Annotated in this window: 52 protein-coding genes, 1 pseudogene and 1 riboswitch (1 of these 54 running past the window's edge); of the genes and pseudogenes, 37 read left to right on the top strand and 16 right to left on the bottom strand. The window is 36.9% G+C overall.

Features of this window, described 5'->3' with window-relative positions:
* Positions 1-91 carry the final stretch of a GNAT family N-acetyltransferase gene (locus tag G7Y57_RS10760; RefSeq protein WP_165023730.1) on the top strand. 395 nt of this gene lie to the left of the window's left edge, so only the last 91 of its 486 coding nucleotides appear in the window; its start codon lies beyond the left edge, outside the window; its stop codon occupies positions 89-91.
* Positions 92-100: 9 nt separating this feature from the next.
* Here the strand turns inward: G7Y57_RS10760 and G7Y57_RS10755 are convergent, their stop codons facing one another.
* The 6 genes from G7Y57_RS10755 to G7Y57_RS10730 all read right to left on the bottom strand — a co-directional run bounded on the left by G7Y57_RS10755 (position 101) and on the right by G7Y57_RS10730 (position 5,793).
* Complete coding sequence (locus G7Y57_RS10755) at positions 101-1,315, bottom strand: ABC transporter permease (protein WP_165023727.1); 1,215 nt, start codon at positions 1,313-1,315, stop codon at positions 101-103.
* A 2-nt stretch (positions 1,316-1,317) separates the two neighbouring features.
* Positions 1,318-1,671 (bottom strand): 30S ribosome-binding factor RbfA, encoded by a 354-nt coding sequence (rbfA, locus tag G7Y57_RS10750; protein ID WP_165023724.1) that lies wholly within the window; start codon positions 1,669-1,671, stop codon positions 1,318-1,320.
* 47 nt (positions 1,672-1,718) lie between these two features.
* Positions 1,719-2,363: an O-methyltransferase gene (locus G7Y57_RS10745; protein ID WP_165023722.1), complete on the bottom strand. Its 645-nt coding sequence runs from the start codon at positions 2,361-2,363 to the stop codon at positions 1,719-1,721.
* A gap of 122 nt (positions 2,364-2,485) precedes the next feature.
* On the bottom strand, positions 2,486-3,952 hold the full coding sequence (gene pyk / locus G7Y57_RS10740) for a pyruvate kinase (RefSeq protein WP_165023719.1): 1,467 nt from the start codon (positions 3,950-3,952) through the stop codon (positions 2,486-2,488).
* A 37-nt stretch (positions 3,953-3,989) separates the two neighbouring features.
* On the bottom strand, positions 3,990-4,424 hold the full coding sequence (gene aroQ / locus G7Y57_RS10735; protein WP_165023716.1) for a type II 3-dehydroquinate dehydratase: 435 nt from the start codon (positions 4,422-4,424) through the stop codon (positions 3,990-3,992).
* 106 nt (positions 4,425-4,530) lie between these two features.
* Positions 4,531-5,793, bottom strand: coding sequence for a PLP-dependent transferase (locus G7Y57_RS10730; RefSeq protein ID WP_165023713.1), 1,263 nt, complete (start codon positions 5,791-5,793; stop codon positions 4,531-4,533).
* Between the two features lie 190 nt (positions 5,794-5,983).
* Between G7Y57_RS10730 and clpB the strand changes: the two genes are divergently transcribed.
* A complete protein-coding gene (gene clpB / locus G7Y57_RS10725) occupies positions 5,984-8,572 on the top strand; it encodes an ATP-dependent chaperone ClpB (RefSeq protein ID WP_165023711.1) in 2,589 nt (862 codons plus the stop codon).
* 158 nt (positions 8,573-8,730) lie between these two features.
* Here the strand turns inward: clpB and G7Y57_RS10720 are convergent, their stop codons facing one another.
* Entirely contained in the window at positions 8,731-8,934 is a 204-nt protein-coding gene (locus G7Y57_RS10720) for a hypothetical protein (protein WP_165023709.1), read from the bottom strand.
* 14 nt (positions 8,935-8,948) lie between these two features.
* Here G7Y57_RS10720 and G7Y57_RS17865 point away from each other — a divergent pair, with 14 nt between their 5' ends.
* The 5 genes from G7Y57_RS17865 to G7Y57_RS10695 all read left to right on the top strand — a co-directional run bounded on the left by G7Y57_RS17865 (position 8,949) and on the right by G7Y57_RS10695 (position 14,090).
* Positions 8,949-9,461, top strand: coding sequence for a hypothetical protein (locus G7Y57_RS17865; RefSeq protein ID WP_185153934.1), 513 nt, complete (start codon positions 8,949-8,951; stop codon positions 9,459-9,461).
* A gap of 294 nt (positions 9,462-9,755) precedes the next feature.
* Positions 9,756-10,538, top strand: a complete 783-nt coding sequence (locus G7Y57_RS10710; protein WP_165023706.1) for an IclR family transcriptional regulator — start codon at positions 9,756-9,758, stop codon at positions 10,536-10,538.
* 18 nt (positions 10,539-10,556) lie between these two features.
* Positions 10,557-11,204: a DUF1349 domain-containing protein gene (locus G7Y57_RS10705; RefSeq protein ID WP_165023703.1), complete on the top strand. Its 648-nt coding sequence runs from the start codon at positions 10,557-10,559 to the stop codon at positions 11,202-11,204.
* Positions 11,205-11,401: 197 nt separating this feature from the next.
* A complete protein-coding gene (locus G7Y57_RS10700) occupies positions 11,402-12,817 on the top strand; it encodes a sulfatase (RefSeq protein ID WP_165023701.1) in 1,416 nt (471 codons plus the stop codon).
* Positions 12,818-12,893: 76 nt separating this feature from the next.
* Entirely contained in the window at positions 12,894-14,090 is a 1,197-nt protein-coding gene (locus G7Y57_RS10695; protein ID WP_165023699.1) for an anaerobic sulfatase-maturation protein, read from the top strand.
* A gap of 79 nt (positions 14,091-14,169) precedes the next feature.
* Here the strand turns inward: G7Y57_RS10695 and G7Y57_RS10690 are convergent, their stop codons facing one another.
* The gene (locus tag G7Y57_RS10690) at positions 14,170-14,388 is read right to left on the bottom strand and encodes a (4Fe-4S)-binding protein (RefSeq protein WP_165023696.1); all 219 of its coding nucleotides are present in this window, start codon (positions 14,386-14,388) and stop codon (positions 14,170-14,172) included.
* Positions 14,389-14,766: 378 nt separating this feature from the next.
* On the opposite strand from G7Y57_RS10690, the gene G7Y57_RS10685 reads away from it, so the two are divergent.
* The 4 genes from G7Y57_RS10685 (at position 14,767) to G7Y57_RS10670 (ending at position 18,309) form a co-directional block, all read left to right on the top strand.
* On the top strand, positions 14,767-15,414 hold the full coding sequence (locus G7Y57_RS10685) for a rhomboid family intramembrane serine protease (RefSeq protein WP_165023694.1): 648 nt from the start codon (positions 14,767-14,769) through the stop codon (positions 15,412-15,414).
* Between the two features lie 131 nt (positions 15,415-15,545).
* Entirely contained in the window at positions 15,546-15,875 is a 330-nt protein-coding gene (locus G7Y57_RS10680; protein ID WP_165023691.1) for a hypothetical protein, read from the top strand.
* A gap of 27 nt (positions 15,876-15,902) precedes the next feature.
* Entirely contained in the window at positions 15,903-16,577 is a 675-nt protein-coding gene (locus tag G7Y57_RS10675; protein ID WP_165023688.1) for an OmpA family protein, read from the top strand.
* Between the two features lie 433 nt (positions 16,578-17,010).
* Positions 17,011-18,309, top strand: coding sequence for a hypothetical protein (locus G7Y57_RS10670; protein ID WP_165023685.1), 1,299 nt, complete (start codon positions 17,011-17,013; stop codon positions 18,307-18,309).
* A gap of 282 nt (positions 18,310-18,591) precedes the next feature.
* Here G7Y57_RS10670 and G7Y57_RS18000 read toward each other — a convergent pair whose 3' ends face one another.
* Genes G7Y57_RS18000 through G7Y57_RS10655 form a run of 4 tightly spaced genes read right to left on the bottom strand, consistent with a single transcriptional unit; the run spans position 18,592 to position 22,770 of the window.
* Positions 18,592-18,729: a hypothetical protein gene (locus tag G7Y57_RS18000; RefSeq protein WP_255491423.1), complete on the bottom strand. Its 138-nt coding sequence runs from the start codon at positions 18,727-18,729 to the stop codon at positions 18,592-18,594.
* Between the two features lie 8 nt (positions 18,730-18,737).
* Entirely contained in the window at positions 18,738-19,550 is an 813-nt protein-coding gene (locus G7Y57_RS10665; RefSeq protein WP_255491422.1) for a PKD domain-containing protein, read from the bottom strand.
* 35 nt (positions 19,551-19,585) lie between these two features.
* Positions 19,586-20,728 (bottom strand): DUF5074 domain-containing protein, encoded by a 1,143-nt coding sequence (locus G7Y57_RS10660; RefSeq protein ID WP_165023681.1) that lies wholly within the window; start codon positions 20,726-20,728, stop codon positions 19,586-19,588.
* Positions 20,725-22,770 (bottom strand): TonB-dependent receptor, encoded by a 2,046-nt coding sequence (locus G7Y57_RS10655; RefSeq protein WP_165023678.1) that lies wholly within the window; start codon positions 22,768-22,770, stop codon positions 20,725-20,727. Before G7Y57_RS10655 ends, G7Y57_RS10660 begins: the two co-directional genes overlap by 4 nt.
* A 137-nt stretch (positions 22,771-22,907) precedes the next feature.
* Positions 22,908-23,113, bottom strand: a riboswitch (cobalamin riboswitch).
* 279 nt (positions 23,114-23,392) lie between these two features.
* Between G7Y57_RS10655 and G7Y57_RS10650 the strand changes: the two genes are divergently transcribed.
* A complete protein-coding gene (locus tag G7Y57_RS10650; protein ID WP_165023675.1) occupies positions 23,393-24,691 on the top strand; it encodes a mechanosensitive ion channel family protein in 1,299 nt (432 codons plus the stop codon).
* A gap of 86 nt (positions 24,692-24,777) precedes the next feature.
* Here G7Y57_RS10650 and G7Y57_RS10645 read toward each other — a convergent pair whose 3' ends face one another.
* Positions 24,778-25,845 (bottom strand): hypothetical protein, encoded by a 1,068-nt coding sequence (locus tag G7Y57_RS10645; RefSeq protein ID WP_165023673.1) that lies wholly within the window; start codon positions 25,843-25,845, stop codon positions 24,778-24,780.
* A gap of 416 nt (positions 25,846-26,261) precedes the next feature.
* Between G7Y57_RS10645 and G7Y57_RS10640 the strand changes: the two genes are divergently transcribed.
* On the top strand, positions 26,262-27,713 hold the full coding sequence (locus G7Y57_RS10640; RefSeq protein WP_165023670.1) for a hypothetical protein: 1,452 nt from the start codon (positions 26,262-26,264) through the stop codon (positions 27,711-27,713).
* A gap of 120 nt (positions 27,714-27,833) precedes the next feature.
* Positions 27,834-29,312 carry a DUF3943 domain-containing protein gene (locus G7Y57_RS10635; protein ID WP_165023667.1) on the top strand — a complete coding sequence of 493 codons (1,479 nt, stop codon included), beginning with the start codon at positions 27,834-27,836 and terminating at the stop codon, positions 29,310-29,312.
* A gap of 8 nt (positions 29,313-29,320) precedes the next feature.
* On the opposite strand, the gene G7Y57_RS10630 is transcribed toward G7Y57_RS10635, so the two are convergent.
* Positions 29,321-31,000, bottom strand: coding sequence for a B12-binding domain-containing radical SAM protein (locus G7Y57_RS10630; protein ID WP_165023664.1), 1,680 nt, complete (start codon positions 30,998-31,000; stop codon positions 29,321-29,323).
* A 438-nt stretch (positions 31,001-31,438) separates the two neighbouring features.
* Here G7Y57_RS10630 and G7Y57_RS10625 point away from each other — a divergent pair, with 438 nt between their 5' ends.
* From G7Y57_RS10625 to G7Y57_RS10570, 12 genes and pseudogenes are all read left to right on the top strand, one after another.
* Positions 31,439-33,661, top strand: coding sequence for a TonB-dependent receptor (locus G7Y57_RS10625; protein ID WP_165023661.1), 2,223 nt, complete (start codon positions 31,439-31,441; stop codon positions 33,659-33,661).
* A gap of 542 nt (positions 33,662-34,203) precedes the next feature.
* The gene (ureA, locus tag G7Y57_RS10620) at positions 34,204-34,506 is read left to right on the top strand and encodes an urease subunit gamma (protein ID WP_165023658.1); all 303 of its coding nucleotides are present in this window, start codon (positions 34,204-34,206) and stop codon (positions 34,504-34,506) included.
* 21 nt (positions 34,507-34,527) lie between these two features.
* A pseudogene (gene ureB / locus G7Y57_RS17995) lies at positions 34,528-34,827 on the top strand (urease subunit beta); the annotation flags it as partial.
* Between the two features lie 72 nt (positions 34,828-34,899).
* Positions 34,900-36,621, top strand: coding sequence for an urease subunit alpha (gene ureC / locus G7Y57_RS10610; protein WP_165023652.1), 1,722 nt, complete (start codon positions 34,900-34,902; stop codon positions 36,619-36,621).
* 93 nt (positions 36,622-36,714) lie between these two features.
* Entirely contained in the window at positions 36,715-37,218 is a 504-nt protein-coding gene (gene ureE, locus G7Y57_RS10605; RefSeq protein WP_165023649.1) for an urease accessory protein UreE, read from the top strand.
* A 14-nt stretch (positions 37,219-37,232) separates the two neighbouring features.
* Positions 37,233-37,919 (top strand): urease accessory protein UreF, encoded by a 687-nt coding sequence (locus G7Y57_RS10600; RefSeq protein WP_165023646.1) that lies wholly within the window; start codon positions 37,233-37,235, stop codon positions 37,917-37,919.
* 85 nt (positions 37,920-38,004) lie between these two features.
* Positions 38,005-38,646: an urease accessory protein UreG gene (gene ureG / locus G7Y57_RS10595; RefSeq protein WP_165023643.1), complete on the top strand. Its 642-nt coding sequence runs from the start codon at positions 38,005-38,007 to the stop codon at positions 38,644-38,646.
* An 87-nt stretch (positions 38,647-38,733) separates the two neighbouring features.
* Positions 38,734-39,558 (top strand): urease accessory protein UreD, encoded by an 825-nt coding sequence (locus tag G7Y57_RS10590; protein WP_165023640.1) that lies wholly within the window; start codon positions 38,734-38,736, stop codon positions 39,556-39,558.
* A 30-nt stretch (positions 39,559-39,588) separates the two neighbouring features.
* Complete coding sequence (locus tag G7Y57_RS10585) at positions 39,589-40,290, top strand: hypothetical protein (protein ID WP_165023637.1); 702 nt, start codon at positions 39,589-39,591, stop codon at positions 40,288-40,290.
* Between the two features lie 74 nt (positions 40,291-40,364).
* Entirely contained in the window at positions 40,365-41,549 is a 1,185-nt protein-coding gene (locus G7Y57_RS10580) for a porin (RefSeq protein ID WP_165023634.1), read from the top strand.
* A 40-nt stretch (positions 41,550-41,589) separates the two neighbouring features.
* Complete coding sequence (locus tag G7Y57_RS10575) at positions 41,590-42,477, top strand: urea transporter (RefSeq protein ID WP_165023631.1); 888 nt, start codon at positions 41,590-41,592, stop codon at positions 42,475-42,477.
* Positions 42,478-42,799: 322 nt separating this feature from the next.
* Entirely contained in the window at positions 42,800-44,011 is a 1,212-nt protein-coding gene (locus G7Y57_RS10570; RefSeq protein ID WP_165023628.1) for an FISUMP domain-containing protein, read from the top strand.
* A gap of 33 nt (positions 44,012-44,044) precedes the next feature.
* On the opposite strand, the gene G7Y57_RS10565 is transcribed toward G7Y57_RS10570, so the two are convergent.
* The gene (locus G7Y57_RS10565) at positions 44,045-44,230 is read right to left on the bottom strand and encodes a hypothetical protein (protein WP_165023625.1); all 186 of its coding nucleotides are present in this window, start codon (positions 44,228-44,230) and stop codon (positions 44,045-44,047) included.
* Between the two features lie 288 nt (positions 44,231-44,518).
* Between G7Y57_RS10565 and G7Y57_RS10560 the strand changes: the two genes are divergently transcribed.
* The 9 genes from G7Y57_RS10560 to G7Y57_RS10520 all read left to right on the top strand — a co-directional run bounded on the left by G7Y57_RS10560 (position 44,519) and on the right by G7Y57_RS10520 (position 51,989).
* On the top strand, positions 44,519-45,754 hold the full coding sequence (locus G7Y57_RS10560; RefSeq protein ID WP_165023621.1) for a site-specific integrase: 1,236 nt from the start codon (positions 44,519-44,521) through the stop codon (positions 45,752-45,754).
* A gap of 51 nt (positions 45,755-45,805) precedes the next feature.
* The gene (locus G7Y57_RS10555; protein WP_165023618.1) at positions 45,806-46,426 is read left to right on the top strand and encodes a DUF6088 family protein; all 621 of its coding nucleotides are present in this window, start codon (positions 45,806-45,808) and stop codon (positions 46,424-46,426) included.
* Positions 46,410-47,420, top strand: a complete 1,011-nt coding sequence (locus G7Y57_RS10550; protein ID WP_255491421.1) for a nucleotidyl transferase AbiEii/AbiGii toxin family protein — start codon at positions 46,410-46,412, stop codon at positions 47,418-47,420. Before G7Y57_RS10555 ends, G7Y57_RS10550 begins: the two co-directional genes overlap by 17 nt.
* 11 nt (positions 47,421-47,431) lie before the next feature.
* The gene (locus G7Y57_RS10545; protein ID WP_165023615.1) at positions 47,432-48,901 is read left to right on the top strand and encodes a hypothetical protein; all 1,470 of its coding nucleotides are present in this window, start codon (positions 47,432-47,434) and stop codon (positions 48,899-48,901) included.
* A gap of 240 nt (positions 48,902-49,141) precedes the next feature.
* Entirely contained in the window at positions 49,142-49,543 is a 402-nt protein-coding gene (locus G7Y57_RS10540) for a helix-turn-helix domain-containing protein (protein WP_165023612.1), read from the top strand.
* Positions 49,521-49,952, top strand: coding sequence for a DUF3408 domain-containing protein (locus G7Y57_RS10535; protein WP_165023609.1), 432 nt, complete (start codon positions 49,521-49,523; stop codon positions 49,950-49,952). The genes G7Y57_RS10540 and G7Y57_RS10535 overlap by 23 nt, the downstream gene beginning before the upstream one ends.
* Before the next feature lie 145 nt (positions 49,953-50,097).
* Positions 50,098-50,487, top strand: a complete 390-nt coding sequence (locus tag G7Y57_RS10530; RefSeq protein ID WP_165023606.1) for a plasmid mobilization protein — start codon at positions 50,098-50,100, stop codon at positions 50,485-50,487.
* Positions 50,453-51,388, top strand: coding sequence for a relaxase/mobilization nuclease domain-containing protein (locus G7Y57_RS10525; protein WP_165023604.1), 936 nt, complete (start codon positions 50,453-50,455; stop codon positions 51,386-51,388). The genes G7Y57_RS10530 and G7Y57_RS10525 overlap by 35 nt, the downstream gene beginning before the upstream one ends.
* A 46-nt stretch (positions 51,389-51,434) precedes the next feature.
* Entirely contained in the window at positions 51,435-51,989 is a 555-nt protein-coding gene (locus G7Y57_RS10520; protein ID WP_165023601.1) for a hypothetical protein, read from the top strand.
* Between the two features lie 86 nt (positions 51,990-52,075).
* Here G7Y57_RS10520 and G7Y57_RS10515 read toward each other — a convergent pair whose 3' ends face one another.
* Positions 52,076-52,339, bottom strand: coding sequence for a hypothetical protein (locus tag G7Y57_RS10515; RefSeq protein ID WP_165023598.1), 264 nt, complete (start codon positions 52,337-52,339; stop codon positions 52,076-52,078).
* Between the two features lie 361 nt (positions 52,340-52,700).
* Here G7Y57_RS10515 and G7Y57_RS10510 point away from each other — a divergent pair, with 361 nt between their 5' ends.
* Both G7Y57_RS10510 and cas9 read left to right on the top strand, forming a co-directional pair.
* A complete protein-coding gene (locus G7Y57_RS10510) occupies positions 52,701-53,579 on the top strand; it encodes a HEPN domain-containing protein (protein ID WP_165023595.1) in 879 nt (292 codons plus the stop codon).
* A gap of 297 nt (positions 53,580-53,876) precedes the next feature.
* Positions 53,877-57,518 (top strand): type II CRISPR RNA-guided endonuclease Cas9, encoded by a 3,642-nt coding sequence (gene cas9 / locus G7Y57_RS10505; protein ID WP_165023592.1) that lies wholly within the window; start codon positions 53,877-53,879, stop codon positions 57,516-57,518.
* The last annotated feature ends 153 nt before the right edge of the window (positions 57,519-57,671 follow it).

The raw sequence follows: 57,671 nt of genomic DNA, 5'->3' as shown, positions 1-57,671 counted from the left end.
GTTTAATTTTAGATTGGTTGGCAATTTTAAAGAATCAGGAAAGAAATTCAATCGCCTTATTGATGTAGAATTCTGGCAATTGATACTTTGATTTGAATGTTTACAGATTTTTCCGCAGATTGTTCACCGGATAAAGTACGGCAAGAAAGCCGATAATATTTACAGTTACGAATATCAGAAGGATATCCAGCATTTGTACCGATACAGGGTATGAATCTATTACAAATGTGCCTGCATCGCCTAGTTTCAGAATGCCAAAATATTGTTGAAGAAGGCAAATGATGATTCCGATAATAAGTCCGGCTATTCCACCTATAAAGGTTATCAGCCAACCTTCTAATAAAAATATATTTGTTATCAGTTTGTTATTGGCGCCCATGCTTTGAAGAATCTTGATGTCTGCCGTTTTTTCTATAATCAACATAGATAAGGAGCCTACAACATTAAATATCGCTATCATAGATATAATGGCGAGAATGAGGAAAGTAACCCATTTTTCAACATTCACCATTCGGAAAAGGTCTTCCTGTTGTTCAAAGCGGTCTTTCACCAAATAATCATTGCCCAATATCCCTTCTATCTTGTGGCGGACATTTTCCAAAGATTCACCTTCTTTTATTTTTATATCAAGCGACGATACTTCTGTGTCGTAATGGAGTAGTTCGCGCATCAAATCAATAGATACGATAAGCATCTGATCATCATACTTTGCCTGATTGAGAGCGAAAACGCCACTAACATAAACTTCGGAGCGGGTAAATGCTGTAGATGGATTTGCCAGATTTATCTTTTCGTTTCTCTTTGGTATGTATATTTCCAGAGGGGACAGGAAGCCGGCGCGTGTGCCCATATACATTGCTAGCCCTGCACCTATTACACTGTAATCGATGTCACCTTCCCGCAACATAAATTCGCCATCTATTATGAGCTTATTTATATCTGCCAGATTTACGAATTCGGATGATACCCCTTTTAAAAGAATTGGGTCTTGTCTGTCTTCAAATCTCAATAAAGCATTCTCTTCTAGCGATTCCGACACCAAAGATATTTCAGCAAGTTGTTTTACTTTTAATATTTTAGGGTCGGTGGAATCGAATACTTTTCCTTGTGCAGGAGTGATTTGTAGTTCGGGGTCGAACGAACTGAATGATTTTGCTACTACATTGGTGAAACCATTAAATACCGATAGTGTACATACTAGTGCCATTGTGGCTATAGCAATTCCACACACCGATATCATGGATATGACATTGATGGCATTATGCGATTTCTTGGAGAAGAGGTAACGCTTGGCTATGTAGAGCGACAGTTTCAAATTTACTCTTCTGGCTTGTTATTTGTGCCTAACAATTTATCTATATTTTCAAGATGGTCAAGCGAATTATCCAGATAGAAAGCCAATTCGGGTATTATTCTTAGCTGTTTGCCAAGGCGTTGTCCTAATTCGAAGCGAACAGCTTTCATATTTGCTTTTATATTCTCTACCAATTCCTTGCCTTTTTCAGAAGGGAAAATACTTAGGTAGACCTTCGCCAAGCCCAAATCTGGACTTACGCGTACTTCGCTTACCGATATAAGAATGCCTTGCATCAGGCGTGCATCTTTCAGAAATATCTCACCCATTTCTTTCTGAATGAGTCTGTTTATTTTTTGTTGTCTTGTTGATTCCATTGTTTTTATTTTTTACAAAGGTAAGCAGTAAATAGTTTCTGAAAGAATTATTTTTTCCAAATCAGTGTTAATCCGTCTCGCATGGGTAAAATAACTTTCTCTACACGACTATCTTTTGCTATCATGTCATTGAATTTTTGAATGCCGATTGTCTGCTTATCCGAAGGCTTCGCTGTATCCAATACTTTACCATCCCAAAGTGTATTATCTGCTATGATCAAGCCTCCCGAGCGAACTTTGTCAAAAATGAGATCGTAATATTCGATGTAAGTACGCTTATTGGCATCGATAAATACCAGATCGAAAGTGCAATCGATGGTCGGTATTATTTCCATAGCATCACCTATATGCAGATGTATTTTATCTTTTAATTTAGTTTGATGTAAGTATTTCAGAATAAAATCTTCCAGTTCATCATTTACTTCTAATGTATGTATTTCGGCATCGTCAGTAGCTCCTTCTGCTAGACATAGAGTTGCATAGCCAGTGTAGGTACCTATTTCGAGAATGTATTTTGGTTGTATCAGCCGGCAGAACATTTTTAGTAATCGCCCTTGCAGATGCCCTGATAACATGCGTGGGCGAAGTAGATTGACATGGGCATCTCTGTTCAGTTGTTTCAATAAATCACCTTCCTCATCTATATGGGAAAGGATGTAATTTTCTATTGCCTCATCGTGTTCTAAACTCATAACTCATTTTAATGTTTCACAAAGCTAATGATTCAATTTAAATCTCCATAAAAACAAATGAGATAATAACAAAGCTGTTATTATCTCATTTAATATTATAGATTAATTTCTATTCTTAACAGTCAATCAACTGGTACTTCGAAAGCATCTTTAGAATCTACTACACGACCTACATTGTTGATTTCAAGGAAAGATGTTCCTTTACCTTCACCAAATGATCCGCTTAGATAAGCAACATCATCTTGTTTAGTGATAGCTTTAAGATCTAACATGTGGTTAAGAGCTTTCAAGAAATATTCTTTATGCTTGTGAGTAGTGAAACCTGTCGATTCTTGGTGAGATGCATGTACACCATAGCATACAGATAGTTGACGAGCAACTTCTTCTTTACAGCAGATAGCAAATACTGGGCTCTTGCTACGGAAAGCAGCTAGAGTACGAGCAGTGCGACCTGTGAAGCTATCAGTGATAATAGCGCTAATTCCTAGTTGAGTGGCAGCTTTTACAGCTTGTTTAGCTAAGAATGAAGTAGTGTCATACTCTTCGTCTTTGAAAGGAACCGGAGTTACTTTTTCTTCTAGTTTAGATTCTTCTGCAGCAGCAGCTACCTGAGCCATTGTGCGAACAGCTTCGATTGGGTATTTACCATAAGCAGTTTCTCCGCTCAACATCACAGCATCAGTTCCGTAATATACTGCATTTGCAATATCGGCAACTTCGGCACGAGTCGGACGAGGATTTTCGATCATAGTATGCAACATTTGAGTAGCAACGATAACCGGTTTTTTGTATTCTATAGCCTTACGGATAAGTAAGCGTTGGATTCCAGGGATTTTTTCTTGTGGAACTTCAATACCTAGGTCACCACGAGCTACCATTACGCCATAAGCATATTCGTAGATTTCGTCGATGTTATCAACACCTTCTTGGTTTTCAATTTTAGCAATGATTTTGATATCGCTGTTGTGAGCATCAAGGATTTTTTGAACATCTAATACGTCACCTTTATGTCTAACAAATGAGTGAGCAATAAAGTCCGCACCATATTTGATAGCAATTTCGATACATTTTTTATCTTTTTCAGTGATTGAAGGCAAGTTGATGCTAACACCAGGGATGTTAACGCTCTTGCGACTTCCGATAGTACCATCGTTTTGTACTTCAACGATCAATGCATCAGCAGTTTTTTCGATAACTTTAAGTGCTGTTTCACCATCGTCGATAAGAAGAAGGTTTCCTACAGAAACATCTTTTACTATACTTGGGTATGACACAGAAATTTGTTCAGCGGCAGATAGTACGTTGATGTCGCCGATAACTCTTAATTTGTCACCTGTTTTAACAACGATTTTCTCACCTGTAGTAGTTGCAGTTGTACGTATTTCAGGACCTTTAGTATCCATCATGATACCAATAGTTTTAGATACCGCACGTACGTTTGTTATTACTTTAACAAATCCCTCTTCGGTCATGTGAGCCGAGTTCATTCTCACAACATTGATTCCTTCATTATACAACGACTGAATAAAATCAACATCGCAACGCATGTCTGAAATTGTAGCAACAATTTTCGTCTTTTTCTTAGTCATAAAAGTAAAATAGTTTAATTGTATATAGTTATATATTTTAAATGCTTAGAGTATTTATTGCGAAATAACGAACGGCAAGTTCGTATGAGAATAAGCCTAATCCGACTACAGAACCTTTGCAGGCCGGTGCTATCATCGATTTGTGGCGAAATTCTTCGCGTGTATGTATGTTTGATATGTGTACCTCTATTGTTGGAGTTGTCACCGCTTTTATCGCGTCGTGTATGGCAATAGACGTGTGTGTATACGCACCTGCATTAAGAACTATACCGTCATACGAAAACCCGACATCGTGTATCTTATCTATTATTGCCCCTTCGTGATTGGATTGGAAATAATGCAACTCACATTCTGAACCAAATAATTGTTGTAATTGAGTGAAGTATGTATCAAAAGAAGCGTTTCCGTAGATATCAGGCTCTCTTTTGCCTAATAAATTCAGATTGGGTCCGTTTATTATCTGTATTTTCATATCAATCAATCACTTAGAAGTGAGTACCTTTTCCTGTTCAGTTTAGGAGAACAAAGGTAAGACTTTTTTCGTTCGTATTGTAATCATTCCTTACATTTAAGACAAATTAATGTAAGGATTTCAATGCTTGAATGATATCCCCTTTCAAATCGTTCACATCTTCTAAGCCCACTGACAATCGGAGTAGGTTATCTTCTATACCCATAACGGATTTCATCTCTGATGAGAATGTGCCATATATCGTAGATTCAGGATGTATTATAAGCGTTTTATTATCGAACAAATTGGTTGCGCGTCTGATAGTTTGCAGCTGATCCATGAATTTGTAGCAAGCGTCTTTAGACTCGAGGCTGAAAGTAAGCATAGCTCCCGGATTAGACGAAAACAAGCTGTCAGATACCTCTTTGTAAGCTGAACTTTCCAGTTTCGGATAATTTACTTTCAGAATATCTTTTTGCTGCGAAAGAAATTGTGCTAATTCGTATGCCGAGTCGGCCATTCTTTCGAACCGCAATTGTAAAGATTCCATTCCTAGCGCCTGTAAGTATGCAGTGTCGGGATCCATACATGCTCCGATGTTTCGTGCTATTTCGCGTTTTAATTTGAATGAAAATTTAGACATTTCGCTACTCTTGGCAACCTTATTCAATTTTCGGTTATGTGCCCAGTTGAAAGTGCCGTAGTCTAGGATCGCACCACCGATACTGGTTGCGCCTCCTGATATGTATTTTGTCGTCGAAACCACCTCTATGTCGACGCCTGCTTCCTTTGCATTGAAGCCACACCAAGGTATAATGGTCGAGTCTACAATCATAGGAATATTGCGGGTTCTTAGCAATTTAGAAATCTCGGTTAGATTGGCAACTTCCATATGTGGGTTAGTAATCAGTTCGCAAAAAAATGCGCATGTATTTTGGTCGATAGCAGAGGCTATTTCTTCCATGTCGTCGGTGTTTACAAAGCGAACTTCTACGTCAAATTCTGCCAATGTAAATTTTAATATCGAAAATGTATTTCCGAACAGGTGAGGCGAGGTAACTATATTGCTTCCTGCATATGCTAGAGTGAAGAATGTATTCGATATTGCAGCCATTCCCGAAGCCAGAGCCATTACGCTTTCTGCACCTGAGGCTGCTTGTATTTTTCGCTCCAGATTTTCTACCGATGGATTGGTTATGCGCGAATATGTATGCGATGTAATTTCTTCTCTGTTCTGAAATGCTGCTGCTATACTCTCCGAATTGGGAAATTCGAAGGCAGCATTGCGGTATATAGGCATGCCGATTGCTCCATGTATATCGGGTTTCTTGAACTTTTCGCTAATGATTCGAGTCGAGAATTTCTCATTTTTACAATCTTCCTGTGACATAATCTTTATACCTTTTTAATTTTAGATCAAAGGTAAGAAAGTCTTATTAAATAATTATTCTCAAGGCAATATATATTTTAGATTAAAAATTCACTGACAATCTGTCATAAAACATTGTTTGGCAAATTATTTGAACGTTCATTATCAAATAATTGTTATATAAATTAGAATAAGAAAGGAGAATAAATATATGAATTTCAACAATTTTACAATTAAGTCTCAAGAATCTATTCAAAAAGCGATTGAGATAGTGAAAGAGAAAAATCAACAAGCTATCGAACCTGCTCATATCCTTATGGCTACGATAATGACGGGCGAGAATATTGTTAATTTCCTTTTTCAAAAGTTGGGAACAAATGCCGGACATTTAACCTCATTGCTTGGTAAGGAAATAGACCTCTATCCGAAAGTTTCGGGTGGCGAACCTTATTTGAGTCGTGAGAGCAATGCTGCGCTTGATAAAGCTGTGGACTATGCTAAAAAGATGGGCGATCAGTATGTCTCTATCGAGCATCTGTTGTTAGGCCTTTTGTCTGAAAAGAGTTCTGCTTCTCAGCTATTAAAAGATGCAGGTATTACTGAAAAAGAATTACAACTGGCAATTAATGAGTTGCGAAAAGGTAATAATGTAACTAGCCAGTCGGCAGAAGATACTTATCAGTCGCTAGAGAAATTTGCGATCAACCTTACTCAACAAGCTCGTGATGGTAAGCTCGATCCGGTAATTGGCCGTGATGAGGAAATTCGCCGTGTGCTTCAAATCCTCAGTCGTCGTACAAAGAATAATCCTATATTGATAGGTGAACCCGGTACGGGTAAAACAGCTATTGCCGAAGGGCTGGCTCATCGTATAATCCGTGGTGACGTACCCGATAATTTGCGAAGCAAGCAAATCTATTCTTTAGATATGGGTGCTTTGGTTGCAGGGGCTAAGTATAAAGGAGAATTCGAAGAACGTCTGAAATCAGTTGTGAACGAAGTAATCAAAGCCGAGGGCGAGATTATATTATTTATAGATGAGATACATACCCTTGTTGGTGCAGGTAAAGGCGAAGGTGCGATGGATGCAGCTAATATATTGAAGCCTGCTCTTGCTCGTGGAGAATTACGTGCAATAGGTGCAACTACTTTGGATGAATACCAAAAGTATTTCGAGAAGGACAAAGCTCTTGAACGCCGTTTCCAAATAGTGATGGTTGATGAGCCGAGCGAGTTGGATGCAATATCCATCTTGCGCGGATTGAAAGAAAGGTATGAGAATCATCATAAGGTGCGTATTAAAGATGAGGCTATAATTGCTGCTGTGCAATTGTCATCACGTTATATTACCGATCGTTTCTTGCCCGATAAAGCTATTGACTTGATGGATGAAGCGGCAGCCAAATTGAGGATGGAAGTGGATTCCGTTCCTGAGGAACTGGATGAAAAGAGTCGCCGTATCAAACAATTGGAAATAGAAAGAGAGGCTATCAAGCGTGAGAATGATAAAAATAAGGAAGCGGAATTGAGTAAAGAAATAAGTTCGCTTAAAGAAGAAGAAAAAGAGTTGAAGGCTAAGTGGCAATCAGAAAAGGATGTCATTAATAAGATTCAGCAAAATAAGATTGATATAGAGGATGCTAAATTTCAGGCTGATAAAGCCGAGCGAGAGGGTGACTATGGTAAAGTAGCCGAGTTGCGTTACGGCAAACTAAAAGAACTGGAAACAGAAATAGAAAAGCTACAGTCTCAATTGCACAGTATGCAAGGTGGCAGAGCTATGATAAAAGAAGAAGTAGATTCTGTCGATATTGCTGATGTAGTTTCTCGCTGGACTGGTATTCCGGTGAATAAGATGATGCAAAGCGAGAAAGATAAACTTCTGAATCTTGAAGATGAATTACACAGACGTGTAGTTGGTCAAGAGGAGGCTATCTCTGCTATATCGAATGCAATACGCCGTAGCCGTGCAGGATTACAAGATCCGAAACGCCCGATAGGTTCATTCATTTTCTTAGGTACAACCGGTGTCGGTAAAACAGAGTTGGCAAAAGCGCTTGCCGAATTCTTGTTCGATGATGAGAATATGATGACCCGTATAGATATGAGTGAGTATCAGGAGAAATTCAGTGCTACTCGTCTTATCGGTGCACCTCCGGGATATGTAGGTTATGACGAAGGTGGTCAGTTGACGGAGGCTATTCGACGTAAGCCGTATTCGGTGGTTTTGTTCGATGAAATAGAAAAAGCGCATCCCGATGTATTCAATATCTTATTGCAAGTATTGGATGATGGTCGTTTGACGGATAATAAAGGTCGTGTTGTGAACTTTAAAAATACGATAATTATTATGACATCGAACATGGGATCGGCTCTCATTCGTGAAAACTTTGCTACAATAACAAAAGATAATCATGAAGAGGTAGTGGATAAGACAAGAAATGAAGTGTTGAGTATGTTGAAATCGACTATTCGTCCCGAGTTCCTGAATCGTATCGATGAAATTATTATGTTTGAGCCACTGAAAGAAAGTGAAATAGCACAAGTGGTACGCATTCAGTTGGATGGCATAGTCAAAATGTTGCGGACCAGCAATGTGAAACTAGAATTTACAGATGCAGCCATAACATGGATTGCTCACGAAGGATTTGATCCTGAATTTGGAGCGCGCCCTGTGAAGCGAGTTATTCAACGACTTGTATTAGACAATTTGTCGAAGAAACTACTTGCCGGAACCATCGATAAATCGAATCCAATTGTTATTGATGAAAAAAACGGAGAATTAGAATTCCGAAATTAAGTAAAACTATATTTTAGTGATGAAGACCAGTTAATTTATTAATTGGTCTTTTTTTATATTTCATAAAATTGATTTTAGGTTTGTAGTTTCAAAAAAAAGTTGGATAGTATAGGTGTTAATTTCAAATTAATAAGGTTTTTTCATAGCTCATATCTTTTTCATACCATTATTTTTGTTTCGCGCTCCAAGATTTCGACCATATCCATTACATCCTTCACTATTTTCTGTGCTAATACAGATTTTCGTTCGCGCACACCTGTTAAAACATGGCGTACATAACCGGTTGTGCAACCATGTTTTTTTGCAATTGAGGATAATTTTAACTCACTTAGTTCTTCTGTTGTAAACTTTTTTGTATTCATTTTGCATACAGTTTATGATTGATTTCTTACATTTGCCTTTCTTGCAGTTACAAATATTGAAAATATATTTACTAAATGCAAGCGATATTGAAAATATATTTTCTATGATTAAAGAAAGAATAATACAAATAATTGAAGATAAGGGTCTTGCTAAAGAGGAGTTTTTTGCAAGAATCGGTATGACTTCTGCTAACTTTAGAGGAAAAGCAAAAGGAACGCCTTTGAATTCAAATGCAATCGAAAATATATTATTAGTCTTACCGGATATTAACTTAGAATGGTTACTTACAGGTAATGGAAAAGCATACAAAGAATCATCAACGAAAAATAGTTCAGTAGGGATTGTATCAGAAACAAAAACTCCACAATATGGGTCTGATTATAAGGATAAGTACATCCTGCAATTGGAGAAGGAAAATGAAAGACTCCGAAAAGATATAGAAGATAAAGAAATCTTAATTAATGCATTCAGAACAGGTCTGATTGTTTATACAGATGTACATGATGGAGCTAAAGATGAGGAATGAAGCCCATAAGCCTTGTGTCGTAGGATAGGTTGTCTATTTTCAATATTTAATCAAGAATATATTATTATAAAGTAAGTTGTTAGGGATATTTTATTCCTTGCAGATAGTGTGTATTGTAATACCTTAAGTATATGTGTTGAAAATTGCATCTTCCCCTCACCTTCCCTATAAATTTGTTATTTTTCAACAAAATATTTTCATCTTATCATAATATAATATACTTTTAAACACAAATAGGAATCATATTTATATATGGAAACTGTTTGCTGTTTTTGTTTATATATGTGATCGAGAATGAAAGAAAAAGAAGATAAAAACAATGTTTCGATGATTACAAAATCGATGGAGTTGCTTGAACTTTTGTCGAAAAATGAAAAAGGATTGACGTTGCAAGAAATTGTAAACTTGCTTCATTATCCTAAATCATCTATTTATAAAATTGCAACTAATTTGCAGGAATTAGGCTATCTGGGAAAAGAGCCTGACAGCTTTCGCTATTTTTTATCCCGTAAACTTCTTTCAGTTGGCCTTGCTGCAATAAGTGGCTACGACATTATAGAGCGATCTAAGGAATATATGAAACGCTTAAGTGATGAGATCGGAGAATCGGTTATGATAGGAACCTTACTTAATGATGAAGTTATTTTATTAGAGCAAGTGACTGGTACTCTCGATTTTGTTTTTATCCTTAAACGAGGGATGCGATTTAATCTGTATTCTACTGCACCGGGTAAAGTGCTTTTGGCTTTCTTATCGCCTAAAGAGCGTAACGAAAAAATATCGGAATTACAACCCGAAGCTATAAACGAATATACAATCACAGATAAAGACTTATTAAAAGGAGAGTTGGCTCGGATAGCGAAAGCGGGTTATGCTGTTGACTTGAATGAAACAGTGCAGGGAGTTCATTGTATTGCAGCACCAATTTTTGACGAAACTTATAATGTAATAGCATGTATATGGACATCGGGTCCGGCAGGCCGTCTTCCTGAAGCAGAAATACCAAGAATAGCACAATTGATAATAGATGCAGGATTGGCTATATCGAATAATATAGGTTACAAAAAATCAAAATAATATTTATAAAACAACAACATGAAAAAAATTATTGCTTCTCTTCTTTTGGCTTGTTCAGCCCCAATAATGATGGCACAGAGCCTCGACAAAATGCAATGGTTCAACGAACCTGAAAAATGGGATGTAAAAGATAAAACATTAAGTATGTATGTCACCCCACAATCGGACTACTGGCGTATTTCTCATTACGGATTTACGGTAGATGATGCTCCGTTTTATTATTCTACTTACGGTGGAGAGTTCGAAGTAAAGGTAAAACTTACGGGAGACTATAAGGTTCGTTTCGATCAGATGGGGTTGATGCTTCGTATCGATCATGAGAATTGGATCAAGGCCGGTGTCGAATTTGTAGATGGTAAATTGAATATCAGTGCAGTAGTAACACATAAAACAAGTGACTGGAGTGTGATTCAACTGGATAAAGTACCTCCTTATGTTTGGGTAAAAGCGGTACGCAGACTAGATGCGGTTGAGCTGTTTTATTCGTATGATGATGAAACTTATACAATGATGCGGAATGCACATCTGCAAGATAATGTTCCCATTATGATAGGTTTAATGGCGGCATGTCCTGACGGTCAGGGCTTCGAAGCTAAATTTGAAAACTTTAAGGTGACTCATCTACCCGATCAACGCCGTTTACAGTGGTTAGAGAATAATAAATAAGGTTGATAATAAGTAGTTCCGGAGACAAATTATTGGTTTTGTGAATGGATTGGGGTAATGCAATTTTTTGTATTGCCCTTTTGTTTTGTGTGAATCTGTAGGCTTTAAATTGTCGAAAATAATCAATGTTTATATAGTTATCTACTAAATATAAACTTAAATTTGTAATTGTATACTAATGAAAAACAAGAAACATCATGAACAAGAAATTAGCATTACTAGCTGCTTTAGCGCCTATCACCTATAATTCTCTTGCCGCCGATTACACCAATTTCATTATCATCAATCTGGACGATGTCGGCTACGGAGACTTTTCGTACAATGGAGCATACGGATATACTACGCCCAATATAGATAAGATGGCAGCAGAGGGAATGAGGATGACTCATTTCTTAGCAGGGCAGCCTATAAGTGGAGCTTCGCGTGCCGGATTATTGACAGGATGTTATCCAAATCGTATCGGTTTTGCCGGTGCGCCCGGTCCGAATTCAGAATATGGTATTCATCCCGATGAAATGACAATGGCTGAATTGTTGAAGCAAAAAGGCTATCATACTGCTATATTCGGCAAATGGCATCTAGGTGACGCAAAATCGTTCCTGCCATTGCAAAATGGTTTTGACGAATATTATGGACTGCCTTATTCGAATGATATGTGGTCATACCATCCGCAAAACAATATGTTTAAGTTCCCCGATTTACCAACGATCGATGGTGACGAAATAATCGGTTATAATACCGATCAGACAAAATTTACGACAGATTATACCAATCGGTCGATAAACTTCATTAAGAAGAACAAATCTCAACCGTTTTTCTTATATCTCGCTCATTCTATGCCACATGTTCCCCTCGCTGTTTCCGATAAATTCAAAGGGAAAAGTGAGCAGGGATTGTTCGGCGATGTGATGATGGAAATAGATTGGAGTGTAGGGGAAATCCTTAAGACATTACGTGAACTGGGAATTGAAGAAAATACATTAATAGTGCTGACCTCTGACAATGGACCTTGGACGAATTATGGTAATCATGCCGGATCTGCTGCCGGATTGAGAGAGGCAAAGGCTACGACATTCGATGGTGGAAACAGAATACCATGTGTTATGTATTGGAAAGGAAAGATTATGGCAGGAACCACTTCTAACAAGTTAGCTTCAAATATCGATTTATTCCCGACATTAGCAGATATAAGTCAGGCACCACTACCAAAGAAAAAGCTAGATGGAGTAAGTCTTCTTCCGTTGATAAAAGGCGAAAAAGATGCGAGCCCACGTAAAGAATTTGCGTACTATTATAATAAGAACGATTTGGAGGCAGTAACGGATGGCATGTTTAAGCTTGTTTTCCCTCATAAATATGTTACTTACGGTGCATTTGTACCGGGAAACGATGGCATGCCAGGCAAACTGACTAATTTGGAAATACAGAAAGCCGAGCTATACGACTTACGCCGCGATCCGGGAGAACGTTATGATGTTATTTCGCAATATCCGGAGGTTGCAGCCAGATTGATGAAATTTGCAGATAAAATGCGTAAAGATTTAGGCGATAACCTCACATCCAGTCAAGGAAAGAATAGACGTCAACCGGGTTTACTTAAAGATTATAAGTAAGATTATAAAGCTAAGAAGTGTTCTGTATCTTCATGATAAATATTATGGGCAATAATACTAAAATAAAAAACTATTTATGACTCAATCTCTATCTGCTTTTACTCCATTTGCAAAGCCACTCTATGTTATGCTGAAGCCAATAGGTGCAGTCTGCAATCTAAAATGCAAGTATTGCTATTACTTGGAGAAGAAGGGGCTGTATCCCGAGGCTAAAAACTTCGTGATGAGTGATGAATTGCTGGAAAGGTTTATAGAGCAATATATAAATTCGCAAACAATGTCGGAAATTTTGTTTACCTGGCATGGAGGCGAAACATTGATGCGTAATATAGGCTTCTACAAAAAAGCAATTGAACTTCAACGGAAATACGGAAGAGGACGACGAATAGACAACTGCTTGCAAACGAACGGAACATTGCTTACTGATGAATGGTGTAAATTCTTTAAAGAGAATAACTTCCTGATTGGAATATCTATTGACGGACCGCAGGAGTTTCACGACGAATACCGCAAAACGGCAGATGGTCGCCCTTCATTCTATCAGGTGATGAGGGGAGTTAATCTCTTGAAAAAGCATGAAGTAGAATTTAATGTAATGGCAGTGGTAAACGACTACAATGTAGATTATCCTCTCGAATTCTATAACTTCTTCAAAGAGATAGATTCTCGTTATATTCAGTTCTCGCCCATTGTAGAGCGATTGGAGAATGGCGAAGTGGCACCGTGGAGTGTATCGCCCGAAAAATGGGGTGACTTCTTGATCGCTATTTTCGACGAATGGGTAAGAAAAGATGTCGGACAATTTTATATGCAGCATTTCGATTCCGCATTGGCTAATTGGGTCGGGCAAGATCCCGGCATCTGTATATTCGCTAAAACATGCGGGCATGCAGGAGTAATGGAATTCAACGGTGATGTATATAGCTGTGATCATCTGGTCTATCCCGAATATAAATTGGGTAATATTCATACAGATACATTAACGGGGATGATGTATTCTCAAAAACAACTGCAATTTGGATATAATAAGCATGATAAGTTGCCGACTCAATGCAAAGAATGTGATGTCAATTTTGCATGCAATGGTGAATGCCCGAAGAACCGTTTTCTTACGACATCGAATGGTGAACAGGGGTTGAACTATCTATGTAAAGGATATTATAAATTCTTCAAACACATTACTCCTTATATGGAGTTTATGAAAAAAGAGTATGACTCCGAGAGAGCACCTGCCAATGTAATGGAAGCTATCAGGCTAGGTCACCTAAGGTAGACAAGCGAAGTGAAAAGAACTAAGGAAGGCAGCAAAGTATTTTGCTGCCTTCCTTATTGTATGAAAAAACTATGCGAGATTATTTGCTATTCATTCTATATGTTAAAGCGCCTGAAGGACAATCGTTTATTTGTGCAATTAATTGATCGGTGGTGGCATTCTTTATTTTTATCCAAGGCCTGTCTTTCGGATTATATACCATTGGTAATAGTTTGACACAAATACCTGCATGCTGACAGAGTTCGGGTTTCCAGATTATTGTCAATTCCCCGTTCGAATATTCAATTTTCTTTTCCATAGTAGTTTTTTTAGAGATTGATAGTTGATATAACGTGAGTTTGATATAAGCATTATATAATTATGAAATATGAATTAGCATCGATCTTTCGTCCTTTCAGTTCGGGATGACAGAGAGAATAAAGACTTTGTTATCCTTTTCCTTATTTCGAATTCACACTATATTAAAAACATCTGAAAGCTGTATTTTGTTCCCATTGTGATTAAGGATAAAGATTTGGCTGTTCACATCTAAGTATAGCAGCCTCTCATTGGAAGGGGAAAGGGGAAGAGAGGTTAAAATATAACACTAAATACCCTCTTTTACTTATCCGAAAAGAAAACCCGAATATTGACTCTTTTTTATACCTTTGCGCTATTAACAAAGCATCTTTATTATATGATTGAATATATCCCGTTTCTAATTATCGTACTCACAGTTATATCCAGTTTATTCGGCTTTAATAATGCCGAATTTTTCGATAGGTACAAGCTCAATGTAGGAGCTATTCTGGGTAAATCCCGCCAATGGGATCGCCTTTTATCATCGGCATTTCTGCATGGTGATTATATGCACCTCATATTTAATATGTTGACCCTGTACTTCTTCTCTGATGCTATCGTCAGTGTATTTGGGGTATGGCGCTATCTGGCAATTTATTTTGGATCCATTGTCGGTGGAGGATTGTTATCGTTATGGATACACCGTCGCGAATATTACTATAGTGCTATCGGCGCATCGGGAGGAGTAGTAGGTGTATTGTTTGCCTCTATTACTATCGATCCGCATATTGGTATCTATATACTTTTTATACCTATCGCTATACCGGGATGGGTATTTGGAATCGCTTATCTGGCTTTCTCGATATACGGGATGCATTCGCGTACGGGCAATATCGGACATGACGCCCATCTGGGTGGAGCCGCTGTCGGACTTATCCTTTCGGTTATATTTGCCCCGATCTTTCTAATGGTTAATGCCTTATATATTGGTTTAATGGTTATCCCACTGATCGTTCTGGCATATTACATCTGGAAAAAGAAATAAAATCTAAAATTTAGCATTTAACAAAAGTTAATATTATCTCTTAAATAGAGCAGAAAAAGCAACGTTCTAATTGAACATAGCATCTGTATCTTTGTTATATAATTACAATAATTTAATCCAACAGTTAAACAATGAGCAACGAAAAAGATCTTATCCAGTACGATGAAGACGAGGCTGTAAAATTCATACAGAACTATCTTCCTCAAGAAATGAAAGGTAAATATTCAAGCGACGAAATCAATTACATTATCGACATCATCTACGATTTTTACGAAGATAAAGGTTTTATGAAAGAGAATGTAAACGAAGATTCGATTGTAGATATCGACGAAGATGAGATGGTTGAATATGTATTGAAAAATACAAAGAAAGACAAAATTAGCAAATTCGAATCTGAAGAGATCGCCTTCATCATACAAGGTGAACTTGCTTATTGCGACTCTATCGGATTATTTGAATAAAGAGATAAATAATAAATATTATTGATTATGAAAAGATTTTCATTTTTTGCAGCAATAGCACTTAGTTGTGCAGTTTTATTTTCTAGCTGCGGAGCTAGTAATACGGTGAAAGGCGGAGGAATTGGAGCCGGTGCCGGTGGCGCTCTTGGAGCAGGTATCGGAGCTATTTTTGGTGGTGGCAAAGGTGCTGCCTGGGGTGCAGGTATCGGAGCAATAGCCGGTGGTGCAGCCGGAGCTGTTATCGGAAATAAGATGGACAAGCAAAAAGCCGAACTTGAAAAAATAGAAGGTGCTCAGGTTGAGTCTATCAATGAAGGACAAGCAATTAAAGTTACATTCGAATCGGGTATCCTATTTGCTACAAACTCTAGCACATTGAACCCATCGTCTCAAACAGCCCTTACAAATTTCGCAGCATCGTTAAAGAATAACCCTGATACAGATGTTAAGATTTATGGACATACAGATAGCTCCGGTAACGATGCTATAAATAACCCATTGTCTGAAAAACGTGCGCAATCGGTTTATAACTTTTTGCAATCAAAAGGTGTAAACGGTGCTCGTATGGAATCACAAGGATTTGGTTCTTCTCAACCAGTTGCTGATAACAGCACTACAACAGGTAGAGCTCAAAATCGTCGTGTGGAAATTTTAATTTTACCTAACGAAAAGATGATTCAAGACGCACATGAAGGTAAATAATACAACCTTGGTTTAGATTATACGAAGAGCCCCGATAGAATTTTCTATCGGGGCTCTTTTATTTTTGAATATAGACGTCCCTTTTCTATTCTATATTTTGTGTTCTTTGTGATAAGAAATAAAAGCGATATGCGCATGCTTTTTATTCAATAAGTTTTATATCCAACTCGCGTTCAATAATACTCTTCTTAAATCGATCGAAATACTTCGTCCAACAAAAGCAATCAATAATTTTTTATGATAATGCACCTCGATTGACGATATTGAAGTGGCTTTTTTACGGTTCTGAAAATACATTTACGGTCTTGATGCATTTCCATTTGTAACCAAATATGTTAATCCTATACCTTTGTAAAAAAGTAAAATTGCACTTTATTTATATTTTGAAGGTGTAGACTTTATTGATGTTCAATAGCGATAAAACTCAAAAACTATGGAAAAGAAAGTATATTTAATCCTATTAGCGGTATTTCTACTTAATTACACGCTTTCAGGACAAGTAACTATCGGTAGCGGATTTGGTCCTGTGCAAGCTGCTCTTTTGCAAATTAAAGATCAAGAGCCAAAAGCAGATAACATCACTTCGCAAACAGGAGGGATTGTATTGCCTCGTGTGCAACTGCTTAACGCATCCACGCTCGAACCATTCATTTCTACGGGCGATACTGAATGGATCAATGCTTCTACATCGAGGGTGAAAGAATTGCATACAGGTCTAATGGTATATAATCTCAATACAGCAGCTCCTTTTAAACAAGGTATCTACATTTGGGATGGGAGTATGTGGAAGTACTATACGACAAGCAGCGATATACAAGTACTCTCTTCGGGTAATGGGATTACTTTAAATAGTGGTAAGGTCGATATTGGAGGAGACTTGAGCGTCAATGCGACCGTCAATCTCAATAGCAAAATACTAGGTTTTACAAATGGTAGTATCGGTATTGGCACAGAAACGCCCGATGCCAGTGCAGCATTGGAAATCAATGCAACCAACAAGGGTTTTCTTCCGCCCCGAGTGGCACTTACGGCTACCAATAGTGCTTCGCCAATTACGTCTCCGGCAGTCGGATTAATTGTTTATAATACGGCAAATGGGTCAAGCGGAGCAACAGCCGTATATGCCAATAATTTATATACTTGGGACGGGACAAAATGGAGTCAATTAATCAATCAATCCACTTTTGACAATACGTTGCAATCTTCATTAAATAATCTCGGAGTACCCAGACCGGCAGTGTTTCAGCTACAGGGAAATATAAAAAATTTTTTGAACACTGTGGCCATCGGTGCAAGTGCTAAAGTTCCTATGTCGATGTTAGTGAACAATCTATTGGACGATATTTCCTTCAACTCTGGGACTAACGTTGTAACTTTCAAAAGAGGAGGGCTGTATACAATGACTCTTGTGTACGAAGCCGAACACAACGGCACTGGATGCACTCTAGCTTCATATATAGTCGATTTTCCCGACATGAATGGAGCAAGAGGAGATGCACCAATCCAATATACCCGTATCCACTCAACGGCAGCTTTTACTCAAGGAGCTTTATCAAATCACGGAGGAACGATAACTTGTACGGCTTTTATTCCAACTGGCAGGACTTGGCCAATACAACTAGGTAGAGGACAGTCGGGCAATTGCTCGGGAACAGGTTGCACTTTAATTGGGAGAAGCACCCATTTCGTAATTACCAAAGTAGGAGACCTGCCTCCAGCTGGTGTTAATTAAAAAATCAGATATCGTTAGTGTCATCATCGGATAGGTACAGATGAAATGTATCGGAGTTTGAAGTTTTATTTTTTACCTATAAAGTCGTCTGTCTTTTTTATTGCTAAACCAATTGTTTTAGATAAAATACTCATACTATCGGCCGACCTTAATTTATAAAACTACGTTGTGTTGGAATGAGGCCAAAAGTTCGACTTTTGACCTCATTCATTTTTATAAGAGGGCACAACTTTTTCTCTCTTTCATCCCAACCTGTAGAAAGGATATCTCATCGAGCTCTTTCTATTTTATATGTAGATCTTCTGCTCCTGTAATTTCTGTCGATATTTCTCCTGTCCATCCTGCTTCCTGATTGATTGCAGTATATACTTTAATGAAATCGATGCCGGGAAGATTTACCTTTTCGCCTTTTGTATTCACTGCCCAATCTATATCGATAGCAGAAGCATCGTTGTCGTTGGGATGATTGTCCGCATAACCCCTTCATAGGCGTATGATACCCAATATGTACCATCTCCACTTTCGTCGACAGCGTTATCTGCTAAACGGGTGCCTTTAAATGTGATTTTGTCTTCGGTAATCCATTCAGGGAAATAACTTTGAGAGTGATTCAAGTCTTTTGTCTTGTAACCCGAACCACCTTTATTGTCGGTCCATCTGATATATTTGTTACTGGGTGCATTCTCTTCGGGTCTGTAGTAAGTTATTTCATAATCTTTTATGGTGGCAGATTTATTATATTCACTTCCTGCTATTTCATACCATTCGTTATTATCCGGTTTCCCATTTTTATTCAGATCGTATGCGACCATGATTATACCCGGCTCGCAGCTTCCACCTTTTCTCTGATCGTTAGGGTTTGGGTTTGTAGCAGAATAAATGGCGTTGCCTTTCACTCTGAAATCTTTTTTCCCTTGTACGTTTTGAATTGTATGGTCGAATCCGAAAACAATGTATCCGCCAAATCCGCCGAGGCTCACTATTCCGCCATTAATTCCGATGATTTCTTTTTCTGCTTTAGCTATCATCCTTTCTTTCGTATCTCCGTTTTCATATCTGGGAGCTTCATTTACAAACTGACCAATGGCCGGCATAAAATCGTAAACTTTAGTTATATAAGGGCTGTATGTGATGATCTCTTCACCATCATTATTATCATCGGAAGAGCATGCTGCAAATCCGAAAACAAAACCAGTTATTAGAAATGCCTTTAAGGCTAATCGAAAATTTCTCTTTTTCATTATCATGGATATTTTAGTAATATTATATTTGATTGTTATCTATTTCTATTTTTAGGGACAAATGCAATATGCGCCGGTATGTTTCCTGCTTGGGTTTTCCACTTTAGTTTACCTTCGGGTGTGAAACAATATATGTATCCTGTAACTACGAAGTTCTGTACATCAGTCAGATATATTTCTTTTGTGTCAGGATTAATGCCTAATCCATAAGGCAGCATAATTTGTCTTTCAGAGCCATCGGAAATAAAGTTGTTGGAAACAATCTTCTTATATCGGGTGTCCAGAATGCTGTAAGTCGCATTCTTGTTATCCGGAGCATTAAAGAAATAGAGAGAGTCGCCCGATAAACGCATATTGGTGACTGGTATATCCAATTCATCTGTAACAGCATCGGTTTTACTATCTATCACATAGAGTTTGGATGGAATAGTCGAAAGATTGCCCCGCGAATTTACATATATATAGCCTCGTTTGTCTATTACCATGCGATGGAGATTAATACCTACATCTATCTTCTTTATCTCTTCAAAGGTATTGATATCTATTACTGATACAGTCCTATCATAGTTGGGGGCACGATAACCACCCGAATTCGCTACATATAGTTTACCATTATGAACTACCATCTCTTCGGGTTGATAACCTACATTTACCTTACGTGTAAGAGTGAGTGTTGTAGTGTCTATCTCAGCAACAAAGCCTATTTGGGCATTTGGATCGACTGATATATTTGCAGCATACGAACTAACGTAGGCTTTCCCTGCGTGAAAAGCTAAATAACGACAGTTGGGAACAGTTATTTCTGTGATTCGTTTAGCAGATCTTACATCCATTATTTCGATTTTGTTCGAATTGTTGATTACTGCATACAGTTTATTGCCATATACTTGCAGATCGTTGCCTACATCACCCAATTCTTTTACTACGCCCGGGTTGTTTTCCGAATATATATCGCGATAATACACTCCGGTCGGGTATTCGAAATAATCGATTGTAGCTTTATTCATCCCCATATTCCCTTCGTTGAGAAGGTAAAAGCCCATCATTTTACTGTTGCTGGCAGGAGGTGTTATCTGTTCTTGCTCCGACAGATAAACCATTTCGTCATCTCTGCACGAAGTTGATAGCAGGATGCAGATAAAAGAAAAGATATATGCTATATTATAAAGCTGTTTCATATTTCGATACTTAAAATAAATCTGAAATTGCGGCCGGGCATCGGGAAGTTTAATACTACGTCGTAGTATTGATTCAATGCATTATTTACTTCTACGGAACTTTTTACTCTGTAATTTTTGAAATTGAATGTTTTCTGTACTGACATATCGTGGGTATACCATGGCTGTATATGATTGCGTTTAATGTTGTTTATTCCACCATCATAACGTTCACCTACATATATAAAACTATAATTCATATTCCATGATTCATATCCCGCATTAAGAATTGCCGAACCGCTATGCCATGGTGTATAAGGAATCTGGTCGCCATACGATGATAGACGAGGCTCGGTTTTTGTGAAATCCTGCGCTTTGGAATATGAGTAAGTGAGGTTAGTACTTAAATTCACTTTGCCGATGTGTCCTTGTAGATTCGCTACTACATCCAGACCCTTATTTTCTACTTTTCCAATATTGGTCATCATCCATCTGAAATTGCTGCTTGTGGGCGATGCAATGATTTTGTTTTCAATATCAAGATAATAGGCGTCCACTTGTAAAGTGAAAGCATCCAGATTACTTTCTTTAAATTGTTTGTTGTAACTAAATCCAATATTATATTGATTGGTGTATTCCGGCTTCAGATCGCTATAACCGATTTCTGCATAATATAAATCGTTGAAAGTCGGCATTCTGAATACACGTTTGTAGAATGCACGTAGATTGAAGTCATGCTTTTCGAAAGGCTTGTAGCCGACCACTATCGCAGGTGTTATTTCAGATTTATTGGGAGATGCCTTGCCATTTCTTACAGATTCTTGCACAAATGAACCTAACAAACTGGCCTGTGCTTTTACCTTATTTACTTTTACCGAACTGGCTAAAGCAACAAGTGTTGTGGTGCGTTTCGGGTAAGCGAAATTATCGTAATTGCTCATCGTTGCGTTCAGTTTGTTCCATTGGAAATCTGTAGATAGGGATATATCCCACCACGAAGTCGGCGAATACATATTGATAGCCGACAAGTAAACCTCTTGCTGATAGTACGTATTATTGAACGATATTCTGTCATTGACAACCTCCCCCATAAACAAAGTGGTGTCGTTCGATAGATAATGTGTATAATCGTATGCAAACTTACCTTTGAGCTGGAATTTGTATTTAGGAGTGAAATCTTTGTTATAACTCGATTGGGCAAAGAAGTTTTTATCCCATAACCTGTCACCATTATAAAATACATTGTTGACTATTGCTCCGGGCAGTCCTCGTTCCGAATCATAATAGTATATTTTCGATTCCCAATAGCCATCGGCAACTACTCCATATAAGCCTCCTTCGATACGGAGAGCTTCTATGTCGCTATTCTTACGGGTGGCGGTTGTGTCGTAAGCAATAGACCCGTCTGTATTCGCCCGTTTGTATCTGAATTTATACTTCCCATCCGATTTGATGTATTCCGAACTTAAGTTCATACTCAATTTATTGCTGAGTTTCTGTTCCCAACGAACAGAGGGATTGATAAGTTGTATCGATCCGGCTTTGTATCTGACGAGGAGATTTGTTTTCTTATCTTTTTCAAATTTCGGCTTTTTAGTCCGCAGATAGATAGATGCTGCCGACCCAAAATCTCTTGCCGACTGAAATGTTTCGCTTTTTTGTCCGTTATACAGTGATAACTCTTCCATATCGTCGAGGGAGAAACGACCTAAATCGACTACTCCGTTTTGTGCATTGCCCAATTGTATTCCATCATAAAATACGCCGACATGGTGTGTACCCATATTACGTACATTGACAGTCTTGATACCACCTATGCCACCATAATCTTTTATCTGTATACCTGCAAAATAGCGAAGTGCATCCGAGACGGTGTGGTTGCTTAGCTGTTGTAGCTTGGTGCCTGATAATCGTTGTGTCGGAATCACTTCTTGAAAGGGTTTAGCAATGATGATGACTTCTTTCATCTGCTGTATGCTGTCTAACAGACCTTGTGCATAAAGGGATGTTGTGCAACAGTAAAGTAAACAGATGGATAGAAGTCGTATTATGTTTTTAAACATTCGCTAGTTTGAATAATTGATCAAAATAGCTTTCTCTTGATGTGGATTGGAAGAATTGCGCATGCAATATTTGCAGAAAAGAATCGTAAGTATCTTACTACTTCTGATAATATTCTCCAGCCTCATACCTCGAAAGCTTTAAATATAAATATTCTGGCAGGTCTTCTGACTTACTCCTGTTTTGAATATCCTTCCCATCTTATTAATTACGACAGTGGATTTTGTCCATTCAAAACATCGTAGAGCTTACAGCAGCGGGTCTGTTCAGGATTTTCACCTGATTCCCTTTTCATTACTTGTCCGATAAATACGGATTTGCAACACCAAAATGTTGGTGCAAAGATAGGGTATTAAATCGAGATGCTTTCGTAATTTAAAGAAAAATGCATTGAAGCTTACTACTGCTCACACCCGATTCGTTTTGATATATAGAAGATTATGTGAAAACGTATTAGAATCTCCCACGGCGTTGCTCATAGAACAATATGAGGTAGCAAATGTTGTAATATGTAGTGAATCTACGAATTTGTGATGTCTGGATATTTATAGGGCCATTCCATAATATAAAAGGTGGCTTTGTTTATAATCGTTGTTTAAAGTTATAATATTTAACCCATATTTTATGTCTGTCATCATTCCTCATATAGCAATAGAGAGTGTAACCAGCTCATCTAAATTCTGGATACTACAGTATCTCCATGATGCATTATCAGGTATTGGAGTCAGTATCAAAGTGTCTAATATTATTGTTTTCACTGTTGCATTTATATCCCTAATCGTTATTATATGGTTATTGAACATTATAACCTCAAAGCTATCCTCTGTTTTTAGACGGAAAGAGGAGTCCAACATGAGATCCAAAATATACAATGTATTGGTTCAGAAGAAATTTTTTAACCGTCTGATTGTACTTGCTGCGATTATTGTTGTCTTTTTTAGTTCCGGAGTTCTATTTTCGGGATTCTCAGAAAGTTGGATGCGGTTTGAGTTTGCGATTTCTAAAATTGTAGTGGTATTCTGGGTCTTATTAGTATTATCTTCACTTTTGAATGCGTGGGAGTTATTCTTCAAGATTCACCCCAAGACACAGCAAACATCACTCAAGGGTTATATTCAAATTATTAAAATTATATTGGGGATTATAGGTGCAATTCTTATTGTCTCAATAATTGCAGATAAAAACCCATCGAATCTATTTGTTGGTTTTGGAGCTACAGCAGCTTTTATTTCATTGATTTTCAGAGATACAATTTTAGGCTTTGTAGCCTCCATACAGCTTTCGTTTCAGGATATGATACGCCTCGGAGATTGGATCGAGATGCCATCAAAGAATGCAGACGGAGTTATTGTAGATATAAATCTTAGTTCGGTAAAGGTGCAGAACTGGGATAACTCGGTTACTATGATACCTATTTACACGATGGTAACCGATTCATTCACAAACTGGCGTCGTATGGAGTTGGGACCGGGGAGACTTTTTGTCCGTTCATTTTATGTGAGTGTCGAGTCTGTAAAGCTCGTAAGTGACGACTTTCTTGCTATTCTGTCGGGTAATCCTGCTATGGCAAATAATTTTGAAGCAATTCTTTCTTTAGCTCGGGAAAGCTCATCGAGAGAAACCCTGACTAATTTAGCTTTATTCAGAGCTTATCTCGAGTTATTTCTGCGTAAGCATCCTCAAATTAATGATGAGCTAATGCTATTTGTCAGGTATATGAACGAAATTACAGCTAATGGTATTGGTATTGAAATTTATGCATTCTCTCGTCAAAAAACGGCTAGTGGCTATGATGTGATCCATCGTTCTGTAATGGAATATGTGATTTCCAGTGCTCCCTTATTTGATATTGTTCTTTTTCAAAATCCTTCAAGTAAAGATTTGCGCCATATGAGAATTGATCCGAATCGAATAAATACATGAAGATATTACTGGAATATATTATAAAAAGGACTCAGATTTTATACCTGAGTCCTCTAATTTTTTTTATTTCTTTCAGAGTATCTACATTAATAGCGGGTGATAAGAGCTAATCCTTTAAACTTCTCTAATCCACCATCGGATATAAATACAGTATCACCTCCAAAATCGGCATTTATTTCTACCATTTCGTCAATAATATCATCAATTATACCTTCATTGGAAGCATCATTAATACTTACCGGATGTATTTTACCATCTATTATTTCGGCAGATTGGTAATACCCATTCTGAACAAATAAAGTTTTTCCCTTACCTTGTTCTATCGCACTCCATATATCGTTGATATCTACCAGAAATTTTCCCGTATTCAAAGCTTCTTTAAGTTCTGATAATCGTTTCTCATTGTTTTTATGTGTATATTCTTCTACAATATACTTATTTGCATCTATTATATGCTGGGCCGATTTGTCAAAGCTGTCATTGTGTGTTCCGATAATAAATTCAGTATGTTCGGAAATGTTCTTAAAGTAAGCCGTGTTTTTTTCGTCAGCCGATATAACTATAGGTAATGGATTCTCTCTCCATATTGCCCATAGAGCTTTATCTACTCTGCTGAAAAATTCTTTCTGATAATTTCCGACTCTCGTTGCGTTAGACCCTGCTGTGGCGTTTGTGGTAAACAACGAATAATTGATGATGGGGAATGGTCTACCCAGTTCTTCGGTTACTCTTCCGTTTGCTGCTTCTATCAGTCTGGCACGGTCTTGCCCCAATACTAAAGTGTAGTATGCCTGTTGTGTATGCAGTGACCTTATTAAATCTCTGGTAGCAAAAGACTCATCTATAATCACCCGGTTGTTTACTGCAATAGGCAAACGAGTATATTTTGCAATGTCTTCATTTACAAATAATACCAGACTCTCCGTGTTGTGACGATGGTCTATTTCCTCTACCAGTTCTTTCAACTGGTCGATAATTTTTTTTGCTGCTTTTTTGTCGGGTTCAAGAGAAAGCCTGTCAATAGCCTCCTTTTGTAAATTACTCAACAGAATTGCATCTTTTTGGCTATCCGGATGGGTGTGATGAGTATTTAAAATTATACTGACACACATTTTGCCCCTAAGATCTTTAATTTCTTTTAAAATGTTATTCATGGAAATTTTGGTTTAATAGTGAATATTAAATTATATATATGTTGTGATTGTAATAATTGAAGTGTCTTAATTAAAAACACCTTTATTGTGATTAAGTTTATCACTGTCGGGTGTTAGTTTCTATTTTATTGTTTTTTTAGATATTAAAAAGAGTATCTATATATTGTAAAATTCATATTTTGGACGCAATGGGGCTGATGAGAAGAATCGAATTTATTATTGATCGGATTCAATACCTTTGTTTAATGCTCAAATAGTATATTGTCATCAGGATGTTGTTTCCAAAAGATTTACAATTAAATAATTTGTTATATATCAGCGAAAGTGTACATTTGTGCCACGATTTGTTGGATGGCTTATTAGCCTGTTATCAGCCATTTTACGACCAAGCTACAGCAAAATATAAAACATAAACAATGGAACTCAGAAAGCAATATATAGTTTACATCCCCTTCCTCTTTTTGTTGGCGTTCGTTTTTATTCTTTTCAACTGCGATGTATCTTCTCCCTTAACATTTAAATATTTTGGAGACAGCTCTATATTTATGGCAATGGGTAAAATGTTTTTAGAAGGGAAAGTTCCATATGTTGATTTCTTCGATCATAAAGGGCCTTCTTTCATCTTGCTAGAAGCGTTCGGACAGATTTTAGCTCCCGGTAGACTGGGCATATTTTTTCTCGAAGTGCTAAATTTATTTTTTGTACTCGTATTTATAAGTAAGATTGCTGGTTTACTGCTCGATAAAAAACGGAAAATACTCTTGTGTTTGATCTTCCTTATTTTTTCATCTCGAATTATAAGCAGAGGGAACACAACAGAAGAATTTAGCTTAATCCCACTTTTTATCTCATTATTTCTTGTTTGCAAGTACTATTTTAAAACCAAAGAAATCTCGGTGATGGATGGCTTTTTATTGGGTATATGCTTTTCTTTTCTTTTTTGGATGCGCATGAATAATGCAGGAGCTATTGTTGCTATCTGTGTCTTTATATTTATTTCTACAATCATAGATCGGGACTACGTTTCTCTAAAGAAATTAATCTTGTTCTTCTGTTTAGGGCAATTGCCTCTGAGCCTTCTCTATATCGTCTATTTTAGTTATCACGGTGCGTTGTACGATTTGATGTATGCCAACTTTATATTTAATTTTAGATACGTAAATTCATTCTTGTCATTTGAAGGTGAAGCATTTTGGGTAAATGTAGTTGTATTGATAGTGCTCGTTATTGGTTCAATCCTACATTATCGGAAGGAGAAGGATTATAAAATTTTCATATTCACTACTCTTCTTTTCTTTTTTAGTTTCATTACTATAAATATTGGTTACGCTTTCACTCATTACTTCATACTTATTTGTCCAGCTTTTGTTTTCGGATGTTTACTTATCTTGAATTCTATTGATAACGATAAGTTGATTAAGGGAGGGTTGCTATTGGCTGCTATAGCATTTCTCGGATTGTTGTCTCGTTCTGCGTATTATATAATAAAAGAAGGGGAGAGCTTTAAACTGGAAGCCGCTAATTATAAAAAGCATGTGTATGCACTTATAGATCAAATACCCGAAGAAGACAGGGATAAAATTTATTATTATATGGTAGATGTGAATTTTTATGTATTGGCTGATATAAGTGCTAATCATAAATATTTCGCTTTACAGGAATGGCATGGATTGCACGATGAGAGTGTATTTCATGAAATCAACGAAATGATGCGATCGACCCCTCCTCCGTATGTTATGCTGCCAAAAGATAGGAAAAGCTTGTTCGAAGGAAAAGAATACGCTAATCCCGAATTTACCCAGATACTGAGGAATAATTATAATCTTTTTGTCGAAAATGACGACTTTATTATTCTGAAGTTACTCTGATTCAAAGTTTCTTTTCTCGATTGAATGTATTAGTTTTGCAGACTATAAATTAGAATCATCAGGACTACGATACCCAATGTTTACGAGTAGAGGGGCGTCTTTGTCTTTATTTCTTTGAGTATGAAAAGAATATATTTAATCTTCATCTTATCTTATATTGTAATTTATCCAATATATTCGCAATCACCCATTCGGCGTCAGGTTGCAACGCCTAAAGTCCCCAATCAGGTCGATATAGATTATTACTCAAAAAAGAATTGGCTGATGGCCGGTTCGCAGGTTTTTGGTCTGAATATGGGTATTTGGGCTTTCGACAGGTATATACAAAAAGGAGATTTTGCTTACATAAGCATGAATTCCGTAAAAGATAATTTCAAGCATGGATTCATTTGGGATAATGATAAGATGGGTACCAACATGTTTCTACACCCCTATCATGGTAGTTTGTATTATAATGCTGCCCGGTCTAATGGATTTAATTATTGGGAATCGGGTGGGTTTGCTCTGGCTGGTAGTGCTATGTGGGAGCTGTTTATGGAATGTGAGTTCCCGTCCACTAATGATATAATTGCAACCCCGATAGGAGGTATGGCTTTGGGTGAAGTTTTTTATCGAACATCCGATCTAATTCTGGATGACAGGAGAACGGGTAGTTCGCGTTTTGGTCTCGAAGCCGCCGCATTTCTAGTTTCGCCTACACGTGGTTTGACACGTATTATCAATGGTGATGCCTGGCGCAAGCGATCTACTTCCGGTAAACAATTTGGTGTGCCCGATGTAAAAGTCGATGTGTCTTTCGGGATACGTGCGTTGGAACTTAAAGATGAGGTGTTCGATCAGGGACTAGGGTTTGCATCGGAGGTGAATGTAGAATATGGTGATCGTTTTGCAGGTGATAATGCGAAACCTTACGATTTCTTTACATTCAGAGCCAATCTGAATGGACAAGGTTCTCAGCCGCTTCTTGGTCAGTTAAATATAATGGGACGACTTTATCTTGCCGAACTGATGGAGACAGAGAAGGATTTCTTAAGTATCGGTGTCTATCAGCATTTCGATTATTACGACTCAGATACAATCTCGGATGTATCGGCAAAAATACCGTATAAATTGTGTACCCCTGCTTCTTTTGGTGTTGGTCTGATTTACCAGAATAAGAGGTTTCGTAACTGGAGTATGGATGCTTTTGCACATGCCAATGCTATTCTTCTGGGAGGGGCGCTTAGCGACCATTATCAGGTGGATGAACGAAACTATAATCTAGCAAGTGGATTTAGCGTGAAAACAGGAATAAATATAGCGTACACAGATCGTTTTTCAGTATCATCTACCTACGAGATGTACCGCATGTTTACGTGGAAAGGTTATCCGGATGATATTAATTGGGACGATTTTGATAGTAAAACCCTCAATGCGCAAGGCGATAGATCGCAGGCAGTGCTTCATGTTACCAGCCTGCAGGCCGAACTGAAACTAAAAAAACAATGGTATCTGACAGGGATGTTTATAAACTATACGCGTGATACTAACTACAAAAAGTTCGAGGACGTATTTTCTAAAACATCAGAAGGGCGTTTAATGCTGACCTATAAATTCTAGTTTCTGTGTTATTCCGCTACTTTATAGGGTAGGAATAAATGCTTAACTAACTCGCCCTCTGTTAAAAAAACAGTGAGTAAATATTCATTTTCAGACACAGCATCGATAACCGCCTGCTTTTCGATAATCCTGCGATTCAGTTTGTGCTTCGATAAAAATTTCTTATCCTGACCAATGTCATAAAGCAATCGCTTTCTTATCTTTTTCTCAATTCTATCTTCCCAGAATCCGTGGGGACGAATCTTGAAGTTGCAGTAATAATCGGTCTTAAGTAAATCCAGTAAATCTATATCTTTAGATAATAGGAAATGGTGTAAATTGAGGAACACATCTTCTAGGCGATAACCATGATGAGGATATTGTTGTACTTTGTAGAACTGTCCTATTTCGTCGAATAATTCAAAGTATTTGTCTTTGTAATGCGATTCAAACAATCTATTGAGTGTTCTTGTGAATTTGCCGCTGTTCCAGTACTTCTCTAAAGCATGTTCGGCTTCGTGGATACGCTCCAGTTCTTCTTGCGAAATACAGTTGTTATATTCTATTTCGTAAGGAGCCGATTGGTTATATTTGTAGCCAAAAAGATCGGCATTTTTTCGCAGGCTTGTTCCCCGAAGCATTTTCAGGAAGCCAAGTTGCACCTCTTTTGCTTTCAGCGCAAAAACATCATTGAACGATTTTATGAATCGCTCTAATGTTTCGTAAGGCAATCCGGCGATGAGGTCGAGATGCAAATCTATCTTTCCTCCATCCATTAGCTTTTTGATATTGCCGGCAAGCAGGTCGAAATCTTGTTTTCTTTTAACTGCAATGTTAGTCGGTTCATGTGTAGATTGAATTCCAATCTCAAATCTGAAATGTTTTAGCTTAAGATTTTGGTTCAGATAATCTATTATATCATCCGATAGCAGATCTGCATATATTTCGAACTGGCAACTTAAATTAGGGCGATAGTTCTCTATCAGGAAATCGAAAATGGCATGTGTATGATCCTTATTCAGGTTAAATGTACGGTCTAAGAATTTGATTTGTTTTGCACCGTTATCAATCAGGTATTTCAGATTGTGGAAAATATATTCCTGTGGATAATAACGCACCCCTTTTTCTAAAGAAGACAAGCAATACTGACACTGATAAGGGCAGCCTCGCGAAGATTCGAAGTAAACAAGTTTATTTTTCATAGCCTCCTTGTCTTCTTCAAGGGTATAAGGAGATGGTAGGGTTGCGATCTTATTCAGATCGGCTCTGGCTATTTCTTTACTGATATATCCTTTGTGCGATACTCCTTTTATTTCGGTTTGTACACCACTTTGTATAGCTTCCAATAGCTCACCCAATACAAATTCACCTTCGCCGCTGATAATATAATCGATATCCCATTTATCCAGGAAAAATTGCGGTTCGTAAGTGACCTCAGGACCTCCCAAGATGATAATTATATTGGGATTCTTTTCTTTAAGAATATTAATCAGCTTATTTGTTTGCTCTACATTCCAGATATAAACAGACATACCCAGAATGTCGGGATTCTGATTTAGGAGGTCTTGAGCAACAGCTTCGATATCTTCTTTGATAACATATTCTCTAAATGAAAGATCGAATCTGTCTTTATTGGCAACATAAAGCAGTCGCAAGGCAAGCGATGTATGTATATATTTAGCGTTTAGCGTTGTGAGAATTGTTTTCATGATACAAATATACGAATTAAAAAACAGCTTTGTAATGGTGTTGCGAAAGGCCAGAGCTAAACATCTCCCAATTATAATATAAGTTAATCTTTGTTTATTTTTTGAGCAGTTAATCACCTTTTGTTGTTGTGGTTTCGCTAAATCGTATTCGTACATATTCCTCAGTTTTGATATGGATTTCTGTGTTTTTCTCTATTGTGTATCGTTTTAATTGTTGTGTATTCAGTGTTATATGAGTGTCTTTTTGTTGTTGCTATCTTTATTCCATTTTTTTTGTATGTGGAAGGTTTGCGAATGTCTATACACATTTAAAGCATCTCTCTTGCTGTTAACTTAAAATTCCCTAAAATTATTTTGCTAAATCTTGTTGAACAATAAATCTAATCTTGATGTTAATCAATGTTGTCACAGATACGTAAATTCTTTAAATGATACGATATGAAACTGATTATTTTCTTATTCTTGTCTTTTGTGATTGTTAGCACGGCTTTTGGGCAAGTGGTGAAAGGGAAAATAGTTAATGACAACGGTAAACCTATCGAAGGAGTCCAAATTTTCAATACAAGGACAAATGAACACACCCATACAAATGAATTTGGCATATTTACAATAGATAAAACAAACTCAACCGATATTCTGTCAGTAGGAGTTTTGGGTTTTAAGACGCGCGATGTTAGAGCCAGTGTGTCAGAATCCGATCCGATTGTTTTAGATGAAGATATTTTAAGGCTAGAAGAAGTTGTTATACGCCCCAAGCTTGCGAGTTTAAATTTTATCACAGCCATTGACCTCAAAGTTACTCCGGTAAACTCATCACAGGAAATACTTCGAAAAGTGCCCGGGCTATTTATAGGGCAACATGCAGGTGGGGGCAAGGCAGAACAGTTATTCCTGCGTGGCTTCGATCTCGATCATGGTACCGATATTGCCATCTCGGTCGATGGTATGCCGGTTAATATGGTTTCGCATGCCCATGGACAAGGTTATGCCGATCTGCATTTTCTGATTCCCGAAACAGTAGACAAGATAGATTTTGGCAAAGGCCCTTATTATGCAGATAAAGGTGACTTGGCAACAGCCGGATATGTAGCTTTCAAGACGAAAGAAAAATTAGATAAAAGTACTGTAGGGGTAGAACTCGGGCAATTCAACACAAAGCGGGTGATCGGTCTTTTTAATATTCTCGATCAGGATAAAGCTAATCAAGATGCTTATATTGCCACAGAATATTTGCTTACCGACGGTCCTTTTGATGCTCCGCAGAATTTCAAGCGAATAAATCTTTTCGGAAAATACACATCACGATTTAATGATAACAGCAAGTTTTCTTTAACCGTATCTCATTTTACAAGCAAATGGGATGCTTCTGGGCAAATACCTCAGCGCTTGGTAGACGATGGTACTATCTCATGGTTTGGTGCTGTGGATGATACAGAGGGCGGTAATACATCGAGAACGAATGTCAATGCCGCTTATTTCAAAGCTATTGATGATAATACGTATTTTAAAGCCAATGCTTTTTATAGCAAATATAAATTTGAGCTCTATTCGAATTTTACTTTCTTTCTCGAAGATCCAATCAATGGCGACCAGATAAGACAAAAAGAGAACAGGGATATTTTCGGGCTTAACAGCGAATGGGGCAAGACGCTCTATCTAGGAGATGTTAAGACGGCTATACAAGGTGGTGTTGGATTTCGTTCAGATGCAACTAAAGATACTGAATTGTCGAGAACTAAAGAGCGCTATACTACACTCGAGAATTTGATGCTCGGTGATATAGATCAATCCAATATATTTGCCTATGCCGGTGCGCAGTTCGAATTTGGAAAACTGACAGTTGCTCCCGGGGTGCGTATCGATCAATTTCAGTTCAACTACCAAAATAAGCTAGATACTATTTTTCAGAATAAAGGAGCTCAAAAAACTTTACTTTCGCCTAAGCTGAATTTCATATATACAGAGAACGATAATCTGCAGTTTTATCTTAAATCGGGAATGGGATTTCATTCGAACGATACCCGTGTGGTGGTTTACGACAAAGATAAAAAAACGGTTCCCCGTGTCTTTGGTTCCGATTTGGGTAGTATCTGGAAGCCGATTCCCCGCCTTATTGTTAACAGTGCCTTATGGTATTTGTATTCCGAGCAAGAATTCGTTTATGTAGGTGATGCAGGTATTATAGAGCCGAGTGGTAAAAGTCGGAGGATGGGAGCTGATTTAGGAATTCGTTACCAATTAAATAATTGGTTGTTTTTAGATGCTGACGCTAATTATGCATTTGCCCGTAGTATCGATGAGCCTAAAGGAGAGAATTATATTCCTTTGGCACCCGATTTCACAAGTACAGCAGGGATTAGCTTGAGTAACTGGAAATCTTTTTCGGGTAGTTTCAGGTTTCGGTTTATGAACAATCGTCCTGCAAATGAAGATAATTCGATTGTCGCAGATGGATTTACAGTATTCGATGTCAACCTCAATTATCAATACAAGGGATTGCTGGTTGGAGCGAGTATCGAGAACCTCTTTAATACGAAATGGAAAGAGACCCAGTTTGCCACAGAATCGCGATTGCAAAATGAACCTGAAAGTGTTGAGGAGATACATTTTACACCCGGAACACCCTTCTTTTTCAGAGCACGTGTGGCATATAGTTTTTGATAAAATAATGATACTATCTAAATGTTGAATGGGTGGTGATAAAATTCATTGTTTTTAGTTTTAAGGGTTAGCGTTATCATCTTTTTTATAAATAAGTCTACTTAATAACTTTTCGTATATTTAATTTAGGTTAATTTGTTTTATTTATTAAAATAAATAACATATAATTTTATTTTGTTTAAATATTTGTTTAAATGAGGTTCTTCTCACTTTTTTAGTAAAATGTATCTATTTTTTCTAATATTCTATCATGTTGTAAAGCATATAGACACGTTTATCATAATCGTAACACCTTTTCTTTTTGATGTATATAATTGATAATTAGTTGTTTGATTTGTGTATTTCTTTCATGTATTGCTATGTGTTAAATTTAATCGGATTGTATTAAGTTAAATTTTACATTCTTTTTTGTGATAAAATGATACTTTTCTATTTCCCTTAAAAACAAATTATATATATAATATGTTATAATACTCAATTGAAAGATAGCTTGTGTTATTGATTATTTACCATATTTATTTAATTAATTAAAAATCCCAATTATGCATTTAACACCAAGAGAAGCGGAAAAACTGTTGCTACACGTCGCAGGCGAAGTAGCAGCTAAACGTAAGCAACGCGGGTTGAAATTGAATCATCCTGAATCCGTAGCTTACATTTCCACTCATTTGCTCGAAGCAGCACGTGATGGAAAATCAGTAGCAGAACTGATGCAATATGGAGCAACCTTGCTCAAGAAAGAAGATGTGATGGAAGGAATATCAGAAATGATTCCCGATGTTCAGATTGAGGCGACTTTCCCCGATGGGGTTAAGCTGGTTACAGTACATAACCCAATACGTTGAACAATTTAAATTCAAACAATTATGATACCCGGAGAATATTTTATAGCAAAAGGGGACATTGAATGCAATGTTGGCCGCAAAACAGTAAAAATAAAAGTTACCAATACTGGTGACCGTCCCGTACAAATAGGATCACACTACCATTTTTTTGAAGTGAATCGTGCAATGAGTTTCGATCGTGCAAAAGCATTTGGATCACGTCTTAATATCGCAGCCGGAACAGCGGTTCGATTTGAGCCGGGAGAAGAAAAAGAGGTTGAACTTGTAGCTTATGGTGGCCTGCACCGTGCATTTGGAAATAACAATTTAGTTAATGGCGATACTACACTTGAGTATAATAAGGAACATAGTCTGGAATTGTTAAAGAGTAAAAAATTTAAAAATAAATAAGCCATGAGTTTAAAAATAGATAGAACCAAATATGTCGGCATGTATGGCCCGACTAAGGGAGACAAAGTGCGCTTAGGCGATACAGAGATTATTGTTGAAATAGAAAAAGACTATACCGTATATGGCGAAGAAAACAAATTCGGAGGAGGTAAAACTATCCGTGACGGTATGGCTCAATCAAGTGTAGCAACACGCGACCAGGGAGTTTTGGACATGGTAATAACCAATGTTGTCATTATCGACCATTCGGGTATTGTGAAAGCCGACCTGGGTATTAAAGATGGTAAAATTGTGGGCATCGGTAAAGCCGGTAATCCTGATACTATGGACGGAGTTGCTCCTAATATGATTATTGGAGCTTCGACCGAAGTACATGGTGGACAGGGTTTAATTGCTACTGCAGGTGCTATCGACACCCATATTCACTATATCTGTCCGCAACAGGTAGAGCATGCTCTATATAGTGGTACCACAACCATGATTGGTGGAGGTACAGGTCCTGCCGATGGTACAAATGCAACTACAGTAACTCCGGGACCATGGCACATCGAACGTATGCTACAAGCATTGGAAGGTCTGCCTATGAACTTTGGTCTGTTCGGAAAAGGAAATTCATCGACCGAAGCTCCTCTGATAGAACAAATAGAAGCAGGTGCTTTAGGTTTGAAACTACATGAAGACTGGGGTACTTCTCCCGCTACTATTGATACTGCATTAACTGTAGCAGACAAGTACGATGTTCAAATCGCTATCCATACCGATACATTGAACGAAGCAGGATTCTTGGAAGATACTATCAATGCAATCAACGGGCGTGTGATCCATACATTCCATACCGAAGGTGCTGGTGGCGGACATGCTCCTGATATCATCAAAATAGCGATGTATCCGAATGTACTACCTGCATCTACGAACCCTACTCGCCCTTATACAGTAAATACGATTGATGAGCATCTTGATATGTTAATGGTTTGTCACCATTTGAAACGTACTATTCCTGAAGATGTATCATTTGCCGATTCACGTATCAGACCTGAAACTATTGCAGCAGAAGACATTCTGCACGATATGGGTGTATTCAGTATCATGAGTTCCGACTCTCAAGCTATGGGACGTATTAGCGAAGTAACTATTCGTACTTGGCAAACGGCTGATAAAATGAAGAGACAAAGAGGTGCTTTGGCTGAAGATAAGGGCAAAAACAATGATAATTTCAGAGCAAAAAGATATGTGGCAAAATACACTATCAATCCGGCTATAGCACAAGGTATTTCTCAATATGTAGGTTCTATCGAGCCGGGTAAATTTGCCGACATCGTATTGTGGAAACCGGCTTTCTTCGGTGTTAAGCCCGAAATTATTATCAAAGGCGGAATGATGATCGCTGCACGTATGGGTGACCCTAGTGCATCTATCCCAACTCCTCAACCTGTTATGTATCGTAATATGTTCGGTGCATTTGGTAAAGCTCTTTCTAAAACATGTATCACATTCGTATCTAAAGTGTCTTACGACAACGGTACTGTACAAGGATATGGTTTGGAAAAACTTCTTCTTCCTGTTTCGGGATGTAGAAATGTATCTAAGAAAGATTTGATTCACAATGACAAGACTCCGGAAATCACTGTAAATCCTGAAAATTACGAAGTGAAAGTAGATGGCGTTAAGATCACTTGCGAACCGGTAGATACTGTTCCATTGGGACAACGCTACTTCTTGTTTTAAAACAGAAGAAGCTTAACATATCAATAACCGGAATGGTTCGGCCATTCCGGTTGTTAAATAACAAAAGGAAAAATACTAAATAGCAAAAAAATCATGGTAGTAGAACAAATAGCAGGAAACCTGAAAGACGTAAAAGTTGCAGATCGCAAAGTCGAATTAATACAGATGGAGTGGTTTGAAGCGAACAAACGAATACAAAGACGCAAAACAATTGATGGAACAGATGTTGCAATCCGCTTTATGAAAGAAGGTCAACGTCTCCGTCAAGATGATATACTGTATATGGATGACGATAAAATAATCGCTGTAGATATACTGCCGTGCGATGCCATACAAGTTACACCCCACACAATGCTGGAAATGGGGAGTGTCTCTTACGAGATCGGGAACAAACATTTACCCGTTTTTATCCAAGACGATTTGATTCTCATACCTTACGAAGAACCAATCTTCAAATGGCTGAAAGCTAGTGGCTATCACACGGAAAAAGTACATAAAAAACTTCTCAATATTGTAAATGCAAGTGTGCAGCCACATAGTCATTCGCATGGAGAAGGAAGCTCCATCTTTTCTAAAATAATGGGATTAGCTAAATAAAAAACAGAACATTTATGAATGCTTATATAGGGAAGTTACTGCACTTATGCGATCCGACTCTGCCAATTGGGGGATACTCCCATTCGAATGGTTTGGAGTCTTATGTGCAGCATAAAATAGTGAAAGATGATGCTACTACAGAATCATTTGTTCACAATATGATTACAAATAATGTGTTGTACAACGATGCTTCCTTTGTAAAGCTGGCATATGAGACTGCTATGAATAATGATATAGCCGCTTTGATAGCTCTCGACCAAGAATGTGCAGCATTGAAAGCCCCTGTCGAAATAAAGCAGGCTAGCCGAAAGTTAGGGGTAAGACTATTTAAAATATTCGACAGACAAGTAACATCTCCTATCATCGAAAAATACCAGGAAGCTATTAATTCGCAAGAGGCAGAAGGGCATTATTCGGTTACATTCGGGTTGTATGCCGCTTTGTTCGGAATACCTATTAGTGAAGCAATTTACGCTTTCTTCTACAACTCGGCTGTAGGTATGGTAACAAATGCTGTTAAACTTGTGCCTTTGAGTCAACTTTCGGGGCAGGATATTCTATATCGGATGCAAGATGTAATCCAATCGGTAGTACCCAAAGTCTTAAGCCTTGATAGAAGCCTTGTCGGGTTCTGTAATATCGGCTTTGATATACGCTGTATGGAGCACGAGAAGTTGTATTCCCGCTTATATATGTCTTAATGTAAAAACAGATTATTAGAATAAACGAGTAACTCATTTATGTGGGTTATCAGTACTTTATATTATTATTAAAAAACAAAAGAAAATGAGCAAGAGAAAATATGTAAAAGTTGGTGTAGCAGGTCCTGTAGGATCAGGAAAAACAGCACTATTAGAACGCCTTTCACGCAGGTTGATGAATGAATATAGCATAGGCGTAATCACAAACGACATCTACACAAAAGAAGATGCTGAGTTTTTAACAAAAAACAGCCAGTTACCTCAAGACCGTATTATCGGTGTAGAAACAGGAGGATGTCCTCATACAGCGATACGCGAAGATGCAAGTATGAATCTTGAAGCTGTCGATGAAATGGCAAACAGATTCAGCGATATACAAATCATCTTTATCGAAAGCGGTGGTGATAACCTTTCGGCAACATTCAGTCCCGATCTGGCAGATGTAACCATTTTTGTAATAGACGTGGCCGAGGGTGATAAAATACCAAGAAAAGGTGGTCCCGGTATTACCCGCTCCGATCTTCTTGTAATAAATAAAATAGACTTAGCCCCTTATGTTCTTGCCGATCTTGGCGTTATGGAGCGCGATTCTAAAAAAATGAGAAAGGGAGCACCTTTTGTGTTTACCAACCTTATGACTTTAGAAGGTTTGGATACAGTAATCGCATGGCTTAAAAAATATGCATTACTCGAAGATATCGAAGAGCCTAAAGGTTTAATTAGATAAGTGATATAAACTCAGCCGGGCAATCGCCTTAATGGTGTTGTCCGGTTTGTTTTTCTAAAAATAATAATCTCCTTATAATAGCTAACTATGATCAATAAACTTGATTTAAAAATAGGACAAAAAGGCGGCCGGTCGTATATAAAAGATACCTACTTCACCCGTCCTTTCAGATTGGCAAATGTTGGCGAAAACCGTCCCGATCCGGCTCTTTATCTGATGATAATGAGTTCGTCGCCGGGCATTCTCGATAATGATTGCTACGATATTGATATCGAGACAGAAAAGGATACAAGGCTTCAACTGCAAACCCAGTCTTATCAGCGGCTTTTCAGAATGCAGGATGGTGCCAGCCAGAAAATGGTTATCAAGCTGGATGAAGGAAGCGAGATAAGCTATATTCAACATCCCATAGTACCTCACGAACACTCTATATTCAAAGCACATAATACCGTTCATCTTAAGAACCAGACCATATTTACGTATGGAGAAATTATTACTTGTGGACGGAAGCATTCGGGGGAAGTATTCCGTTTCAAAGAATTTCAGAACCTGACGGAAATATTTTACAATAATAAAATGATAATAAAAGACAATATTCTTATCGAGCCCGAATTGATGAATATTGACTCCATAGGTCAGCTCGAAGGGTATACCCATCAAGCTACACTTCTGCATGTTAATACTCGCAATGAGAATATATTGGATCAGGCTGAATATATACATGATTTATTATCACTCGAAGAAGATATTATTTATGGCGTATCCCAGCCCTTACCAAATTCTATAATCATAAGAATTCTTGGAAATGGCGGAGAGCAGCTATTTGATTCATTCAAACAGATCGAGAAATATTTATGGGGATTAAATACGCCCAATCCTCAGACTAAAGAGAAAGCCATTGCAGTAGAATAAATAGAATATATTCTTTTAAACTGAACGATCATGAATGCTGAAATATTAACTCTACTATTTACAACCGTTGCTATCAGCTTTGTTCACACAGCATCGGGTCCCGATCATTACTTGCCGTTTATAGTGTTTTCGCGCGCAAAAAAATGGTCGCTATTTACTACTGCTATGTGGACTGCTGCTTGTGGTATCGGTCATGTGTTGAGTTCGGTTCTTATCGGATTAATCGGTTTATTACTCGGATGGCAATTATCTAAACTAGATTGGTTTCAGGACGTAAGAGGCAGTTTGGCTGCATGGAGCTTTTTTATTTTGGGCGGAGTATATCTCTTATGGGGATTGTATAAAGCATATACCAATAAACCTCATAAACATTTTGATGTATATAGTGGCGACGATATTTATGTGTACTCGCATAAGCATGGTGAAACAACGTACCCGCAAAGCAGAGTAAAAGTTACGCCTTGGATTTTACTGGCCATCTTTGTTATGGGGCCTAGCGAGCCTATTATTCCACTTCTTTTCTATTCGGGAGTTACACGTTCGGTTACAGAGATATTACTGATAATAGGTGTTTTCACTATAACTACTGTCTTTACGATGCTTAGTGTCGTTCTGCTCGGATATTACGGCTATTCATTCGTGAAAACAAATGCCCTCGAGCGTTATTCGTATGCGATTGGTGGAGGTGTAGTTACACTTTGCGGAGCAGGAATGATCTTTTGGAATTGGTGATTAAGAATATGTAAGAAGTTTTTTGAGGATTAATATATTTTTCTGATTGATTACAAACATTAAAAATAGAATTTATGAAAAAGGTTATTTTAATAATTATTGGTGTTTTCTTGTACGCATCGATGTATGCACAAGATCCAGATTATCAGTATGATTCTACCTCCCTGCGGAGTAAGCCTCTTATTAGTATAGATAAAGGTAAGTATTTTAAGGATGTGAATATGATTGCTAATATTCGATATGCATCGAATAGTAATTTTTCGAATGGGAATTTTGTGAATTCTGCATTTCGGATGAACGAGTTTCGAATGGAAATATCTGGTTATGTTACAGATAAAATTAGCTTTACATTTCGGGACAGGTTTGCAAATAACTCTCCCGATGCATTAACTACCGATGGATTGAAGCATTCTATAGACTTGGCGCACGTAAGTTATGACGTGACCCCTAATTTCTCAGTGACTGCAGGTAAAATGTTATCCGAATGGGGTAGTTATGAGCTTTTCTTGAATCCGGTGTACATGTATGCATATAACGACATGGTTCAATATGGAGACTTCTTCTTGTCAGGTATAAAAGGTAGTTGGTATGCTACTCCTGATCATAGCCTCACTCTACAAGTTGTAAACTCTAATACTCGCTCGTTCGAAATGCGTTATGGTGATACTCCCGGTGTAGAGGCTGCCAAAATACCGTTGGGAGCAACAGGAAACTGGAAAGGAGAATTTGCAGATGGACTATTCAGTACCATGTGGAGTTACAGTATGTATAACTTAGCAAAAAATCAACACTGGAATTTAGTAGCTTTAGGTAATCAGCTTAAAGTACCGAATCTGACTTTACAATATGACTTCAAATACAGTAATGAAGACTTAGACAACACCGGAGTTTTAAGTAATTTGCTGGGATATAATTTTGCAGAGAGGGCACAGGATGTAAGATATATAGAGCATTGGGTTCGTGGCGAATATTTCTTTACTCCTAAGTGGAGTACAACAATCATGGGTATGGTAAATTCTAATTATTGGAGAGGAAATCCTGACACAAGTGCAGAACGTACTACTCATATAAGAGATCAGTGGAGCTTTGTGGCAGCGCTAGAATATCATTTATTTAAGCCTTATAATGTTAAGGTATTTGCTGCTTATGTAGGCCGCTACAATAATTATACTAATTACGCTAAGAGCCAATTTGATATGGCGAATAACAATACAGGACAAATACTAATCGGTATTGTAAGCCCGCTAGTTTTATTCTAATTAGTGAATGATAATAATCTTACTTTAAAAAATTGTTACAATGAAAACAGATAAGGTTTATTTCTGGGATCCCTACCTAAAAGGTGTGGGGCAGATAATGTTACAGAGCAATGTGCTCACGGGTTTACTCTTCCTGATCGGTATTCTTATCAACTCTCCGGTTATGGCTCTGGCTGCTTTGGTTGCCGTCACTGTCGGAACATTAACAGCTAAATTGCTGAAGTTCGATGAGGAAAATATCAATTCGGGTCTTTATGGCTTTAATGCTACGCTAGTAGGGGTTGCACTGATTGTCTTCTTCGAAGCTACGCTGCTTATTTGGATTGCTATTGTCGTACTATCGGCAGTAAGTGCATTAATAATGAATTTCTTTATTCAGAAAAAGATACCGGTATTTACGTTTCCGTTTATCATTTTGACTTGGATTGCTTTATTCATTTTCCATAGCGTTACACCTGTCCCTGATGCTCCGGCAGATTATTTGACAGAGATCGTCGAATATACTCCGTTCTCATTAATGAATTACGGTTTAGGATTCGGTGAAGTTATCTTCCAAGGTAGTCTTCTATCCGGAGTGATATTCTTCATTGCAGTTTATGTAAGTTCTCCTACTGCTGCTTTATACGGTTTGTTCGGTGCACTGTTTGGTGTTCTTGTTGCCATATTGCTGAAAGATCGTATCGAAGACGTGAAAATGGGTATGTTCAGCTTCAACGCCGTGCTTTGTTCTATCGTATTCTCGGGACCCAAAAAGATTAATGGCTTGTATGTCGTTATAGCAGTTATACTATCGGGTATTACCGAAGAAATTATGCTGAGATGCGACTTACCTGTACTTACTTTCCCATTTGTATTTGGTACTTGGTTAACATTGATAATAAGAGATGTATTGGTGAAAAAACTTATCCCGTCTAGCACTACTGAGTGATTTTTCCAAGTGTTTTTTAGTATTATTCTTAATAGGCTACCCTAATGCTATGGGGTAGCCTATTTTTTTATAATTCTTGTCCCTCGAATGGCTAGAAGTCAAAATGTAAAAACTTGTGTATCTTTATTTATTTATTTATTTTGAGGTGTGCATGATATTTATTAACATGCTAGATGTGTTTATTTTATATATTACATTATCTTTACAGTCAAATAGTTGCATTTACACCTTACAAAGTATCAGGATGTATTAATTAGGATAAGATAATTAGGCTCAGAATAACTAGAAGACATAATAACAAACTTTATTAAACACGTACAAAATGAATATATTTTATAAGAAATTAATCTTTCTGTCGGTGATTACATTAGCTGCTCAAAGTACATTGAGTGGGCAAGTTACCATCGGGTCGAACAACCCGCCTCTAGACGGGTCTTTGCTTCAGCTTAAAGAAAATCAGGGGAACAATGCTAACTCAGCTAAAGGTATAGGCATGCCCCGGGTATCAATGGTCACTACCACTCCCGCTTTAGGGCAACTAGCCCAATCCATCGGATCGTCCGATACATGGGACGAAGTCGCTCACATGGGACTGTTGGTTTATAATACTAATGCATGTGTAAATGGCACAGGAATGGATAATGGACTTTACGTGTGGAATGGTACACAGTGGGAGAGCCTGCGGGAGACCACATTGTCGCCCGATGTACAAACACTTACTGATCCGCGCGACAACGAAACCTACCTTTACCGCTCTTTCGGTGATGCTGCCGGTGTATGGATGCTCGAAAACATGCGCTACATCGACCCCAGTTTTACAGCCAGTACCGGCAATTCGAATAACAATTCTGCCGACAGGTTTTATGCCTATCCCAATGCTAATGTTGCTACTCCGGGCATAGCGCCTTCCACTTGGAGAAAAAATCAGGGATTGATCTATTCGTACGCTGCTGCTACTCTCGGTGCGCAAGACGCAGTAAATACGGATCAGAGCGAAGGCCGTCCGAATCAAGGACCTCTAACTCCTATCCAGGGCGTATGTCCTGCGGGCTGGCATTTGCCAAGCGACAGTGAATGGAATCAATTGGAAAAGGAAATCTATAACAATCCTCAAAAATACAGCGCCTATACCAGTTCCGACCAATTCAATCCTACCACGTGGAACGATACATGGAATACCACTTACAACTCCCGCGGTTCGGCCAACGGAAACGGACACGGCTATGCCATGCTATCTCCATGCCTCGTGCCAGGCGCTACCGGTGGTATTACCACCGGAGGAACTAGTCTTCCTGCATCACAGGGTGGTTTCGATATTAAGCTTGTGGGAAGAGCAGGTGGAGCATATGCCGGTTCGTTTGATAATTATGGTAACTATACTACCATCTGGTCTAGTAGTGTTAATGACAGTGCCATTGCTTGGTTCCGGTCCTTTGACCGGGGATCGTTCGCAGATAGTCCCCCTTATAAGGTGACAAGGGCAAATTCCAGTCGTTCTTACATAAATTCGGTACGCTGTAAGAAGAATGATTAGATTTATCTATTCACTTAGTTGTCATCTAGAGTCTTAGGTAACTCGTTGTTGCTTTATAATGCTCGAAGTGTATTTATCGAAAAAGTTTTCTTTTGTTGATTCTTTCTTAGAGGGTGTATGTCTGATATAAAAGGAAGAATCTATGAAATAACCGGGATGTTTATATGCTTCGAAGTTATAATAAATACCACGCTCTGCTTTTAATTGTAAAAGTTGCATGTAATTTCGCATATACATATATAGAAAAAGCACCTAGATTTCTCTAAGTGCTTATCTTCTGAACTGTCGGGATAGCGGGATTCGAACCCACGACCCCCTGCTCCCAAAGCATAATTTTTCACTTTCTTCTATTTTCAATACTTTTCATTTGTTGTATATTGTGTTGATATACAGCGATTATGTGAATTTTTAACATTGTCTTATAGTTGTTTATTTTCAAATATTTCGTATACTTGTGTGCAAATTGTGTGCACATAAAAATTTGCACACAGAATACTTGAAAGGCTTATGGATGCTTATGTTTTAAATGGAATTAGTATCGCATTATTTCTTGATAATCGGCGAGAAATCAAGACAGGGAACTATCCTGTAAAGATTCGAATAACATACAAACGAGATCGGAAATATTATTCGACCGGGAAGAGTTTGTGTGTACAAGATTGGGAGAAAATTGAAAAAACGAAGAATTCAGAGTTAGTGAATATAAAAAAAGACCTACAAATTTCATTTGAAAAAGTTAGGGATGCGGTTCAAACTTTAGAGAGTGAGGGACGTTTTTCTTTCGATGCTTTAAACATGTATTTAGGAAAATGTACAGGTGACACACTAAATATGGCATTCAAAGCAAAAATAGATACATTGATAGAGTCTGGCTCAATAGGTAATTCCGATGTATATACTTCTGCATTTAGATATTTAGAAAAATATGCAGGAAGCAAAGTGACCTTTGACTCCGTAACAATCGATTGGTTGAAGCGATACGAAAAAGCAATGCTCGAAGATGGAAAAAGTTATACTACTATTTCAATCTATATCAGATGTATCAGAGCATTATTCAATGATGCTAAAACAATTGGAGTAATTAAAGAAGTCCAATATCCTTTTGGCAGAGGAAAATATGAAATTCCTTCAGGTAAAGGAAGAAAGCTAGCATTAAGTTTACAGCAGATAAAGCAGATTATAACTTTCACAGACGGTTTTGAGGCGACAGAGCGCTATCGGGATTTATGGTTTTTTTCTTATTTGTGTAATGGTATTAATGTAAATGATATGTTAAAGCTTAAATATTCTAATATAGATGGCGATGAAATTCATTTTTATCGTGCTAAGACACTTCATACATCTAAAGAGAAAAAAGAGATAGAGGCTTTGTTAACACCAGAGATGAAACAAATAATAGAGAAATGGGGAAATTCAGATAAAAGTCCTAATAATTACATATTCCCTTTTCTCACAGGAGATGAAACACCTTTACAGCAGAAAAGAACAATTCAGGATGTGACTCACCGCATTAATAAGCGGTTGAAGAAAATAGGCGAGGCTATTGGCATATCGGGATTAAGTACTTATAGTGCCAGACATTCTTTTGCCAGTGTATTGAAAAGGAGTGGAGCTAATATTGCATATATTTCTGAAAGTTTGGGACATAGTGATTTAAAGACGACTGAAACCTATCTTGCTTCATTTGAAAAAGAAGAAAGGATTAAAAATGCTGCATTTCTTACTAATTTTGGAGAGGATTAATAAAGTTTGTCACAAAAATCTTATACTTTTGTGACATAATAAAGATAAAAAATGCAATCAATTCATCAACAGGTATTAGATATAATTCAAAATTTCAAACGAGGAAGTATTTTCTTCCCTGAAGAGTTTGATCATTTAGGAAATAATGATTCTGTTCGAAAAGCTCTTTCTCGCATATGCAAAGAGGGGACTATTATTCGGATATCAAGAGGAGTCTATTTATATCCTATTATTGACAAGGAATTAGGCATATTATATCCATCTGTAGATAATGTAGCTCAGGCTATTTCGAAAAGGGATAAGTCAAGAATAATTCCGACAGGATTATTTGCATTAAATAGCTTAGGGCTTTCAACACAAGTACCGATGAATGTTATTTACCTGACAGATGGGATTCCTCGTAAAATAAAAGTTGCAAAACAAACCATTACATTTAAACAAACTGCACCTGTAAATTTTTCCTTTAAAGGAAAAATAACTCCGCTTGTCGTTTCTGCATTAAAAGAAATAGGGAAAGATAAAGTAAGACCTGAAGAGTTGGAGCAGATTAGAAAAATGTTGAAACTAGAATCGAAAGAAATTGTAATATCGGATGCCTACATTGCTCCCCGTTGGATTACAAATATTATTTTATCACTTATAAACACCTCAGATAATGAATCGCTGGCTTAATGTCGAAGAAGAAAGAAGAGTAAATATAATTAAGGATATAGAAGGTAAAACATATTTATCTTCTGCTTCCATCGAAAAAGATTGGTGGGTAACTATGGTATTGAAAGCCTTGTTCTCAACTCCATTTGCAAGTAGCCTATCATTTAAGGGTGGCACATCATTGAGTAAATGTTGGAATCTAATACAACGATTCTCAGAAGATGTAGACATTGCAGTTGATAGAGAATACTTAGGCTTTGGTGGAGAATTATCAAAAACTCAAATTAGTGATAAACTTAGACGAGCATCATGTACTTTCACTAGAGATAAATTGACTACAGAATTGTCAACACAGTTAGCTAACTTGGGTATAGATCAATCTTTATTTTCAATTACCGTTAATATAACAACTGTAACCACAACTGATCCTGAAATTATAGAAATCCACTACAAGTCGGTATTTTCTGAGGCTGACTATATTCAGAATAAAGTATTAGTTGAAGTTAGTGGCAGATCAATGAATGAGCCAAAAGAGAAAATAGGAATAAATTCGATTATATCACAAACCTATCCCCAAGCTAGTTTTGCAGAGGAAAACTTTGAAATAGAAGGAGTATCTCCTAAGCGTACATTTTTGGAAAAGGCATGTTTGTTGCATGAAGAATTTCAAAAGATATCTGATGACATTCGTGTAGATAGGATGTCTCGGCATATTTACGATTTAGGAAAATTGATGGATACAGAGATAGCGAAAGAGGCTTTAGATGATACGGAATTATATAAGGCTGTAATAGAGCATCGCAAGAAGTTTATTGGATTGAAAGACTTTGATTATAAAACTTTACTACCACAAGCGATTTCTTTTGTTCCTCCAAGCGAGGTGTTATCGAAGTGGAGAGATGACTATAATAAAATGCAATCATCTATGATTTATGGAGATTCATTATCTTTTGATAAGCTGATTGAGAAAATAAAAGAATTGAACAATAGTTTTAGGAAAGTTAGTTTGGATTAAAACTTACGATTATGGACACTATCAAAGAGACCCTTTATTACATAGAGCAATACAATAGCCTGATTAAATATCAGATAAAATCCAATAAAGAAACCTGTGCCGGTGAAAGAAAAATAGACCTATCCCTTGAAAGCACCCTGACGGATTTCGATCAACTTAAATCCGAAATCCAACAAAATCTTTCGAGAGAAGCATACCCCGAAGAGTTTACCTGTTCAATCAACCGTCTGCTATTCCTGAGCGAAGCCAACAGCGACCTGTTGGCCGAATATAACCCCATTATCAAACAACTATACAACGAATACCCGATAACCAAGCAGCTCGAAGAACTATCTTTCAATACTTATCAGTTCATAAGAGATGAAGTCTTCAAACATCGGGATGAGTTCGAAAGACCAATTGTGTATAAGGGCTTTGAAGCTGTAATAACAAATCTGCCCGAGTACTATTTCAAAGACAATAATTATATTCTTTGGAGGCTCTCTCACTTTATACCAGTCATAACCACTCCTTATACAAAGCAATTACTCAGAGATTTTAACAACCGTAAACGAATCGTTTCAGAAAATGAAACAAGCAAACTTACTCAACAGTATAAGGCTGAATATATAAGTAAAGCCATAGAACTATCCACTGACTTTTGTGACCGTAACTTCGTTTCCGATTATCTGCTTGGAAAACCAAGTATCGACAAACGACACATAACAGGGTATATATTATCAGATATGCTTGAAAAACTAAATCTATCCGACTATGCCCGGTATATTGAGTTTAATTACTCCAAATATTCTTCTACATACGATTGGAAGTTTGAGAAGAATTCAATAAACGATTATACCGATCTGACGGCTTTACCTCAATTCGAACACTTGATCCTACTATTAAGCAGCATATTCTTTGTTCGGGAATTAGATAAAGAACAAAGATCAATTGTTGAAACCGAAGCTGAAATAAGTTCTGAACCTGATACACAAGAAACAGAAAGAACAGAAACTATTATTGAAGAAGAGATAGCTGAGCCAACCACAATTGATGAACCTATAGAAAATAAAGAGACTGAAAATAATCAATTGGCTGACGGCAGAGTGGAAGTAGAATCGAATGGCATAATATACAAAGAAAAATTACGCCCGGATTGTATAACGAAACTATCCACCCTGATACAAGTACACGAAGAATTTAATAATACCCTTTGGGAAGACATATCCGTGTTGGAATTTCTGAACGTTTTTGCAACCACAATACAAAAAGTAGAAGCATTTGAGATCAAAGACAAGACCCAGTTCTATTATCTGCTCAAACGAATATGGAAAAACAGAACCGATTTATCGACCTATAGGTATGAAAAAGAATGGCTGATTCCCTTTCTTAATGCCTATGGCTTATCGCATTCCTCTTATTCCAATCAATTTATAGAGAAAGACGGAGTATATAATCACCGCAGATTTATAAAAGCAGTAGCCGACATCTTCCCCGAATAAGAAAATCAACAAACGATAATTCATATTGATTCACAGAGCCGAAAGATACCTTTCGGCTCTTTTTTATATGTATATTTTTGATAAACAGAAGTGTAAAGTGTGAATAAAATAATGTAAGAATACCTCTCCCAGTTAGATAATTCATAAAACTCTTCATATAAAGCCGATTTAACTTTGCTTGCAGACTCGGACGAGTAAAGCAAGGACGCTTGCAAGTATCAATTATTAAAATCGGACTATATGAAAGAATTTATTTTAACAACCCCCGAACAATTAGAAGAGATTGTTCACAAAGCAGTAAAGAATGCCTTCCCATCAGAACAGGAAACAAAGCCGCAAAAAATTCCCGATAACTGTTGTGTAGAACAAGCATTGGCTTTTCTTTCCGAAAATGGCTATAAGCTTAGCAAATCGAGGCTTTATAAGATGACAGCGAATAAGCAACTCCCATTCCGTTATTTCGGGCGTAGGATTGTATTCTCACGTAGTGAACTACTCAAATGGATAGATGGGCAGACAACCCCCTCCTCAAATTCGGATCAGACACTCTTGGCTATAGCTGAAAGTGCCAGAAAGAAATCTACTAATAAAACATCAAAACAACTAAATAAACAATACGATGAGTCAAAATTCAAAAAATAAAAAAGCAGAGGATTTCAACCTAAATGATTATATCAATCCTCAAAAAGGATTAAATAATTCTACTGCACCAATTGAACAGCCCCTAGCCAGTGAGGCAATTGTAAACACTAAGCCTACTGATAATATAGTGTCAGAAAAAGAAAGTTTGCTCCTTCAGTCAACAAAGAAGGCTGTATCCTCTAAACAACGTAAAGCCGGTCTATCCGAATACCAACAAACCTTTCTTTCAGTTCCTAAGATTACCGATCGCAAAACCGTATTTATCAGCAATGAACTTCGGGAGAAGATAGTCGGTATAGTACGTAAACTCGGTACAGAAAAATCAAGCGTTTCAGGCTTTGTCGAGAATCTGGTAATCCATCACTTAGAAGAGTACAAGGAAGATGTTGAAAGTTGGAAGAAGTTGTAAGCAAACCAAGTAAAGTAAGCATACCGATTGGGATGTAAGCCACCCTTTGCCATGTTAGCGGAGCGAGGTTATGTTTTCATTGCATGAAAACCCTCGCTTTGGCTGACCGCCAAAGGAAAAATTGCTCCCGTTGGTCGACAATTTTATGGAGAAGAAGAGCCCGGATAATAAGAAAGGAGGACGTCCCCCAAAGACTTCCGTAAGCCGAAAAAGCAAGACCATAGGAGTCTGTTTTTCCGAGCCGGAACTCTATGCAATCAAGCATCGGGCAAAACAAGCAGGGCTTCCTCTAAGTATCTATTGTCACGATGCTGTATTAAATGCTAAGGTTGTCGAAGCACTCAAAAAAGAAGACGTAGACTTACTCAAAAGCCTGTCGAATATGGGTAATAATTTGAACCAATTAGTTAAAACAGCACGTTTTACAAGCCTAGAACAACTCGAAAATGAATCAAAATCGGTCTTAGATGATATTCAAAACATAATAAATAAATTCTCAGATGATTGGAAAAATAATAAAAGGAAGAAGCTTTAAAGGTTGTATTCCCTATGTACTCGATAAAGAAAATGTGAAGCTGATCGATAGTGAAGGCGTATTATTAACAGATACAAAATCCATTATCAACAGCTTTTATATGCAAAGTTTGATGAACCCAAATCTCTCGAAATGTGTCGGTCACATACCCCTAAGCTATTCCAAAGAAGACGAACCGAGGCTGACAGATCAGTTTATGATTCAACTCGCAAAAGAATATATGGAAGCCATGAAAATTAAGAATACCCAGTATATTATCGTTAGGCATAATAATACCGATAATCCACATTGCCATATCGTATTCAACAGAGTTGATAATAACGGAGAAACTATCAAAGATAATAATGATAAATATGAAAATGTAAAAGTATGCAAGGCACTCAAAGAGAAATACAACCTCACTTTTGGAAAAGGTAAGGAGCAGGTTAACGCCGATAAGCTGAAAGGAGCAGAGAAAATAAAATACGAAATATACCACGCCATTAAAGCGACCCTGAAAATATCAAAAGATTGGCAACAGTTCGAACAAAACTTGAAACAGCAAGGCATATCCATTGCTTACAAGTATAAAGGTCAAACCGATGAGGTACAGGGTGTTTCTTTCAAAAAAGGAGACTGTTCATTCAAAGGATCTGATATAGACAGACAATTCAGTTATTTAAAACTGAATAATCAACTATATGCTGAAGACCAACAATATAATAATAAGCAACACCAAAATCAACCATACCCAAAAGAACAGCAGTCTCAATCCGCTTCAATTATGGAATCTGTTCTGGATGGGCTTAGCGGCATGACTAATTTTCAGCAGCATGGAGAAGATTATGAAGAAGACGCATTTAAGAAAAGGATGGAGCACGAAGAGAAGAAACGCCGCAAGAAAAGCGGAATTAAAAGATAAGAAACATTACAAATTAAAATTATTATAAACTTAAACAATAACAATTATGTCAAACGTATCAAATGAAGCTCTTTGGGGCAAGCTCTCCGAAATGGACGAGAAACTGGATATGATATCCAAGAAAGAAGTGTCAATTGAGATACCACAACTACCACAAGCTATACCGACTGTTTCCAAAGAAGAAATAAAGGCTATGGTAGATGATGGCATAAAAATTCTTGGAAAACATACAGATTCTCATTTTGCAGCAAATCTCAAAAATATTGAGAGGCTCAATAATAATGTTTTAAAGACAAAAGAAACGGTCGAGTCCATAAGAATACCTGAAAATAATATCACATTAGAAGCGATACAATCTATATTGTCAAAAGATAAAACGATGGCATTCGGATTGGGCAGAATCCGTAAAACCACATTTATTATAGGAGTATTGATCGCATTTTTATTTATGATGATTACCTTCAGTATGAAACAGCATGCCGATTATGCAATTCTGCAAAACAGGTACAGTTGGCAGAATGTAACCATTTATAAACTACAAATCGAAAATGACAGCCTCAAAGCAAACCGAACGACAATAAATAAAACAAAGAAAAAATAAACCTTAACACCATTGTTGACGATTATAAAAAAGAAAAATGCGTGCTAATACTAAAGCACGCATTTTACAATACAATATTAGAAAACTTATACTGAATAAAAAGACTTAAAGAAAATATCGTCTTTCGTCCTTTCTATGGATATGAAAGAATTGGGTAATACCCAACGGTTCTGAATATAATCATAAGCATAGGTCTTATTCAGATAACTGATATAGTTACTTAACTCATCTAAGTCATCCAAGAATATATGGGAGGCATTGCAGCTATTGTTCTTGTCAAAGGTGCATGACAGAGTTGCTTTCTGGTCTTCAAAGAGAAGGTCTATGATATTCTCTTTGACTTCATTCAATATACTCGGCTACATACATAGGATTGTCAGAATAGCTTTCTTTGATTTGGTCATGGGATAGCCTTAATATTAGAGAAGAACAGTTTATCAGTATTGCACAATATTCCGTTGAGCTTGTTTGTTTTATTGTCATACATACGTCTGTTTATAGCCTGATGGTAAATCAGACTGATTATTTAATCTAAAAAAAACAGATATATTTACGACTGTAAGCTTGGCTTATGAAACTGCAAAGGTATCAGACTCATAAAAATAGCAGCACGAAATATCCAGTTAACAAATATACAATTTTATATAATAAAGTATTTTTCTTTTTCCTTATCTTTGGTAAACTTAATTTTACAGTATCTAAATAATTCCGATGAAAAAGTCAATAGCCTATCTGCCTAAACCAAAACAAGAAGACTTAATACGCCTTGTTATGGAGATCAACAAACGACTTCCCGAGGCCGAAATGATTATCTTATTTGGCAGCTATGCCAGAAATGAATATGTAGACTATGACGAAAGAGTAGAATTCGGTATACCTACCTCATTCCGTTCCGATTATGATATCTATGTAATCACAAGCAAGATATCAGACAATAAAGCAGGAATCATATTAGATAACATTGATGCTCTATATTATAAAGAACCCGATTATCAAACTCCTGTCAATTTTATCAACGACGATATAAAGACCATCAACCGAGCATTAGAAGAAGGTCGGTATTTTCATACCCAAATCAAACAGGAAGGAATTATCCTTTATGATAGCGGTAATTTTAAGTTAGCCCGAAGACGCAAACTAAAGTTTGATGAGATAAAGAAACAGGCACAGGAATATTTTGATGAGAAATTTAATCGAGCAAATAACTTTTTAAAATATGCAGGAATAGCGAATAGTGAAGCTGATTATAAAGAAGCATCTTTTTTTCTTCATCAAGCCTGTGAAAACTATTACTATGCTATCCGTTTAGCTTTTACGCTGAGAAGTAATAAACAACATAACCTGACTAAACTGGCTGCGTCTGTTAAAGGTCATTCTTCAGATTTGGCTCATGTCTTTCCTAATAATTCGGTAGAAGAAAAACGGCTTTTTAATTTGGTTAAGGATGCTTATATTGAGGCGAGGTATAATCCGAAATTCATAGTTACTAAAGAAGATATTGATGCTCTTATTCCGAAAGTGGAGTTACTTCGAGATATTACTAAACGTATTTGTGAAGTGAAGATTAGGGAGTATGGAGAGATGGGGTAATCTCATATTTATATATATATATATAATAAAGTATCCCGATTAATGAAACTATAGAGCAATAGATATTTTTATTATAGAATTTTAGAGCCGATGTTAATCGGCTTTTTTCGTATATACCCAATATAATAATAGAAAAAGCGACACCGAAGTGTCGCTCTTGATGTTTTCACAACGGAATAATCCTTATTGTGATTTGCTTTCAAATTGTATTTGCAAATATATTAAAATTTCACATAACCATACCAATATTCTTAAAATTTATTTATTTATCTTTAAGGCTTTGATAAAAAGGATACTATGAAAAAGATATTAGGATTAGATTTGGGAACCAACTCCATTGGTTGGGCGTTAGTAGATGCTGAAAATAAGAAAATCGAAGGTATGGGTAGTCGGATAATTCCGATGGGAACCGATAAGCAAGATTATGAAAAAGGTGTTGGAGTGACAAAAAATGCAACTCGTAGAGAAAAACGCACAGCCCGAAAAATGAACAAAAGATATAAATTGCGTAGAAATAAACTACTTTATGTCTTGTATGAACTGGGAATGTTACCAACACAATTTCAATTTAAAAATGATATACCAGAAGCAAATAAAATACAAGAACTAGAACTGCTACCAATCAAAAAAGGTACGATGCAGTTAGACTCACTTGGGTACTATCAACTGAAAGTTAATTCCCTTAGAAAACCTGTTGATGATATTAAAGATTTAGGGAAAATTCTTTATCAGTTTAACCAACTTAGAGGTTATTCAGGAGGTGATAATGAGGATGACAGTAAAAAGAAAACAGAAGATGATAGTGAGGATGGGGAAAAAAAAGCTTATGAAGTTTTTACCCGGCAAGTAGAGATATTAAGTGTAGAAAAATCAGATCGAACATTTAAGATAAAAGGAGGCAAAAACAAAGGAGAAGAGCAATTTTATTTTGATGTTATTATTTCTTTGAACGACGAGGAGATACAAGGCTCAACGATGCTTCAAAACTTAAAAGAAAAAGAAGGAAAAGAAGAAGAACTAGAAATAAGAATTAGGAGAACTAAAAAAGGAGTGAGTTCTGTTATTGTTGCATTACCCCAAAAGACCAATTGGCGTAAACAAATGGAGGCTACAGAGGCGGCTCTAAAAAGGGATGGAGGATTTATTAGTGAGCTTCTACTGCGTGATTTGGAAAAAAACAAATGGGCTAAAATTAGAAACCGAGTAACTCTGCGTAATAGGTACGAAGAAGAGTTTGATGCAATATGGGATATACAATCAAAAAAATATTCAATACTAGATAATTGCCCTAAAGAGAAACTAAACAACATCGCATGGTATTTATTTCCGGGAGAAAGAGAAACACAAAAACAATTAAGGAAAGAAGCTATTGAGGGCGGACTAAAGTATATTATTAAGAATCAGATAATTTATTATCAACGTCCACTAAAATCGCAAGAAGAATTAATTGGTAAATGTCGATTTGAGAAAGAAGAAAAGGTAATAGCTAATTCTCATCCTTTATTTCAAGAATTCAGGTGTTGGGATCAAATAAATAAATTGTATATTACTTCTAAATGTGAAAATTTCAGTGAAACGAAGAGGAAAAATGTTTTTGAATACACAGACAGATTTTTGAATCAGGAAGAGAAACTACAAATATATTCAAAACTCCAATATCAAAAACAAATTAGCTTTGGGGAGATTGCGAAAATTGTGAAATTAAAATCAGATGGAACAGAATATCTAAACGGACTGAATGCAAAAGCAAAACTAAAAGGTTGTGATACGTCTATTGCAATAAAAAAGACATTAGGCGTATATTACGAAAACATAGTAGAAAAAGACAATGAAATAGTAGAAAAAATCTGGCAAGCAATATTTTATAATTCAAATTATGGAAGCGAATACGATCCCAAAAGCCCCAAGGTTTCTTCTATCACAGATTTGTTGAAAAAATATCTAGTGCCACATATCTCAATAGAATTAGCTTTAAATATTGCTCAAAACATTAAGTTTCCAAGAAAATATGCTAACCTTTCTGATAAAGCGATTCGAAATATTCTACCGTTGATGCAACTTAACCCGATGGATGTTTCTGATAATGTCAAGGATAAATTCAATAATATTCAACATCTGATCGAAACAGCAGAAATACTTGACGAAAATTTGTTAGAGAATTCTGAAGAGTATGTAATTTCTTTCATAAAAAACCATCCGGACTTGCTTAATAAAGGGGGAATTATGTATGCCTTTGCGAGTTCATTAGTATATGGTAAGCATACCAAAGAGACTATTAAAGCTCAAATCTTAGATTATCATGACATCAAGTATGTTGACCGAAAATTAAGAAATCCAATTGTTGAGCAAATCATCAATGAAACGATGCAAGTTGTGAAAGCTATATGGAAAGAGTATAAATTTGACCCTAAAGAACTTGAGATTCGTGTTGAATTGGCTAGAGACCTGAAAAACAGTTCAGCAGAAAGAGAAAATATATATAAAGGACAGATAAACAATCAAAAAAATAATGAAGCCGTAAAAAAACGGCTGGCTGAGTTGAAGCAAGAACCCACGCAAGGAAACATTGAATTATATAAACTTTGGGAAGGTCAAAAATATACTTCACCTTATACCAAGGAGCCCATTCCGCTATCAAAATTGTTTTCACCGGAGCGATTATACGATATAGATCACATCATTCCTAAATCAAGATTTTTTGATGATTCAATATCGAATAAAATAGTTTGTGAAAGTGATATTAATGAGGAAAAAAGCAATAGAACAGCTTGGGAGTATATGTCACAACAAAACTCCAAATTTAAAATTTGCTCAATTGAGGAGTATATTAACTTTGTTAATGATAATTTTCATGGTAGGAAGAAAAGAAATTTATTACTCGAAAAAATACCAACAGGAGTGGTTGATCGACAAATAAAAGATACGCAATATATTTCTTTGGCAGTTAAAGATGAATTAGCAAAGATTGTAGGGAGCGACAATATAAAAACAAGCACTGGCGAAGTAACAAGTTTTTTAAGAAGTCGCTGGGGGTTAAAAGACCTTTTTATGAAACTTACGGAAAGTCGTTTTAAACAAATGGAATTGTGGGATTGGAATAATGAAACGAATCGACCAAACGAAGAGTGGATAATAAAATATTATGACCAAGAAAAAGAGAAGCATATCTATCAAATAAAAAACTGGAGTAAAAGATACGATCACCGCCATCACTCTATAGATGCATTAGTTGTTGCTCTTACAGAACCAAAACATATTCAAAGATTAAACAATCTAAACAAATATTTACAAGATGAACTTCTAAATAAAAAAGATGAATTCAAAATAGGGGTACAAGAAGGCGAAACTATTTTAGAAGCATTTTTCAATTTGGAAGAAAAGAGAAGAATTGAGATTCAAAGAAGTATTGAAAGTTCGAGATATCTTGAAAGTCTTATTTCTAAACCAAGTTTACTAAAACAAGCACAAGAATATTTAGAAAAAATGGTTATTTCCCACAAACCGAAAGACAAATTAGGGATTAAGATAGTGGACGATAAAACAGGCAGCAGGCAACTAAAAATACGAGCCGCACTACACCAAGAAACTTATTATGGCAAAACATTGGGGAGGGATACTAAAACAGTTGCAATTTCGTCTTTAAAAGTAAAAGATATTTCACAAATCATAGATGAGGTTATAAAAACGGAAATAGATTGCCATCGGAAAAAATACGAAACGATGAAGGAGGCTTTTACAGGCGAAGGTTTGATCGCTTTCAATGAGAGTCGCTTTCAAACTAAGAAAAACACCGAATTAAAGCCACCCGTATATAAAGTGAAGCTATGGTATAGTGGGAAAGAAGAAAGTTCTCTGCAAAGACTATATGATAATAACACTAAGAAAAGTGTTGTTACAGGGGATAATTATTTGTTTGTTGTTATGGAAAGTGATGTATAATATAATTGAAAAGTAGTCCACTAAAATAATTGAAAAGTATACCACCGGTTAAGTAAAATCCGCTAGAGCTTCTAATAAAGCCCTGCATTTTACTAACAAATATTAACATTATAAATTCCTTTGTGTATGAAACACTAACACAGAGGGTAAAAT

The sequence above is a fragment of the Dysgonomonas sp. ZJ279 genome (genome assembly GCF_011039205.1).
In the GTDB taxonomy this organism is placed as follows: domain Bacteria; phylum Bacteroidota; class Bacteroidia; order Bacteroidales; family Dysgonomonadaceae; genus Dysgonomonas.
Note: the sequence above shows the minus strand (reverse complement) of the source record. Positions and strands in the feature narration are given on the sequence as shown.

Excerpts from the sequence above, each read along its gene's own strand:
- G7Y57_RS10680 (WP_165023691.1), top strand. The coding sequence starts at position 15,546 with ATGAGCAACGAAAAAGATCTTATCCAGTACGATGAAGACGAGGCTGTA.
- G7Y57_RS10710 (WP_165023706.1), top strand. The coding sequence starts at position 9,756 with ATGAAAGAAAAAGAAGATAAAAACAATGTTTCGATGATTACAAAATCG.
- G7Y57_RS10690 (WP_165023696.1), bottom strand. The coding sequence starts at position 14,388 with ATGGAAAAGAAAATTGAATATTCGAACGGGGAATTGACAATAATCTGG.
- aroQ (WP_165023716.1), bottom strand. The coding sequence starts at position 4,424 with ATGAAAATACAGATAATAAACGGACCCAATCTGAATTTATTAGGCAAA.
- G7Y57_RS10630 (WP_165023664.1), bottom strand. The coding sequence starts at position 31,000 with ATGAAAACAATTCTCACAACGCTAAACGCTAAATATATACATACATCG.
- ureA (WP_165023658.1), top strand. The coding sequence starts at position 34,204 with ATGCATTTAACACCAAGAGAAGCGGAAAAACTGTTGCTACACGTCGCA.
- G7Y57_RS10580 (WP_165023634.1), top strand. The coding sequence starts at position 40,365 with ATGAAAAAGGTTATTTTAATAATTATTGGTGTTTTCTTGTACGCATCG.
- G7Y57_RS10585 (WP_165023637.1), top strand. The coding sequence starts at position 39,589 with ATGAATGCTGAAATATTAACTCTACTATTTACAACCGTTGCTATCAGC.
- G7Y57_RS17865 (WP_185153934.1), top strand. The coding sequence starts at position 8,949 with ATGATTGATTTCTTACATTTGCCTTTCTTGCAGTTACAAATATTGAAA.
- G7Y57_RS10555 (WP_165023618.1), top strand. The coding sequence starts at position 45,806 with ATGCAATCAATTCATCAACAGGTATTAGATATAATTCAAAATTTCAAA.
- clpB (WP_165023711.1), top strand. The coding sequence starts at position 5,984 with ATGAATTTCAACAATTTTACAATTAAGTCTCAAGAATCTATTCAAAAA.
- G7Y57_RS10560 (WP_165023621.1), top strand. The coding sequence starts at position 44,519 with ATGGATGCTTATGTTTTAAATGGAATTAGTATCGCATTATTTCTTGAT.
- G7Y57_RS10565 (WP_165023625.1), bottom strand. The coding sequence starts at position 44,230 with ATGCAACTTTTACAATTAAAAGCAGAGCGTGGTATTTATTATAACTTC.
- G7Y57_RS10590 (WP_165023640.1), top strand. The coding sequence starts at position 38,734 with ATGATCAATAAACTTGATTTAAAAATAGGACAAAAAGGCGGCCGGTCG.
- G7Y57_RS10675 (WP_165023688.1), top strand. The coding sequence starts at position 15,903 with ATGAAAAGATTTTCATTTTTTGCAGCAATAGCACTTAGTTGTGCAGTT.
- G7Y57_RS10670 (WP_165023685.1), top strand. The coding sequence starts at position 17,011 with ATGGAAAAGAAAGTATATTTAATCCTATTAGCGGTATTTCTACTTAAT.
- G7Y57_RS10745 (WP_165023722.1), bottom strand. The coding sequence starts at position 2,363 with ATGAGTTTAGAACACGATGAGGCAATAGAAAATTACATCCTTTCCCAT.
- G7Y57_RS10535 (WP_165023609.1), top strand. The coding sequence starts at position 49,521 with ATGAGTCAAAATTCAAAAAATAAAAAAGCAGAGGATTTCAACCTAAAT.
- G7Y57_RS10720 (WP_165023709.1), bottom strand. The coding sequence starts at position 8,934 with ATGAATACAAAAAAGTTTACAACAGAAGAACTAAGTGAGTTAAAATTA.
- G7Y57_RS10645 (WP_165023673.1), bottom strand. The coding sequence starts at position 25,845 with ATGAATAACATTTTAAAAGAAATTAAAGATCTTAGGGGCAAAATGTGT.
- G7Y57_RS10730 (WP_165023713.1), bottom strand. The coding sequence starts at position 5,793 with ATGTCACAGGAAGATTGTAAAAATGAGAAATTCTCGACTCGAATCATT.
- G7Y57_RS10655 (WP_165023678.1), bottom strand. The coding sequence starts at position 22,770 with ATGTTTAAAAACATAATACGACTTCTATCCATCTGTTTACTTTACTGT.
- G7Y57_RS10700 (WP_165023701.1), top strand. The coding sequence starts at position 11,402 with ATGAACAAGAAATTAGCATTACTAGCTGCTTTAGCGCCTATCACCTAT.
- G7Y57_RS10600 (WP_165023646.1), top strand. The coding sequence starts at position 37,233 with ATGAATGCTTATATAGGGAAGTTACTGCACTTATGCGATCCGACTCTG.
- cas9 (WP_165023592.1), top strand. The coding sequence starts at position 53,877 with ATGAAAAAGATATTAGGATTAGATTTGGGAACCAACTCCATTGGTTGG.
- G7Y57_RS10705 (WP_165023703.1), top strand. The coding sequence starts at position 10,557 with ATGAAAAAAATTATTGCTTCTCTTCTTTTGGCTTGTTCAGCCCCAATA.
- G7Y57_RS10510 (WP_165023595.1), top strand. The coding sequence starts at position 52,701 with ATGAAAAAGTCAATAGCCTATCTGCCTAAACCAAAACAAGAAGACTTA.
- G7Y57_RS10625 (WP_165023661.1), top strand. The coding sequence starts at position 31,439 with ATGAAACTGATTATTTTCTTATTCTTGTCTTTTGTGATTGTTAGCACG.
- ureE (WP_165023649.1), top strand. The coding sequence starts at position 36,715 with ATGGTAGTAGAACAAATAGCAGGAAACCTGAAAGACGTAAAAGTTGCA.
- G7Y57_RS10650 (WP_165023675.1), top strand. The coding sequence starts at position 23,393 with ATGTCTGTCATCATTCCTCATATAGCAATAGAGAGTGTAACCAGCTCA.
- G7Y57_RS10575 (WP_165023631.1), top strand. The coding sequence starts at position 41,590 with ATGAAAACAGATAAGGTTTATTTCTGGGATCCCTACCTAAAAGGTGTG.
- G7Y57_RS10635 (WP_165023667.1), top strand. The coding sequence starts at position 27,834 with ATGAAAAGAATATATTTAATCTTCATCTTATCTTATATTGTAATTTAT.
- G7Y57_RS10525 (WP_165023604.1), top strand. The coding sequence starts at position 50,453 with ATGATTGGAAAAATAATAAAAGGAAGAAGCTTTAAAGGTTGTATTCCC.
- G7Y57_RS10640 (WP_165023670.1), top strand. The coding sequence starts at position 26,262 with ATGGAACTCAGAAAGCAATATATAGTTTACATCCCCTTCCTCTTTTTG.
- G7Y57_RS10520 (WP_165023601.1), top strand. The coding sequence starts at position 51,435 with ATGTCAAACGTATCAAATGAAGCTCTTTGGGGCAAGCTCTCCGAAATG.
- ureC (WP_165023652.1), top strand. The coding sequence starts at position 34,900 with ATGAGTTTAAAAATAGATAGAACCAAATATGTCGGCATGTATGGCCCG.
- G7Y57_RS10660 (WP_165023681.1), bottom strand. The coding sequence starts at position 20,728 with ATGAAACAGCTTTATAATATAGCATATATCTTTTCTTTTATCTGCATC.
- G7Y57_RS10530 (WP_165023606.1), top strand. The coding sequence starts at position 50,098 with ATGGAGAAGAAGAGCCCGGATAATAAGAAAGGAGGACGTCCCCCAAAG.
- G7Y57_RS10570 (WP_165023628.1), top strand. The coding sequence starts at position 42,800 with ATGAATATATTTTATAAGAAATTAATCTTTCTGTCGGTGATTACATTA.
- rbfA (WP_165023724.1), bottom strand. The coding sequence starts at position 1,671 with ATGGAATCAACAAGACAACAAAAAATAAACAGACTCATTCAGAAAGAA.
- ureG (WP_165023643.1), top strand. The coding sequence starts at position 38,005 with ATGAGCAAGAGAAAATATGTAAAAGTTGGTGTAGCAGGTCCTGTAGGA.
- G7Y57_RS10695 (WP_165023699.1), top strand. The coding sequence starts at position 12,894 with ATGACTCAATCTCTATCTGCTTTTACTCCATTTGCAAAGCCACTCTAT.
- G7Y57_RS10665 (WP_255491422.1), bottom strand. The coding sequence starts at position 19,550 with ATGAAAAAGAGAAATTTTCGATTAGCCTTAAAGGCATTTCTAATAACT.
- G7Y57_RS10540 (WP_165023612.1), top strand. The coding sequence starts at position 49,142 with ATGAAAGAATTTATTTTAACAACCCCCGAACAATTAGAAGAGATTGTT.
- G7Y57_RS10545 (WP_165023615.1), top strand. The coding sequence starts at position 47,432 with ATGGACACTATCAAAGAGACCCTTTATTACATAGAGCAATACAATAGC.
- pyk (WP_165023719.1), bottom strand. The coding sequence starts at position 3,952 with ATGACTAAGAAAAAGACGAAAATTGTTGCTACAATTTCAGACATGCGT.
- G7Y57_RS10550 (WP_255491421.1), top strand. The coding sequence starts at position 46,410 with ATGAATCGCTGGCTTAATGTCGAAGAAGAAAGAAGAGTAAATATAATT.
- G7Y57_RS10685 (WP_165023694.1), top strand. The coding sequence starts at position 14,767 with ATGATTGAATATATCCCGTTTCTAATTATCGTACTCACAGTTATATCC.